The sequence below is a fragment of the Microbacterium mcarthurae genome (genome assembly GCF_046064585.1).
Classification (GTDB): Bacteria; Actinomycetota; Actinomycetes; order Actinomycetales; family Microbacteriaceae; genus Microbacterium; species Microbacterium mcarthurae.
The window spans coordinates 343,931-401,128 of record NZ_JAROCE010000002.1 but is presented as its reverse complement, the minus strand read 5'-3'; the positions used below and the strand labels follow the sequence as shown (position 1 = coordinate 401,128).

Sequence of the window (57,198 nt, the reverse complement as noted above, 5' to 3'; positions counted from 1 at the left end):
TCTATGCCCGACACGGCTTCGCTGAGCTCGGACCCATCCCGGGCATCGACGGCGCCGAGCCGATGGCCATGTTGCGTCTGCCCCGGTCTCTGTGAGCGGCGCTGCGGTGCCGTCTCGAGCCCGACGTGATCGGAGCCCGTGCCCTGACGGCGCGGCGAGCTCCCGCACGCGATTGCGGCGGGATCGTGTGCTCACCGTGGCACGCACACGCGGGTGAGGGTCCGGCCGGCGAGCAGGCACACGCGGGTGAGGGTCCGGCCGGCGAGCACGCATACGCGGAGGCGCGCGGAACACACGGGGGTGTCGACACCCCCGGTGCGGCCGTCAGAACGGCGCCGGCTCGCGGTCGTCGGGCGGCGGTGAAGCGAGTTCGTCGGGGAGGAACCGCACCGCCGGCGAGTACGGGAGCGGCTCATCGATGTAAACGCGTCCGGTCGGGGAGGTCCACTCGAGCGCCCCGCCGGGGAGCTGCCTGACCTTCCAGCGCGTGAACTGTTTCTGCGTGTGATGCCTCTGGCAGAGGTGCGCGAGGTTCGACACGTCCGTAGCGCCTCCGAGGGCGTGGTCATGCGTGTGATCCACCTCGCAGCGAACGGCGGGCGCGGTGCACCCCGGCCACCGGCAGTGGCGGTCGGGAGCCCGAAGGTGCCGATCGATGGCGGCCGTGCGCTGGTAGGTGTCGGTGCGCAGGACTGCGCCGGTCACGGGGTGCGTGATGACGCGGTCCCACGGCACCGCGGTCGCCTCTGCCAGCGCCCGGGCGGTCGCCGCGTCGATGGGCCCGTGTCCCACGAGCTCGGCGGGGTCCAGGTTCTCGTTCTCGGGTCGGAGCATCGTCAGGGCCGGAACGACGACCTGCACTCTCGCGCGTATCGCGCCGAGTGTGCCCGGGCCGTCGCCGACGCGAGTGGGGTCGGCGTCGGGCGCAGCCGTGAGAAGGAGATCGGCGAGGATGTCGGCGCGCACCTGATCGACCGTCCGCGTGTCGGTGGCGTGCTCACCGGCCTCGCCGCGGTGATCGCCGGAGTCACCGCCGTCCTCGCCTCCCGCTCGGGCGGAGCCGTGATCGCCGCGCGTGCCGCGCTCGCCGTCGGCGGCGACGCCGGTCGGCGCGGTGTCGCCATCCAGGTTCGGGAGGGAGGATCCCGCGCGCGCGTCGACGATCGCCGCGCTCTGCTGTACGAGTCGGTCGTAGATCCCCACCGCCAACACGGTCGGGAGCCTTGCGACGAGGTCGGACATCCCGTTCTCGCCGGGCACGACGCGAACGCACCGCGTCTCGCGGCCCTGTTGGTGACGCTCAACGAGTGTCGTCGGCTGCAGCGACTCGGCCAGCGCGGCGAGGCGGGTCTTCAACCGTCCAGGACTCAGCCCCTCGGCGGTCGCGACGGCGAGCACGTCGAACTCGCCACGCCGGTCGAGCGGCAGGGGCGTGCCGGCATCCACGATGACCTGCACGTGCGAACGGGACAGGGCGCCCGCCTCCCACGCGTCGAGCGTGACGGGGAAGTCGTCGGCGAGGGTCATCGCTCGGCCGATCTGCCGTTGCACGGTGCGATCCGACAGGCATTCGGCCGCGGCGATCTCAGACGCGATCTCCCGCAGCGCCATCTCGGACGCCTTCGCTGATGCCCGCAGACCCGCCGTCGCATCGAGGGCGAGGTGCCCCGCACGGGCGAGCGCGCGGACGCGTCGAGCTTCGGCGGAAGCAAGATCGGCATCCACTTCGCGGACCTCGGCCAGCACCGATGAGAGGGCGGCGGCCCCCGGATTCGGCCGGGTCGGCGGGGTCTCGGACATCATGTGTGCATGCTATTTGAGACCTCCGACATCGATCGGGGTCGAGGGGCCAGATGGGGACAGGGCGGAGAGCGTCCGTCCTGTGGAGGATGGCTGCGCTGCGCTCGCGGCGCGGGAAAAGCAACTTGACCTGGGATTCAGCGCGCATTCGAGGCGTCGGGTGAACTTTCGCAGACGCTCGCCAAACCCTCGTCAGGCCTACGCGGCAGCGAACCGGCAAGCCTCACAGCCAGCAGTTCCCCGGCGCGCACCCCGTCCGCGGAGCGCCTGCCACCCGCCCCCGCGCCCCCGTCGCAAAGGTCGCCGCAAACCGCCGCACCCGCCGGAACGCCCCCCGGCACGCCCCGGTTCCGCAGAGAACATCTCCGCCCCGTGGCATCCATCCGACACCACGGGGCGGGAGGGGCGTCAGAGGGTCCGCGCGAACGGGTCGAAGCCCTCGTCGAGCAGCGGTACCGGCGCCACGGTGCTGCCGATCTTGACGGTCTGTCCGGTGGTCGACGATTCCTCAGCCGACAGCATGACGTCGAGCACGTGGAAGCCAAGCTCTCCCGTAGCGATGTGCGGCCGCCCGGCGGCGATCGCGCGGGCCATGTCGAGCACGCCGAGGCCGCGGCCGACGACCTCGCCTTCGTTCGGGATCTCGATCCACTCCTGCTCGGGCTTCATGCCGTCGCGGAAGACGCCGAGCGGCTTCACGTAGGCGATGCGTCCTTCGAAGCGGTTCGGGTCGGGGAGCACCATCGTGCCCTCGGATCCGTGGATCTCGATGACCCCGTGACGCTCGAGCGCGGAGTCGAAGCTCAGCAGGTGGGTGCCGTGCTGTCCGGCCGCGAACGACGTGAGCACCTGCACCGTCGAGGGCACCTCGACGGGGAAGGTCTCGCCCGCGCGGGGGCCGGTGTGGATGGTCCGCTCGAGACGGGGGCGCGAGCCGCGTGCCGTCACGCCCGCGATGGGCCCGAGCAGGCTCACGAGCGCCGAGAAGTAGTACGGCCCCATGTCGAGCAGGGGCCCGGCTCCTCGAGCGAAGAGGAAGGCGGGGTCCGGATGCCACAGGTCGGGGCCCTGCGTCTGGAACGACGACTGCACGAACAACGGTTCGCCGATGACCCCGGTCTGCACGGCGCGCTTGGCCGTCTGGAAACCGGGACCCAGCAGGGTGTCGGGGGCCGACCCGATGCGGACGCCCGCGGCATCCGCCTGCGCGAGGAGCGACCGCGTCGCGTCGCGGTCGAGGCCGATCGGTTTCTCGGTCCACACGTGCTTGCCTGCCGCGATCGCGGCGGAGGACACCTCGACGTGCGCCTGCGGGATCGTCAGATTCACGACCAGGTCGACGTCGGGGTTCGCCAGCACGTCGTCGGGCGTGCCGGCGGCGCCGACGCCGTGCTCGTCCGCTTTTGCGCGGGCGCGGTCCGGGAGAAGGTCGCCGACGGCGACCACGCGGACATCCGGGAACGACGTCAGGTTCTCGAGGTACGTCTGGCTGATGACGCCGGCGCCGATGATGCCGACTCCGAGGGGCCCGGTCATGCGACGAAACCGCCCTCGCGCAGGAACGCCAGGCTCGCGGCGATGTCGGCGAACACTTCGCCCGGTGCGCGGTCGTACTCGATGACGGCGTACCGGATGCCGCTGCCCGCGCGCAGCGCCTCGGCGAGCGGCACTTCGCCGGTGCCGGCGTGCCGCTGGTCGAGAGTGGCCGACGACATCTCGCCCGCGCCGGGAGCCCAGGGGTTGGATGCCGGAGCCACGCCGTCCTTGACGTGCACCGCGGTCAGCCGGTCGCCGAGTGCCGCGACGAGCGCCGGGACGTCCTGTCCGCCGGTGAGCGCCCAGAACAGGTCGAGTTCGAGCTGGACGCGGTCGTCGGTGAGCGCGACGAAGCGCTCGTACGCGCTCTGTCCGTCGAAGTCGGCGAGGAACTCCTGCGCGTGGTTGTGGTAGCCGACCGACAGGCCGAACGTCGCCGCCATGTCGGCCGCGCGATTGAGGCGCTCGGCGATGTCGGCGACGCCCTCCTCGGTGAGCCACCGCTCGGGCGCGACGAACGGGTCGATCACGGTCTGGATGCCGATGGTCGCGGCCGCTTCGAACACCACCTCGGGCGCGGGGGTCGGAATCGACCCGTCGGGCGTCCACAGCTCGTCGCTGAGGAGTGGAGCGTGTCCGGTGGGGGAGGTCAGGCCGCTGGCGTCCAGGGCCGCCCGGATCTCGTCGGGGCGGTCGACGAACGCGAACGCCTCGACGTTGCGCAGACCGAGGGCGGCGAGCTTGTCGAGCGATCCGGACATGTCGGACGAGAACTCGGATGCCAGCGTGTACAGCTGCACCGAGGCTTCAGGGAGCGGGGAAGAGGTGCTCATGGGGTCCTTCGGAACGTCGTCGTCTGCGGCGGCCGCGTGGCCGCGCCCCCACTCTAACCTCCACCTGGAGGTTACGCTAGCCCGGGGGATGCGAGAGGGTGGGGCCATGAGTGAAGACACGACGATCGGTCGCCCGGGGCAGCGACGGCGCGGCGTCGAGCGGCGCCGCGAGATCCTCGACCGGGCGATCGAGGTCTTCCGCCAGCGCGGCGCCGACGGCACCTCGCTGCGCCGCATCGCCGAGAGCATCGGGATCTCGCACGCGGCACTGCTGCACTACTTCGACTCCCGCGAACAGCTGCTGGTCGCCGTGTACGACCACGCTGCCGCGAAGCGCGCCGAAGAGGAAGCCGCTCATCCCGTCGAACCCGGCACCGAGGAGATGATCGCGGCCGCCATCGCGAACGTCGAGGTGCCCGGCTTCGTGCAGCTGTACTCGACGCTCGTCGCCGCCGCGCTCGAGGTCGACAGCGGGGTCGGCAAGGAGTACTTCACCTCGCGATTCGAGCGGCTCCGTGCGGAACTGGGCGAGACGTTCCGCAGCCAGCAGGCGGAGGGGCGTATCCGCGACGACGTGTCGGCCGATCACCTCGCGGCGCTGCTCATTGCGGCATCCGACGGTCTGCAGATCCAGTGGCTGCTCGACGAGTCCGTGGGGCTCAGCGACACCCTCCGAACGTTCGGCCGGCTGCTGCAGGCTCCTCGCGCAAGCTGAATCGTCTCGGGCTGTGGTAGGGGGCGTTCGATGTCCCACTTCGTGCAGGTTTAGGGGGTTGAGGCTGCACGAAGTGGGACATGCCGTCGGGGATGGGGGAGTGGCGGTGGGTGGCTGGCATCCGGTGTCCCACTTTGTGCGGGTTCGGGGGGCTGAGGCTGCACCAAGGGGGACATGACCCCCGCCGGAGGAGGTGCGGACGCCTCGCGTCAAGGCCTCGTGGCTCTCAGGCTTCTCTGCATCACGAACGGGTAACGTTCCGGGGTCGCGCGGTCCGCGAACCGCCGGCGTGAGCGATGCGGGAGGCGATGACCATCAGTGCGACGATGACGCGTGCCGGCGCTCAGCATGTGGCATCCGGCCGTCCGCCCGCGGCTCGGCACCTGCCGTCGCTCACGGGACTGCGCTGGCTGACGGCGCTGCTCATCTTCGGGCACCACATCATGGCCGTGGAGTACTTCGGCGGCCGCGCCGGTGACCTGTGGGGCTTCGTGTTCGAGGCCGGGAAGACCGGCGTGACGCTGTTCTTCATCCTCTCGGGATTCGTGCTGGCCTGGGGGTACAAGCCGGCGCAGACCGCGCGATCGTTCTGGTTGCACCGCGTGGCCCGCATCTACCCACTGCACGTGGTCGGCGTGCTCCTCGCCCTCATGGCGGCGGCGACGCTCGTGCCGGCGATCCGCACCGACGGCATCGCGCCCCTCGGTGCGAACCTGCTGCTGATCAACGGGTGGAACCCCGACTGGTGGCAGGCCGGCAACCCCGCGAGCTGGTCGCTGGTGTGCGAGGCGTTCTTCTATCTGACGTTCCCGTTCGTGATCCGGCTCGTCGCCGGACGCTCCGCCCGCGCGCTCTGGACCGTCTCGGCGGGTGCGCTCGCGCTCGTCGCCCTGGCCCCCGCGATCGCCGCGGTCTCGCCGGTGCCGATGTCGGCGGCATCCACTCCTCTTCTTCGTCTGCCCGAGTTCGTGCTCGGCGTCGTGCTCGCGCTGCTCCTGGCGCGTACCCCGTGGCGTCCTGCTCCGCTGCGCTTCGCGGTGCCGCTCGCCGTGCTCGGTTACGCGCTGTCGGAGGCGCCCGCCCTTCCGGGCACCGAGATCCGCCCCGGCCTCGCGGTGACCGTCGGCGGCTTCGCGCTGCTGGTCGCGTCGCTCGCGGCGGCGGATGTGCACGGACGGTCGACCCTTCTCGCGGGTCCGCGGTGGCAGGAGCTCGGGCGCTTGTCGTTCGCGTTCTACCTCGTCCACCTGCTCGTCATCGCATCGGTGTCGTCGGCGTGGCCGGATGGACACCCCGAGTTGCACTGGCCCCGCGCGCTCGCGCTCGCCGCCGTCGCCTTCGTGATCTCGCTCGCTCTGGCGTGGCTGCTGCACCGCGGTGTCGAAACACGGATGCAACGGGTGCTGCTGCGGTTCGATCCCGACCGTCGCGCCGATTCGGTGTCCACAACACGCGGATGACCCGCCCTCGCGTCCGCGTGTCCTGGACACCGAGGCGCCGCGGGCCGGGCTCTCAGCCGCGTCTCGGTACACTCTCCCGTGCCCGAAACACTCCCGAGACCCGATCGAGAGGCCGGCCGCGTGGCATCCATCGATCCCGCCGAGCTCGAGGTCGCCCTGCGCGTGCTCGACGCCGCCTCCTCGCTCGACAAGAGCGACCCCGCCTACCTCGCGCTGCAGCGCCACACCGGGAAGCTGTACCGCGACGTCAAGCGACAGTCCCGGCGCGACAAGCGCCAGCGCATCGCCGCGGCGGACCGCGCCGTCGTCGCCGCCACCGCGACCGGCGCCCCCGATCGCATCGACGACGAGACACGCGGCATCCCGCTCGCGACTCGCGTCGAGACGCCGTACGCCGGTGAGCTGATCAAAGCCCGCAACTGCTACATCTGCAAAGAGCTGTACACGCTCGTCGACGCGTTCTACCACCAGCTGTGCCCGTCCTGCGCGGCGATGAGCCATGCCAAGCGCGACGCGCGCACCGACCTCACCGGCAAACGCGCGCTGCTCACCGGGGGCCGGGCCAAGATCGGCATGTACATCGCGCTGCGGCTGCTCCGCGACGGTGCACACACGACCATCACGACCCGCTTCCCGCGCGACGCGGTGCGACGGTTCGCATCGCTGCCCGACAGCGGCGACTGGCTGCACCGGCTGAAGATCGTCGGCATCGACCTGCGCGACCCCGCCCAGGTCATCGGGCTCGCCGAGTCGGTGGCATCCGAGGGTCCGCTCGACATCCTCATCAACAACGCCGCCCAGACCGTGCGGCGCTCGCCGGGGGCGTACAAACCCCTGGTGGATGCCGAGCTCGCACCGCTCCCGGACGGACCGCTGCCCGAGCTGGTCACCTTCGGCCACACCAACGACGCGCATCCCCTCGCGCTGGCGCAGTCGGTGACGGCGCACCCGATCCTGGCATCCGCCGCTCGCACCGCCGAGGAGCTCACCGCCGAGGCCATGGCCGCGGGGTCGTCGTCGCTCGAGCGTCTGGCCGCCGGCACCGCGATCGACGCGGGCGGTCTCGTGCCCGACGAGGACCGCATCAACAGCTGGACGCAGCACGTCGACCAAGTGGAGCCGCTCGAGATGCTCGAGGTGCAGCTGGCGAACATGACGGCGCCGTTCCTGCTCGTCAGTCGGCTGCGCGCCGCGATGGCCGCCTCGCCCGCGCGGCGCAAGTACGTCGTCAACGTCTCGGCGATGGAGGGCGTCTTCGGCCGCGGGTACAAAGGTCCCGGGCACCCGCACACCAACATGGCCAAGGCCGCGCTGAACATGCTGACGCGCACGAGCGCTCGGGAGATGTTCGAGTCCGACGGCATCCTCATGACCGCCGTCGACACCGGCTGGATCACCGACGAACGCCCGCACTTCACGAAGGTGCGCCTGGCGGAGGAGGGCTTCCACGCCCCGCTTGACCTCGTCGACGGAGCGGCCCGTGTCTACGACCCGATCGTGCGCGGCGAGGCCGGCGAAGACCTTTTCGGCATCTTCCTGAAGGACTACCGCAAGAGCTCGTGGTGACGTCCGCGGCGATATTCGGTGCGGACGGGTCGCCTGAGACGCGGGGATGCTAGCGGGCGTCGGCATGGGGCGCGGGTGGGGCGCGTCCGCCCCGGGGGTTGGGTGTGCGGGACGTGCGGGTGGGGCGTCGATCCGGGGGTTGAGTGTGCAGGACGGGCGGCTGGGACGTCGGTCTGCAGGGTGAGTGTCCAGGACACGCGGGCGGGGCGTCCGCCCGAAGGTTGAGTGTCCAGGACACGCGGATGCCGTGGGGCTGTGTCCGCGTGTTGTGGACACTGAACCGGGGTGGGGCGGGGCGGGCACGGGGTGGGGCGGGGCGGGCACGGGGTGGGGCGTCCGCTCAGAGGTTGAGTGTCCAGGACACGCGGATGCCGTGGGGTGGCGTCCGCGTGTTGTGGACACTGAACGGGGGTGGGGCGGTGCGGGCGCGGGGTGGGGCGTCCGCTCAGAGGTTGAGTGTCCAGGACACGCGGGTGCCGTGGGGCTGCGTCCGCGTGTTGTGGACACTCAACCGGGGGGCGGGGGTGACCCCAACGCCGCCCCGCCTCGCTGCCCCGCCCCGCCTCGCCCCGCCGCCCGCCACACCCCGGCGCCGGAACCGCACGGGGCCTCGACAGCTCGGTTATCGATCAGTAACCTGCATTGGGTTACCGTTCGATAACCCGATGGGGAGTTGTCATGGCACACGCGTATCGCGCTCTCGTCGACGACCTGCGCGAGCGGCGGGCGAGGGTGGCGGCGGGCGGGCCGGAGAAGGCGCGCGAACGCCACGTGGCCCGGGGCAAGATGCTCGCTCGCGATCGCATCGACGCGCTGCTCGACCGGGGGAGCCCGTTCCTCGAGGTCGGGCCGCTCGCGGCGTACGGGATGTACGGCGGTGACTGCGCGGCCGCGGGCGTCGTCGCGGGCATCGGCCTCGTCCACGATCGTCACGTGATGGTCGTCGCCAACGACGCCACCGTCAAGGGCGGCACCTACTACCCGATGACCGTGAAGAAGCACCTCCGGGCGCAGGAGATCGCGGCCGAGAACCGTCTGCCCTGCATCTCCCTCGTCGACTCGGGCGGCGCGTTCCTGCCGATGCAGGACGAGGTCTTCCCGGACCGCGAGCACTTCGGCCGCATCTTCTACAACCAGGCACGGATGTCGCGCGACGGCATCCCGCAGATCGCCGCCGTGCTCGGTTCGTCGACCGCGGGCGGCGCGTATGTCCCGGCGATGAGCGATGAGACGGTGATCGTCCGGAACCAGGGCACGATCTTCCTCGGCGGACCCCCGCTGGTGAAGGCCGCGATCGGAGAGGTCGTGAGTGCCGAAGACCTCGGCGGGGGCGCCGTTCACACGCGTGTCTCGGGGGTCACCGACCACCTCGCCGAGAACGATGCGCACGCGCTCGAGATCGTCCGCAACATCGTCGCGACCCTGGCCCCGACGCCCCCGCTCCGCGCAGAGCCGCAGCCCGCCGTCGCGCCGGAACTCCCGACGACCGAGCTCGAGGACGTCGTCCCGGTAGAGCTGACCACCCCCTATGACGCCCGTGAGATCCTCGTCCGCATCGTCGACGCCGGCAGCATCCACGAGTTCAAGCGCGAGTACGGCGAAACGCTCGTGACCGCATTCGCGCGCATCGAGGGACACCGCGTCGGCATCGTCGCGAACAACGGCGTGCTCTTCGCGGAGTCCGCGCTCAAGGGCGCCCACTTCATCGAGTTGTGCGACCAGCGCGGCATCCCCCTGGTGTTCCTGCAGAACATCACCGGGTTCATGGTGGGGCGCGAGTACGAGGCGGGCGGCATCGCGAAGCACGGGGCGAAGATGGTCAACGCCGTCGCGTGCGCCTCGGTGCCCAAGCTCACGGTCGTCGTGGGCGGGTCGTTCGGCGCCGGAACCTACTCGATGTGCGGGAGGGCGTACTCCCCGCGATTCCTGTGGTTGTGGCCGGGCGCCCGGGTCTCGGTCATGGGCGGACCGCAAGCGGCATCCGTGCTCTCCACGGTTCGGCGCGACCAGATCGAGGCCGCCGGCGGCGAGTGGTCGGCGGAGGACCAGGCCGCCTTCGAGGCGCCGATCCGTGCGCAGTACGAGGAGCAGGGGAGTCCGTACTACTCCACCGCGCGGCTGTGGGACGACGGCATCATCGAGCCGGCCCAGACCCGCGACGTGCTCGCCCTCGCGTTGGACGTCGTCTCCCGCACCCCCCTCGACGCGCCGGGTTACGGCGTCTTCCGGATGTGATCGCCGTGTTCGACACCGTCCTCATCGCCAACCGGGGCGAGATCGCGTGCCGTGTCATCCGCACGCTCCGCCGTCTCGGCATCCGCTCGGTCGCGGTGTACAGCGACGCCGACGCCGACGCGCGGCACGTGCACCTCGCGGATGTCGCGGTGCGTCTCGGCCCCGCCCCCGCCGCGCAGAGCTATCTCGACACGGATGCCGTTCTGCGTGCGGCCCGCGCGACGGGAGCCGAGGCCATCCACCCGGGGTACGGATTCCTCGCGGAGAACGCCGGGTTCGCTCGCGCGTGCGAGGACGCCGGCATCGTGTTCATCGGCCCGACCGCGGATGCCATCGCGGTCATGGGCGACAAGATCACCGCCAAGCACGCCGTCGAACGTCGAGCGGTGCCCACGGTTCCGGGCGTGGCTCGCGCGGGCATGAGGGACGACGAACTGATCGCCGCCGCCGACGGCGTCGGCTATCCGCTCCTGATCAAGCCGTCGGCCGGAGGCGGCGGCAAAGGCATGCATGTCGTCGAACGGGCTGCCGACCTCGGTGCGGCGGTCGCCGCCGCACGTCGCGAGGCCGCCGCGAGCTTCGGCGACGACACGCTGTTCCTCGAGCGGTACCTCCCTCGGCCGCGGCACATCGAGGTGCAGGTGCTCGCCGACGCCCACGGCTCCGTCGTGCACCTGGGCGAGCGGGAGTGCTCGCTGCAGCGCCGTCACCAGAAGGTCATCGAAGAGGCACCGTCGCCGCTGCTCGATGAGGCGACCCGGGCGCGGATCGGCGAGGCCGCGTGTGAGACGGCGCGCAGCGTGGGGTATCGCGGCGCCGGAACGGTAGAGTTCATCGTCTCGGCGGACGCCCCCGACGCCTTCTTCTTCATGGAGATGAACACGCGGCTGCAGGTCGAGCATCCCGTCACCGAGCAGATCACAGGGCTCGATCTGGTCGAGCAACAGCTGAGGATCGCCGCGGGCGAGCCCCTGGGCCTGACGCAGGATGCCGTGACCCTGACCGGTCACGCGTTCGAGGCGCGCGTGTACGCCGAGGACCCGGCATCCGGTTTCCTCCCCACGGGAGGGCGGGTGACGCGCGTCCGGCACCCCGGCGGGGAGGGGGTCCGCGTCGACACGGCGATCGAGGACGGTCTCGACGTCTCGGTCGACTACGACCCGATGCTCGCGAAAATCATCGCGTGGGGGCCCGACCGCGACTCCGCGCGGAAGCGGCTCGTCGCGGCGCTCGGCGACACGGCGGTGTTCGGCTTCCCGACGAACGTGGAGTTCTTGCGGACGCTGCTGGAGGTGCCGGACGTGGTGGCCGGCACGATGGACACCGGTCTCATCGCGCGCGAGGCCGCGGCTCTCGCGCCCGCGGCCGTCGACGAGCGGACGTTCCTCGAGGCGGCGCTGCTGCTCGACGGCGCTCACCCGGGCGCGCGCGGACCGTGGCAGCGAGGTGACGGCTGGCGGCTGGGCCCGGCCGCGCCGCGCCGGTTCCGCCTGCGCGTGGCGGGGGAGGAACGCGTCGTCGAGCTCGGCGGTTCGCCGCGGCATCCGGTGGTCCGCGACGGGCAGCGGCCCGCCCGCGTGCGTGGGGGCGCCGACGGCCGCGCGTCGATCGACATCGGCGGGGACGTGCGATCGGTCGTCGCGGACGTCGATGCGGACGGGGTCTGGCTCGCGCACGAGGGGACCACGCGGCGCGTCGAGATCGCGCGTGCCCGGCACGCGGCGGACGTCGCCGTCGACGCCGACCCGCGGGTGCTGTCGCCGATGCCCGGGAGCGTCGTGCTGGTGAGCGTCGCCGACGGCGATCGCGTCGCGATCGGCGATGCCGTCATGGTGGTCGAGGCCATGAAGATGGAGCACGTGGTCCGCTCGACCGTCGCGGGTCGCGTGGCGCTGCACGCGCGCGTCGGCGATGTGGTCTCGCGCGGCCAGACGCTCGCCGTGGTCGGTGCCGATGGGGACGACCCGTCGAATCTACGATGAGTGTCGTGACGGCGACGTGGCGCGCGACGCAGAAGGCGAACCGCCGGGCGTCGCTGATGACGGCGGCCGCGCGGCTCTTCGCCGAACGCGGTTTCGCGGCGGTGTCCACCGTCGACCTCGGTGAGGCCGTGGGCATGAGCGGTCCGGCGCTCTACAAGCACTTCCCGAGCAAGGACGCACTGCTGGCCGAGCTGCTGACCGACGCGAGCGAGCGGCTGCTCGAGGGCTGCCGCGAGATCCTCGCGGAGCGCATCTCGCCCGACGAGGCGCTCGCCCGGCTCGTGCGGTTCCATCTCGATTTCGCCACGGCGGATCCCGACATCATCCGGTTGCAGGACCGCGAGCTCGCGCACCTCGCGACCGATGTGAACCACGAGGTCCGACGCCTGCAACGCGCGTACGTGCAGGAGTGGGATGCCGTGCTCGAGCGGCGGCGTCCGGAACTCGACGCCGACGAGCGGCAGACGCGACTGCTCGCGACGTTCGGGTTGCTCAACTCCACGCCGCACAGCGCGGTCGCTGCGAACGCGCCGGACATCCTCGCGGGCATGGCGCTGCGCGCGCTGGCCGGCGCGGACGCCTGATCAGGCGGGAAGAAAGTACTCGCGCGCGAGCGGGGCGACCTCGATATCGGATGCCGTCGCCGCGGTGACCCAGCGGAGTTCCGCGATCTCGGCATCCGGGGTCGGTCGTTGGTCGCCGATGTCGACGCGGAACACGTCGGCGACCACGGCGAAGCCGGGCTCGTTCGCGGCCGTGGCGGTGAAGGAGCCGAGCGGCTCGAGCGTGCCGGGTTCGACCCGCAGCCCGACCTCTTCGGCGAGCTCCCGCGCGAGGGTCTCCGCGGGCGTCTCGCCGGGCTCGGGCTTGCCGCCGGGTTGCATGAACGCGGTGGTGCCGGCCTTGCGGACGAGCAGCAGGCGCCCTTCGGTGTCGGTGATCACCGCGGCCGAGACGCGAATGAGGCGCGGGGCGTCGGCATCCAACATCACCCTCCGCACGCTAGCACCGCCCCCGCCCCCGTCCCGTCCCGTCCCGCCCCGCCCTCGTCCCGTCCCGCCCCCGCCTCGACCGGGGTTGAGTGTCCAAGACGCGCGGACGCCGCGCCGAGCGTTCCGCGTGTTCTGGACACTCAACGCTTTCGGGCCCGCCGGAGCCCGAGGGATGCCAGGGGCGTAGGCTGTGGTCAGACCACACGAGAGCGAGACTTCATGGTTCAGCGTCATCTGCCCAAGGTCGGCGAGCTCATGGAGCTCATGCAGTTCAAGAAGCCCGAGCTCGACGCGCGCAAACGCCGCCTCGACGCCGCGCTCACGATCAGCGACCTGCGCACCATCGCCCGACGTCGTACGCCGAAGGCGGCGTTCGACTACACGGACGGTGCCGCCGAGGGGGAGATCTCGCTGGACCGCGCCCGGCGCGCGTTCGAGGACGTCGAGTTCCACCCCGACATCCTTCGTCCCGCCGCCGGGGTCGACACCTCGTGCCAGATCCTGGGTGGACCGTCCGCCCTGCCGTTCGGGATCGCGCCCACGGGCTTCACGCGCCTCATGCAGACCGAGGGGGAGAGCGCGGGCGCGTCCGCGGCGGCGGCGGCCGGCATCCCGTTCACGCTGTCGACTCTCGGCACGACGTCGATCGAGGGGGTGAAGGCGGCCAATCCGGTGGGGCGCAACTGGTTCCAGCTGTACGTCATGCGCCAGCGCGAAACTTCGTTCGGCCTCGTCGAACGCGCCGCCGCCGCGGGATTCGACACCCTCATGTTCACCGTGGACACGCCGATCGCGGGCGCGCGCCTGCGCGACAAGCGGAACGGCTTCTCGATCCCGCCGCAGCTGACCGTCGGCACGATCGTCAACGCGATCCCGCGTCCGTGGTGGTGGTTCGACTTCTTGACCACGCCGAAGCTCGAGTTCGCCTCCCTCAGCACGACAGGGGGCACCGTGGGGGAGCTCCTCAACGCCGCGATGGACCCGACGATCAGCTACGACGATCTCGATCTCATCCGGGGCATGTGGCCGGGGAAGCTCGTCGTCAAGGGCGTGCAGAACGTCACCGACGCCGCACGTCTGGTCGACCTCGGGGTGGATGGCATCGTGCTCTCCAACCACGGGGGGCGTCAGCTCGATCGCGCGCCCATCCCCTTCCGCTTGCTGCCGCAGGTCGTGCGGGAGGTCGGGAAGGACGCCACGATCATGATCGACACCGGGATCATGAACGGGGCCGACATCGTGGCATCCGTCGCCCTGGGGGCGAAGTTCACGCTGATCGGCCGCGCTTACCTGTACGGGCTGATGGCGGGCGGCCGGGCGGGCGTAGACCGCACGATCGCGATCCTGCGGAGCGAGATCGAACGCACCATGGCGCTGCTCGGCGTCTCGAGCCTCGACGAGCTCGAGCCCCGCCACGTCACGCAGCTCACCCGTCTGGTGCCCGTCACCTCCTGACGCGCATCGCGGGCGCGTACCGCGGGCGCTCGTCGCGGAAGCCCGGCGCACGGCGCTCGATGCGCGGAGTCGGCCTCAGGCCTCCGCCGGAGCGGGCCGCGGGGCGTACGACGCGACGACGCGTTCGAGGTAGCGGGCGATCACGTCCTGTTCCTCGTCGGTGAAGTCGTCGAGGACGGCATCCACGCCCGCGATCATCGGGGCGAGGTGACCCATGGCGCGCTGGACCGAGGACTCCGTCGGGACGACGAGCAGGCTGCGCCGATCCGTGGGGTGGGGAGCCCGCGTCACGTGCCCCAGCGCGACGAGGCGATCGATCGCCGCCGTCGTGGCGGCGGTGGTGAGGTCGAGGCGACGCGACAGCTCCCCGGGGGAGAGCGGTCCCGACATCACCAGGTGGCCCATGGCATCGAGCCCCGTGGGATTGACCGAGAGGTCGCGCTGCAGCGCCTTCTCGAACTCGGCGCCGGCGGTGAACAGGGCGCGCACCAGCGCCGTCGCGGGTCGCACGGGAGGGACACCGGCAACGGAGGGAGGAGTGGAAGATTCCGGCGCTTCCATGACTGGCATCCTATGTCCGTTTTGGGCTACCTTTCTCGTATCTCGATTTTCGAGATACTTCAGAATCTAGCGAAAGACGGCGATGAACGGCTTCCTGCGCTTCCTCACTTCGGCCCGCACCTCGTGGATCGTCCTCGTCGTGGCCTTCGCGGGCGTGGCCGCCCTGTTCACGCTCGGGTCGGGCGCCGAGTCCGAGACGGCGCCGGACTCGGGACTGCCCGATTCGGCCGAGTCCGTGCAGGTCGAGAAGATCCTCGAGAGCTTCCCGGATGCCGACACGACCTCCGCCCTGCTCGTCTTCGCGTCGGACGACGGCGAGGCGCTCCCGCCGGACACGGTGGGCGCCATCCAGCAGAAGGCGTTCGGCGACCTCGTCGACCTCACCCCCGACGGGTTCATCCCGCCGCCCCAGGTGTCGGAGGACGGCACGGTCGCGCTGCTGGTCGTCCCCCTCGCCCCGGAAGAGGACGTCGAGGCCCAGAGCGAGCGCGCCGACGAGATCCGCACGCTGGCCGCCGACGGTCTCACCGGGGTCGACACCTACCTCACCGGCCCCGAGGGCTTCGAGGTCGACATCGCCGCCGTGTTCGACGGAGCCGACTTCACCCTGCTGCTGACGACCGTGATCGTCGTGGCGGTGCTCCTGCTCATCACCTACCGCAGCCCCTGGCTGTGGCTGGTTCCGCTCGTGGTCATCGGCGTGGCCGACGCGTCGGCCGGCATCGTGGCGCGCCGCATCGCCGCCCTCGCGGGCGTCCAGCTGGATGCCTCGGTCACCGGCATCCTGTCCGTGCTCGTCTTCGGTGCGGGCACGAACTACGCGCTGCTGCTCATCGCGAGATACCGCGACGAACTGCGCCTCGCCGAGGATCGCCGCGAAGCCATGCGTCGCGCCGTGCGGGGGTCGGGGCCGGCGATCATCGCGAGCGGCTCGACCGTCGCCCTGGCGCTGGCCACCCTTCTGCTGGGTGAGCTGTCGGGCAACCGTGCGCTCGGTCTCGCGTGCGCCATCGGCATCGTCGTCGCCATGGCGTTCGCGCTCCTGGTCCTTCCTGCGGCGCTCGTCCTGTTCGGTCGCGGTCTGTTCTGGCCCTACATTCCGCGGTTCGGTTCTCCGGATGCCATCGCGCGCAGCCCGTGGGGCCGACTCGGTCGCGCCGTGTCGCGCCGACCGATCATCGTGGCCATCAGCGGGGCGGTCGTGCTCGGCGCGCTCGCGAGCGGCCTGTTCTTCGTGCAGACGGGCCTGTCGCAGAACGACCGGTTCCTGCAGAAGCCGGATGCCGTGCGCGGGCAGGAGGTGCTCGCCGAGGCGTTCTCCGCGGGCGCCACCTCGCCCGCGACCGTGATGGCGCCCGTCGCCGACGCCGCCGCCGTCGTCGAGGCGGCCACCGCGATCGACGGGGTGGACTCGGCCCGCCTCGTGGAGGAGACGACCGACTGGGCACGCATCGACGTCACGCTCAACGCCTCCGCCGAGACGCCGGAAGCGTTCGCCGCGATCGAGCGGATGCGGGCCGACTTCGACGGCATCGGGTCGGGAGAGGCGCTCGTGGGCGGACTCGACGCGCGCGCCCTCGACGTCGCCGGGGCGCAGGAGCGGGACCAGGCGCTCATCATCCCGCTCATCCTCGTCCTGGTGCTGATCGTGCTCGTGATCCTGCTGCGGGCCCTCCTCGCACCCGTGCTGCTGCTGCTCGCCGTGGTCGCGAGCTTCTTCTCGGCGGTCGGCGCCGCGTGGTGGCTGTTCCAGACGCCGTTGTTCGCGTTCCCCGCGATCGATACGAACGTGCTGCTGTTCAGCTTCCTGTTCCTCGTCGCCCTGGGCGTGGACTACAGCATCTTCCTCGTGACCCGCGCGCAGGAGGAGGCGCGCACGCTCGGCACGACCCGCGGGATGATCCGGGCTCTCGCCGCGACCGGCGCCGTCATCACCAGCGCCGGCATCCTGCTCGCGGCGGTCTTCGCGGTCCTCGGGGTGCTGCCGCTAATCACGCTGACGCAGATCGGCATCATCGTGTGCATCGGTGTGCTCATCGACACCCTCCTCGTGCGCACCGTGATCGTCCCCGCCATGGCGTTCATCGCGGGCGACCGGTTCTGGTGGCCCCGCCGCCCGGCGGTGACCGACGCCGAGGCGGCCGCGCAGCCTGAGCCCGAGATCCCGCAGACCCGCGCCCGGCGTCGCACGCGCGAGCCGGTCGCTTGAGACCTCCGGGTCGGGGGACGCTCCCAGATACCCCCCGGCCCGGAGCCGTTCCCGGCGGACGTGAACGGCCGTCCGCTCGCCGGGGCCCGCCCGGACGCGTGGGCCCGGGCGATGTCTCGACGTCGGTGCACTCGGAGGCCGTCCAGCCGCCGGGGAATAGACTTGATGCCATCGACTCCGCCTCACCGGGACCCTCCGTGACCACTCCTGCTTCTGTGCGCTCCCTCGACGTGCGCCACGTCCAGCTGGCGCGCGCGCTCTTCGCTGCGCTCGCCGCCGTCATGGTCACGTTCTCGCCGGATCACTCCGCCGCCGTCGGGGGCAGCGTGTTCAGCGGTTTCGCTCTGTCGACGGCCCTCGTCTTCGTCGTCGCGGCGTGGCTGGTCTTTCCCCGTGGGCAGCGCGTGACGCCGGTACTTCTGGCGGTCGTGACGGGGGTGGCCGGTCTCGCCGCGAGCGTCGGCGCGTGGCGCACCACGACATTCTTCTTCGTTCTCGTCATCGTGTGGGCGGCCGTGTCGGGCGTGATCGAGATCGTCGGGGCCGTGCGTGACCGTCGTGCGGGCCGGTCGGCGTCCGTCGCTCGCGACGGTGTGACCGTCGGCATCCTCACGCTCGCTCTCGTGATCGGGTTGCTCGCCACCAGCCCGGCCTTCTCGTACGACTACACCATCGAGGGCGCCGGCACCTTCACCCTCACGGGAATCACCATCGCCGTCGGCATCTTCGGCGGCTACGCGGCGATCATCGCCGTCTACCTGGCGATCGCCGGGTTCTCGCCGCGCCGCCCGGAGCCGGTTCCGGCCGTACCCGCCGAGGAGGCCGCATCATGACCGACAAGCCCACCCGCCGTGACCTCATGAAGCCGGTGCAACTGCTCGGCCTCGCCTTCATCGCCGCGGTGTTCGCCGGTGTCGTCACCCTCACCACGATGGGCGCCTTCCAGGCCCGCCCGGCCGAAGAGATCCAGCGCGCTCTCGTGGTCGGAGCGATCGCCGCGGGCGTGACGTTCATCGTCGTCCTCGTCAGCGTCGCGCTGCTGCTGCTCGCGGTCGACCCGTCGCAGGTCGCGAAGCAGGTCGATCGCCCCCTGCTCGTCCCGTCCGACGACGAGAATGCGGATGCCGACGGCGACACGCGTCCCGCCGACGACACCGAGGCTCCGCGCGCCTGACGTCGCCGCGCCGCTCAGACCCGTCGCGGGTCGATCATCGTCATGCCCGCCGGCGCGGCGGTGTCCATCGCCGGCAGCATCGTCGCGGCCTCCCCGAGACCGACGACGCGCTCGATGAGGTCCTGCGGCCGGAGCGTCCCCGCTGCGATGAGGTCGAGCATCTCGGGGTAGTCGGCCGCGGCCATGCCGTGGCTGCCGAGGAGGTCGAGCTCCCACGCGATCACGCGCGCCATCGGCATCGGCGTCTGCCCGTCCGCGGTGGGGAGCAGCCCGATCTGCACGTGCCGGCCGCGGCGACGCAGGCTGAGCACGGCGTCGCGCGCGGTCTGCGCGCTGCCGACGGCGTCGATCGACACGTGACTGCCGCCTCCGGTCATATCGGCGACGGCCGACGGGACGTCTCGACCATCGGCGAGCAACGTGTGCTCCGCGCCCAGACGCTGCGCCACCTCGAGCGCCGCGGGCGTCCGGTCGACGGCGATCACGCGAGCGCCCAGGGCGACCGCGATCATGACGACGCTCAACCCCACGCCCCCGGCCCCCACCACGGTGACCCACTCGCCGGCACGCACGCGTGCGCGGCCGGTGAGGGCGCGATAGGCGGTGGCGAAGCGGCATCCGAGGGCCGCCGCCGCCTCGAACGAGACGCCGTCGGGGATGGCGACGAGGTTGGTGTCGGCCGCGCGCACCACGACGCGTTCGGCGAACGAGCCCCACTGCGTGAAGCCCGGCTGCTCCTGGCGCGGGCACACCTGCGCGTTCCCGCTGCGGCACCATTCGCACGCACCGCAGCCCATCACGAACGGGACGGTGACGCGATCGCCGACGCTCCACCCGCCCACGCCCGCCCCGACCTCGGCGATGACACCGGCGAGCTCGTGCCCGGGGACGTGGGGGAGGGCGACGTCGTCATGTCCGACCCACGCGTGCCAGTCGCTCTTGCACAGCCCCGTCGCGTGCACCTCGACGACGACACCACCCGCCGGAGCCGTCGGCTCCGGCACCTCGCGCACCTCGAGAGGATGGGCCAGGGCGTCCATGATCATCGCGCGCACGGCATCCATTCTCCCGGGACACCCACCGCGGTTCGTCGCGATAAACGCGATTCCCGCCCAGAAACGCGGTGCCCCCGTGTTTCTGGTGGCGAATCGCGTTTATGGCCGGGGTTATAGCGCGTCGACGACGCGAGAGGCGAGGCCGGCGTACGTCGCGGGGGTGAGGGCGAGCAGGCGTTCCTTCGCAGCGTTGCCGATGTCGAGGCCGCGGACGAATTCCGCGAGCTCGGGACCGCCGACACGACGGCCGCGCGTGAGGTCCTTCAGCAGCGCATACGGGTCGGTGATCTGCGAGCGCCCCGCGGCGATCTCGGCGCGCACCACAGTCTGGATGGCCTCGGCGAGCACTTCCCAGTTGGCGTCGAGGTCGGCTCGCAGCACGTCTTCGGCGAGCGAGATCTCGGTGAGGCCACGCTGCAGGTTGTCGAGCGCGAGCAGCGAGTGGCCGAAGGCGACGCCGATGTTGCGCTGCGTCGTGGAATCGGTGAGGTCGCGCTGCAGGCGGCTGGTGACGAGGGTGGATGCCAGGGTCGCGAACAATCCGCCCGAGATCTCCAGGTTCGCTTCGGCGTTCTCGAAGCGGATCGGGTTGATCTTGTGCGGCATCGTCGACGAGCCCGTGGCCCCGGCGACCGGGATCTGGGTGAAGTACCCGAGCGAGATGTAGGTCCAGACGTCGGTCGCGAGGTTGTGCAGGATGCCCCCCGCGTGCCGCGCCCGGTCGTACAGCTCGACCTGCCAATCGTGCGACTCGATCTGCGTCGTCACGGGGTTGAAGCCCAGCCCCAGCGACTCGATGAACGAGCGCGTGAGCGCGGGCCAGTCCACGTCGGGCTCGGCGGAGACGTGCGCCGACCACGTGCCGGTGGCGCCGGAGAACTTCGCGAGGTACTCGCCGGCATCCAGCTGACGGATGACGCGCTCCAGGCGCCACGCGAAGACGCCGATCTCCTTGCCCATCGTGGTGGGCGTTGCGGGCTGGCCGTGCGTGCGCGAGAGCATCGCGGCATCCCGGTGCTGCAGGGCGAGTTCGGCGAGGGCCGCCGTGACGGCGCGGAGCTTCGGCAGCCACACGCGCTGCACCGCGCGCTGCACGGTGAGGGCGTAGGCGGTGGAGTTGATGTCTTCGCTCGTGCAGGCGAAGTGCGTGAGCTCGGCCAGGGCGGTGAGGCCGAGGCTGTCGAGCCGGTCGCGCACGAGGTACTCGATCGCCTTGACGTCGTGGCGGGTGACCGCCTCTTTCTCTTTGAGCCAGGCGATCTCGTCGGCACCGAAGTCCTCGTACAGCGCCCGCAGCCGCGCGCGGTCGGCGTCGCCGACCGGCGAGGTGCCGAACAACGATCGGTCGGTGAGGGCCAGCAGCCACTCGACCTCCACCTCGACGCGGGCGCGGTTCAGGCCCGCCTCCGACAGGTAGTCGCCGAGCTCCGAGACGGTGGCGAAGTAGCGTCCGTCGAGCGGGCTGAGGGGCTGCGGGGGCAGAGCGGACACGGATCTCCCGGGGGTCGCGCGAAGATGTCAGCCCGCGGAACGAATGGCGGGCTCGAGCTGCCGGAACAGGGCTCGGCTGGCGCGTTCGATCATACCGAGCACCTCGTCGAACATCGGGGGACCGGCGTAGTACGGGTCGGGGACGTCGAGGGTCTCGGCATCCGGGAGGAACGACAGCAGCAGCGCGATCTTGTCGGCGTCGTCGTCGTGCCGGGCCCATCCGCGCAGCACGCGCTCGTGGCTGCGGTCGAGGGCGACGACGAGATCGTTGTGCGCGAAGTCTGCGAACGTGAACTGCCGCGCGCGATGCGCGGCGCCGTCGTACCCCAGACGCTCGAGCGCCGCGAGGGTGCGGTGATCGGCGCGCTCGCCGACGTGCCAGTCGCCGGTGCCGGCCGACGTCGAGACGACGCGTGAGCCGAGCCCCGCGTGATCGGCCATACGACGGAACACGACGTCGGCCATCGGCGACCGGCAGATGTTGCCGCTGCAGACGAAGACGACGCGGAAGGGCGCGTCGGCACTCGCGGTCATCCCTCCATCATGGCGGGGACGACCGTTTCGCGCATCAGCGACGTGAGCGCTCGTCGCGGCGAGGGCGGAGCAGGCCGCCGAGGACGGCGTTGATGATGCCGATCAGCAGCGCCGCGACGACCGTGAGCCAGAACTCGCCCGTGCGCAGGCCCCAATCCCAGTTCGCCGTGATGACCCCCGTCAGCCACAGCAGGAAGCCGTTGATCACGAGCGAGATGAGGCCGAGGGTCAGGATGTAGAGCGGGATGGCAACGATCTTCACGACCGTGCCGACGATGGTGTTGACGAGGGCGAAGATGAGCCCCACCAGCAGCAGCGTGAGCGCCACCTGCAGTCCTTCGCCGGGGGCGAAGGGGATGAGCGTCACCTGCAGGGCCGGGAGCAGCGTGACGATCCAGATGGCGAAGGCGTTGACGGCCACGCGGACGACGAAGCGCATGCCCCCATCGTGGCACGCCGGGTCTGACGCGCGCGAGGCCCACGCGGTTAGGCTCGGCTCGTGAGCGAAGAGCCGGTCCTCCCCCGTATCCGCCCCGAGATCGCCGCCCTCCCCGCCTATCGGCAGGGGCGCCAGGCGAGCGCGGACGCGTTCAAGCTGTCGAGCAACGAGAACCCGTTCGATCCGCTGCCCGGGGTGCTCGACGCGGTGCGTGCGACGACGGCGATCAACCGGTACCCGGATGCCACCGCCACACGCCTGCGCGAACGCCTCGGTGCCCGCTACGGGGTGTCGGCGGATGACATCCACATCGGTGCCGGGAGTGTGTCCCTGCTCGCGCAACTGCTGCTGGCCACGGCCGGCCCGGGCGACGAGGTCGTGTACGCATGGCGCTCGTTCGAGGCATACCCCTCGCTCGTCGCGGTGTCCGGGGCGACGAGCGTGCAGGTGCCCTTGACCGCCGACGCGCGTCACGACCTCCCCGCGATGGCGGCGGCGATCACCGACCGCACGCGCCTGGTCATCGTGTGCAGCCCCAACAATCCCACGGGGCCGACGGTCGGTTTCGACGAGTTCACCGCATTCGTCGAGGAGGTGCCCGCGGACGTGCTCATCGTGCTCGACGAGGCGTACGCCGAGTTCGTGACCGATCCGGATGCCGTCGAGGGCCACCGCGCTCGCACGCTGCTCGCGCGCCCCAATGTCGTCATGCTCCGCACGTTCTCCAAGGCGTACGGCCTCGCGGGCCTGCGCGTCGGCTACGCGATCGGCCACACGCGCGTGCTCGACGCCGCCCGCAGCACGGCGATCCCGCTCGCGGTCACGGCGGCGGCGGAAGAGGCGGCGCTGGCGAGCCTGGCCGCCGAGAGCGAGCTGCTGCACCGCGTCGCCGTCCTCGCCGAGCGGCGCGACGCCCTTGTCGCGCGCCTGCGCGAGACCGGCTGGGACGTCCCCGACGCCCAGGGCAATTTCGTGTGGCTCCCCGCGGGCGACCGCGCGCTCGATGTCGCGGCGGCGTTCGAGGAGGCAGGACTCATCGTGCGTCCCTTCGCGGGCGACGGCATCCGCATCTCGATCGGCGAGGAGGAGTCGATCGACCGGATCGTCGACGTCGCCGCCGCGGTCGCGCCGCAGCCGTGACGATGCCGCCGGGGACCGGCATCCGGGATGCCGCGACGACGCCGATCATCCCCGGCTTCTTCCCCGACCCCTCGGTGTGCCGGGTGGGCGAGGACTACTACCTCGTGAACTCGTCGTTCGAGTACGCGCCCGGCATCCCGATCTGGCACAGCCGCGACCTGCGCGAGTGGACGCAACTCGGCAACGTGCTCACGCGCGAGAGCCAGTTCCCGGCCGGGGTGTCGGAGGCCTCGCGCGGCATCTACGCGCCCACGATCCGCCACCGCGACGGCACGTTCTTCGTCGTCGGGACGAACGTCGACCGCGGGGGAGAGCAGTTCGTCGTCACGGCGACCGACCCGGCGGGGCCGTGGTCGGATCCGATCGTGTTCCCGGGCCTCGGCGGTATCGACCCCGACCTCGCGTGGGACGACGACGGCACCTGCTACCTCACGTACTGCGCGCTCGATGAGGCGCTGCGACCCGCGGACGGGTCGCTGCCGGTCATCGCGCAAGCACGCGTGGACCTGGAGCGCGGCCTCCTGATCGAGAAGCCGCGCGTGATCTGGCAGGGCTCCGGCCTCGCCCACCCCGAGGGCCCGCACCTGTACCGGCGCGGAGACTGGTGGTACCTGCTCACCGCCGAGGGCGGCACCGAACGCGGACACGCGGTGTGCGTCGCGCGGTCCCGGGCGATCGACGGCCCGTTCGAGCCCACCCCCGCGAACCCGATCTTCAGCCGCCGCAGCACCGGTTTCCCCGTGCAGAACACCGGCCACGCCGACCTCGTCGCGCGCCCCGACGGCGAGTGGGCGATGGTGTACCTCGGTGTGCGGCCGCGCGGATTCACCCCGGGCTTTCACGTCGCCGGGCGCGAGACGTTCCTCGCCCGCATCGCCTGGGTCGACGACTGGCCCGTCGTGCACACCGACGACGTGCTGCCCGATCGTGCCGACACGGCGTTCGTCGACGACTTCTCCTCGCCAGGGCTGCACCCGCGCTACGTGTCGCCCGATGGGGCGCTCCCCGACGCGCATCCCGCCGGCGGTGTCGCCCTCGGATCGCACGAGCTCGCGGTGCGCGTGCGCGATCTGCGGTGGCGGTTCGAGGCGCGCGTGTATGCCTCAGCCGCTGTGGCCCTGCGCGTCCGGCTCGATGAGCGCCACTGGTACGAGATCACGCTCGACGGTGGCGCGGCCGAGGTCCGGGCCCGCATCGGTCCGCTCGAGGCATCCGCCGGTTCCGCCCCCGCAACCGGCGCGGTCGTGACCCTCGTCGTCGAGGCGGTGGATGCCACCCACGACGGCCCCGACGACCTCCGGTTCGGTCTGGTCGACGCGGACGGCGACAGGTGGATCGCCGCGCTCGACGGCCGGTACCTCTCGACCGAGGTCGCCGGCGGCTTCACCGGCCGCACGATCGGCGTCCGGGCCCTCGGGGCGACGGCGGTGCGCGTGACCGCACTGCGGTACACCCCCCTCGGCGGCGAGTGACGCGGGCGGCTTGTGGACAACCCACGCCGGATCGTGGCATCCGTTGTGCACCTCATGCGGTGCGGGGCATGACGCGCCCATTAGCGTGGGTACATGACCCCGCTCGACGACCCGGCTCTCGTGCGCGTTCTGGCGGCGGACGGCACCCTCGCGCCCACTCCTGAGGCCGAGCGCTATCTGCCCCTGATCGACGCCCTCACCGACGCCGAACTCGAGACGTTCTACCGCGACATGGTCTCGATCCGCGCGTTCGACGTCCAGGCGACGAACCTCCAGCGCCAGGGGCAGCTGGCCCTCTGGCCGCCGTCCTTCGGGCAGGAGGCCGCGCAGGTCGGCTCGGCGCGCGCCGCTCGTCCGCAGGACCACATCTTCCCGTCGTACCGCGAGCACGTGGTGACCCGCATCCGCGGCGTCGACCCGCTCGACATCATCCGGCTCATGCGCGGGCTCACGCACGGCGGATGGGACCCGACCGACCCCAAGAACGGCAACACCCACATCTACACGCTCGTGCTCGGCGCTCAGACACTGCACGCCACGGGCCTCGGCATGGGCCTGGTGTTCGACGGCAAGTGCGGCACCGGCGACCCCGAGCGCGACGAAGCCGTCATCGTCTACTACGGCGACGGCGCCTCCAGCCAGGGCGACGTGCACGAGGCCATGGTGTTCGCCGCGAGCTTCCAGGCGCCCGAGGTGTTCTTCCTGCAGAACAACCAGTGGGCGATCTCGGTCCCCGTCGCCACCCAGTCGCGCACGCCGCTGTACAAGCGCGCGGCGGGGTACGGCATCCCGTCCGTCCAGGTCGACGGCAACGACGTGCTCGCCAGCTACGCCGTGTCCAAGCTCGCGCTCGATGAGGCCCGCGCCGGTTCCGGCCCCCGCGCGATCGAGGCGATGACGTACCGCCGCGGTGCGCACACCACCAGCGACGACCCGACGAAGTACCGCACCTCCGCCGAAGAAGAGGCCTGGGCCGGGCGCGACCCCATCGCCCGCATGCGGGCTTACCTCGAGGGCCGCGGCGCGTCGCAGCAGTTCTTCGAAGACGCGGATGCCGAGGGCCGGGCGCTCGCCGACGAGGTGCGCGTGCGCACGAACGAGCTCGGCACGATCCCCCGCGCCCACATGTTCGAGAGCGTCTACTCCGAGGTGCACGCCCTCGTGCAGGAGGAGCAGCGCTGGCTCGACGACTACGAGGCGTCGATGGAAGGGGGAGCGCAGTGACCGAGAACCTGCCGATCAGCCGCGCCCTCAACGCCGGCCTCCGCCGCGCGCTCGAGACGAACGACCGCGTCCTCCTCATGGGCGAGGACATCGGTCCGCTCGGCGGCGTGTTCCGCGTGACCGAGGGGCTGCAGAAGGACTTCGGACCGCGCCGCGTCATCGACTCCCCACTGGCCGAATCGGGCATCGTGGGCACCGCGATCGGCCTCGCGATGGGCGGGTTCCGGCCCGTGCTCGAGATCCAGTTCGACGGGTTCGTCTTCCCCGCGTTCGACCAGATCACGACGCAGCTCGCCAAGCTCACGAACCGCCACGAGGGTGCGGTGCGCATGCCCGTCGTCATCCGCATCCCGTACGGCGGGCACATCGGCGCGGTCGAGCACCACCAGGAGAGCCCCGAGGCGTACTTCACGCACACGCCGGGCCTGCGGGTCGTCAGCCCCTCGACCGCGAACGACGCGTACTGGATGATCCAGCAGGCGATCGACTCGCCCGACCCGGTGATCTTCCTCGAGCCCAAGGCCAAGTACTGGCAGAAGGGCGAGGTCGACACCGAGGCTCCCGCGCTGCCGCTCCACGCGAGCCGCGTCGTCCGCCGCGGCACCGACGTCACGCTCGTGGGGCACGGCGCGATGGTGACCACGCTGCTGCAGGCCGCGGCGCTCGCCGAGAGCGAGGGCACGAGCTGCGAGGTCATCGACCTGCGCTCGCTGTCTCCCGTCGACTACGGCCCCCTCCTGGACTCGGTGCGCCGCACCGGTCGCATGGTCTACGCGCAGGAGGCGCCGGGCTTCACCTCGCTCGGCTCCGAGATCGCCGCGACCGTCATGGAGCGGGCGTTCTTCGCGCTCGAGGCGCCGGTGCTGCGCGTGTCGGGCTTCGACGTGCCGTTCCCTCCCGCAAAGCTCGAGGGCACGTACCTGCCCGACGCCGACCGCATCCTCGAGGCCGTCGATCGCTCGCTGGCCTACTGACCGCTCTTCCTCTCCCCGCCATGAACCGCGAGACTTCATCGCACCGGCGAGACCGCGACATTCCGCCGCTGTCTCGTCGGCCCTATGAAGTCTCGCGAGCAAAGGACACACCGTGACCGAGCAGACCTTCGTCCTCCCCGACGTCGGTGAAGGACTCACCGAGGCCGAGATCGTCCAGTGGCGCGTCGCGCCCGGTGACACCGTCGCCGTCAACGACGTGATCGTCGAGATTGAGACCGCCAAGTCGCTCGTCGAACTGCCCTCGCCCTACGCGGGCACGGTCGGCGAACTGCTCGCCGTCGAGGGAGCCACGGTCGAGGTCGGTGCCCCGATCATCACGATCGGATCGACGGATGCCGCGCCTCCCGCGCCCGCCCAGCCGACCACGGTTCCCGAACCCACCGACCCCGGCGGAGCGGTGCTCGTCGGCTACGGCACGGGCGGCGCCGTGTCGTCGCGGCGGCGGAAGCCCGCGGAGCGTCCCGTCAAGGCATCCGTGGGGGTCGTCGCCAAGCCCCCGATCCGCAAGCTCGCGCGCGACCTCGGCGTCGACCTTTCGGCGGTCACCCCCAGCGGTCCCGCGGGCGAGGTCACCCGCGACGACGTCGTGAAGCACGCCGAGCAGGCCAGCGTATTCCGCAACATCGAGACGCCCGAGTGGGGCGCGGTGCGCGAGGAGACCATCCCCGTCCCGGCGCCCGCCCCCGCGGCCCCGGTCGACGACGCGCGCGAGGAGTCCATTCCCGTCCGCGGCGTCCGCAAGGCCACGGCGAACGCCATGACCTCGAGCGCCTACTCGGCCCCGCACGTGTCGGTGTGGGTCGACGTCGACGCGTCGCGCACGATGGAACTCGTCAAGCGCCTCAAGGCCTCGCCCGACTTCGCCGACGTGAAGATCTCGCCGCTGCTCATCATGGCGCGCGCCGTGATGTGGGCCCTGCGCCGCACGCCGATGATCAACGCCGCCTGGGTCGACACCGAGGACGGCGCCCAGATCCGCGTGCGTCACTACGTCAACCTCGGCATCGCCGCGGCCACCCCACGAGGCCTGCTCGTGCCGAACATCAAGGACGCGCAGGCCATGAACACCCGCGAACTCGCCAAGGCGCTCGAGAATCTGACGCTCACGGCGCGCGAGGGCAAAACGAGCCCCGCCGATCAGACCGGCGGCACGTTCACGATCACCAACATCGGCGTGTTCGGAGTGGATGCCGGCACCCCGATCATCAACCCGGGCGAGGCCGGCATCATCGCGCTGGGGGCCATCCGGCAGAAGCCGTGGGTGGTCGACGGCGAGGTGCGGCCACGGTGGGTCACCACCGTGTCGGGCTCGTTCGATCACCGTGTGGTCGACGGCGACGGCATCTCGCGGTTCATCGCCGACGTGGCATCCGTTCTGGAAGAGCCGGCGCTGCTGCTCGACTGAGCCGCCCGGGCGTGCGGCGATGCCCTCGGATCGGGCATTGCCAGGTTTCTGCCAGGGTTCCCCGCGATCGCCGTCGTGACGCGGATCGCGCCGTCCGCGAAGCGTCGCCCGATGGCGTTCTCCCGACATCCGACCCATCCGGTTTCGACTTCCCTTCGGATGACCCCTCGTGCGGCGGGAACGCCGTATACGGAAACGGAAAGGGAAACCTGATGCGTACGTACAACACGAAGACCCGAATCGGCATGATCGCTGCGGCCGGCACGGGAGCCGCGGCTCTCGCCGTCGCCGGACTGGCGCTGCCGGCATCGGCCGACGACACCGTCACCTCGACGGATGCCTCGACGACCGCGACGCAGTTCGTCGACGCGTCCGACCCGTTCTACACCTGGGTGAGCGGCCTCATCGAGAGCGGTGACTTCACCGCCAGCCCCGAGACCGCGGTCGGTGACATCGCGAACTTCGGCCCGCTGGTGCAGGGTCCGCTCGTCAGCGACTCCCTCAACGGGGACGTCGCGTCGGGCAACCAGACGCCGGTCGTCTCCGGCAACGACACGACGGCCCCCGTCGGGTCCGGCAACGACACCACCGCCCCGATCGGTTCGGGCAACGACCTCGGCTCCGGCAACGAGGTGACCGCGCCCATCGAGGCCCCGGTCGGCTCGGGCAACGAGTCGGACGTCTCGACGGGTGACGCGGACGTGTCGACAGGCGATGCCGACATCTCCACCGGTGACAACGGCGCCTCGGTCGGCGATGTCTCGGGCGCCGTGGAAGACATCTCCGGCTCCGTTGACGATGTCGTGGGCGACGTGACGTCGGGTGTCGAGGACACCGTCGACGGCGCGCTCGACCTCGGCGGCATCCTGCGCTGATCGCTTGACGACTGCAGCGGCGTCACCCTTCGGGGTGGCGCCGCTGTCGTACGTAAGGCCGAACGGTAGAAATGAGCCCAGCAATTCATCTCGGCTGATTTGTCGCGGGTTCTCGTGACGCATTGGTGTGCCGGTACGAATGCACTTCGGCTTTCTCGACTTCGCTGGGGAGCGTGTTAGCCTCACCCGGTGCAAACGCCGACGACGTCAAATTTCCGGTACGCCGTGCTTTGCATGGTCCTCGGTCTTTCCCTGGTGATGGGAAATGCGAACGCGGCCACCGCGCTCGCGACGCCGCCCCCCGATTCCTCTCCATCTCCGGGGGCGACCGTGGTCCCGGGCGACACACCGACGCCTCACCTGAATGGGCCGACGCCCGCGGTCGACGCGCCGACACCTCCGGCCGGTGGAGACGAGGCCGGAAGTGAGACCGGCGCGTCCGGGCGTGACGGGCTCGATCCGTCCCTGGCCCCCGATGTCGATGCTTCCCAAGATCAGCGGACTCCCTCGGACGTCGCTGCCCGAGCGATCCCGACCGGCACAATCCCGCGCCTCGACATCTCGCTGCCGACGGGATACACACTGGCTCAGCTGAACGCGTCGAAGAAGGCGATCCCCGCCGACCCGATGACAGAAGCCCATCCCGTCCTCACTCTGACCGATGCCGTCACTCCGGCCAACAACCTGACGAACGCATCTCTCGAAGAGATCAAGGGCCGTGGGAACTTCACCTGGCTGCTGGAAAAGAAGCCGTACCAGATCAAATTCGACACATCGACGTCTGTGCTCGGCCTGCCGAAGGCGAAGACGTGGATCCTGCTCGCAAATCACGCTGACCCGTCTCTATTGCGGAACAAGACCACCCTCGACCTCGCCGCGCAGTTCGGAATGGCGGGTTCGCCGGACGCTCGTTCCGTCGAGCTGACGATCAACGGTGAATCGCTCGGCACCTACCTTCTGACGGAGAAGGTCGAGGTCAAGAAGAACCGATTGGACCTCACAAGTCCGGGCGGTCTCCTCCTCGAGCTCGACAACAGCTACGGCACGAGCGAGGAGTTCTTCTTCACCACGAAGACCAGCGGAACGACATTCGTCCTGAAGGACGCCGTGCAGAAAGTGGCGGCCCCCTTGCCACCGGACCTCGCCGCGTCGTATCGCGGCGCCCAGGATGACATCGACGCGTTCGAGGCGGCCCTCTACGCGCCTGACCCGGATTGGTCGACGATCAGCTCGATGATCGACGTCGACTCGTTCATCCAGTACTACTTCGTCCTCGAGTTCTCGGAGAACCCGGATGCCGTGACATCCAGCGTGTACTTCTGGCGTGACGGGCCGAACGATGTCCTCCACGCCGGACCGGCGTGGGACTTCGACATCGCTCTCGGGCTCTACAACTCCGCCGCGCTCGGAGCGGACCCCACCCAGGACTACATGATGAATGCCGGCACGCTACGTCCCGGCGGCACGGCCTGGTACCAAGAGCTGTTCCGTAACCCGGAGTTCGCGCAGAGAGCCGCTCAGATCTACGCCACCCAGCTCCGCCCGGCCATCGAGGGGACGCTCGCACGCCTCGACGCCGACATCGCGTCACTGCAAGCCTCGGCCCGGGCGAACTTCGACCGCTGGAGCGGGGTTCTCGAGCGAGAGTCGATCATCGCTGGAGCGCGTCCGGTGGCCTCGACGTGGGACGAAGAGGCGGCTTTCCTCCGCGACTGGGTCGCGCAGCGCGTGGCGTACCTCGATTCCCGGTACGCCCCGGAGATGCCGGTCCTTACCTCCGCCGGTCATTCGGCGCAGATCGGGTGGCAGCCGGTCGCGACGTCGGGACAGTTCATCGGAACCACCGGCAGGGGACTCGCGCTCGAGGCGCTGTCGCTCGGGCTCGCCGGTGGAGCGACCGCCGGCCAGATCCAGTCGCGGGGGCACGTGCAGAACATCGGCTGGACGCCCTGGACAACGGGCGACGGCACGATCGGCACGACCGGTCGAGGGCTGCGCCTGGAAGCGGTCAGCTTCGCGCTGACGGCACGGCTCGCGGCGGACTACGAGCTCTCCTACCGAACTCACGTGCAGAACCTCGGGTGGATGCCGTGGGTGACCAGCGGTGCCGACGCCGGCACCACTGGCCGGGGACTCCGCGTCGAGGCCGTTCAGTTACGCCTCGTGAAGAAGGCCGCCCCCGTCGCGGGGAGCACGGTCGCCTACGCCACGCACATGTCCTCCATCGGCTGGACGGTGCCCGTCGTGTCCGGTGTGGACAGCGGCGCCATCGGCGCAGGGTCTCAGATGGAGGCGTTGCGGGCATCGATCGCCAGTTCCGAGTACGACGGGACCCTCGGGCTCCGTGCCCACGTGCAGGACATCGGGTGGACCGACTGGGGGGACTCGCCGGGTGTGGCCGGTACCGAGGGGCGCGGGTTGCGGCTGGAGGCCGTGCAGTTGCGGCTCCAGGGCGAGCTCGCGGACCACTATCGGGTGCGGTACGCCGTCTTCGTCGATGGCGTGTGGCGAGACTGGGTGACCGGCGGGCAGACGGCGGGAACGACGGGACAGGCCAAACGGATCGAGGCGATCCGGATCGAGCTCGTTCCACGCGGATGACCTGCGACGTGGTCGCCCGGCCTGCGCTGCCTCGCTGATCGCGGGCGGCATCCAGGTCCCGTTCATCCCTCGCGGCACTCGGATACGTCAAGTACCCGGGAACTGATTTGAGAACGGTTATCATAACGATTACCGTAGGAGGCATGACCCGACGCGTTTTCGCTCCCCTCGTTCTCGGTGCGGTCTCCGCGCTCGCCCTCGCCGGTTGCGCCGGCGGCGCACCCACGGCGGGCAATGCGACCGAGAGCGCCGCAGACACGGTGTCGGTCGTGGCATCCACGAATGTGTACGGATCGATCGCGGAGGAGATCGGCGGCGACTTCGTCGAGGTCACGTCGATCATCACCTCGACCTCGCAGGATCCTCACTCGTACGAGGCCAGCGCGCAGGACCAGCTCACCCTCAAGGACGCGCAGCTCGTCATCGAGAACGGCGGCGGGTACGACTCATTCATGGAGTCGCTGGTCGAGGCGAGCGGGTCCACCGCCGAGGTGCTCACCGCCGTGGAGTACAACCACGACTACCCGGGCGCCGAATCGCACGAAGAGGCGCATGCCGACGAGGCGTCGGCATCCGCGGCCCCCAGCGAGAGCGCCGATGACCACGCTCACGACCACGCCGAAGGCGAGACCCACGCCGAGGGGGACGGTCACGATCACGCCGAGGGCGATGGGCACAACCACATCGAGGGCTTCAACGAGCACGTCTGGTACGACCCGCACACCGTCGAGCACCTCGCCGAAGCGATCGCCGAGCACCTCGGCGAGCTCGCCCCCGACCACGCGGCCGACTTCACCGCGAACGCCGAGGCCTTCGTCGAGCAGATCGCCGGTCTCGAGGACGCCCTCGGTCAGATCGAAGCGAAGGATGCCGGCGCGAAGGTGTTCGTGACCGAGCCCGTGCCCGTCTACCTCGTCGAGGCCGCCGGTCTCACCAACGCGACACCGAGTGCGTTCAGCGAGGCCGTCGAGGAGGGCCAGGACGTTCCCCCGGCGACGCTGCTGGAGTCGCTGCAGCTCATCGACTCGGGCGAGATCGCCGTCATGATCGTCAACCCGCAGACCGGCGGGGCCGAGACGACACAGGTCATGGACGAGGCCAAGGCCAAGAGCATTCCCGTGCTGGAGTTCACGGAGACCCTTCCCGAGGGGGAGACTTACGTCTCGTGGATGCAGAGCAACATCACCGCGCTGTCGGACGCCCTCGCGGCGTGAGCGACGCCCCACCCCTGCGTATTCGCGGAGCCGCTCTCGAGCGCGGCGGACGCGAGCTGTGGTCCGGGCTCGACCTCGAGGTCGGGCCCGGCGAGCTCGTTGCGGTCCTCGGCCCCAGCGGTTCGGGGAAGACGACCCTGTTGCGCGCGATCCTCGGACTCGAGCGGCTCAGCGGCGGAACGATCGACGCGCTCGGCGCGCCCGTTCGCCGGGCGGGGAACCGGCGCATCGGCTACGTCCCGCAGCAGCGTCCCCTCCCGCGCGAGACCCCTCTGCGCGGCCGTGACATCGTCGGGCTCGGCGTCGACGGCCACCGATTCGGGCTGCCGTTGTCGCGCGCGAAGGACCGGGCCCGCATCGATGAGCTGCTCGAAGCCGTCGGGGCCGCGGAGTTCGCCGATCGCCCCGTGGGGCTCCTGTCCGGCGGCGAACAGCAGCGCCTGCGCGTCGGACAGGCGCTCGCCGACGACCCGCGTCTGCTGCTGTGCGACGAGCCGCTGACGAGCCTCGATCTTGCCAACCAGCAAGCGGTCGTGCGGCTCATCGATCGGCACCGTCGCGAGCGTGACGCCGCCGTGCTGCTGGTTACCCACGACATCAACCCCGTGCTCTCGCTCGTGGACCGTATTCTCTACATCGCCCACGGGCGCTTCACGCTGGGCACCCCTGAGGAAGTGCTCACCTCCGAGACGCTGACCTCCCTCTACGGCGCACCGGTCTACGTGACGCGGGCCGGCGGTCGATTGGTCGTCGTGGGGGCACCGGATGCCGACGAAGCGCATCACCACCACCACGACGAGGACGGCGCATGAACTGGTCCGACGTCGGCGACGCGCTATTCGGCGGCGTGAGCCAATACGGCGCGATCCTCGAGCTGGTGCAGAACTCCGTCTACGCCGGCGCTGTGCTCGGCTTGGTCGGCGGTCTCATCGGCGTCTTCGTCATGCAGCGCGACATGGCCTTCGCGGTACACGGCATCAGCGAGCTCTCGTTCGCCGGCGCAGCGGTGGCCCTCCTCATCGGCGTCGACGTCGTCTCGGGGTCGATCGTGGGGTCGCTCATCGCGGCGGCGATCATCGGTCTGCTCGGAGCCCGCGCCCGCGACCGCAACTCCATCATCGGGGTGCTCATGCCGTTCGGCCTGGGTGTCGGCATCCTGTGCCTGTCGCTCTACAACGGGCGCAGCGCCACTCGGTTCAGTCTCCTCACGGGGCAGATCGTCTCGGTACAGAGCGCACAGCTGGGCTGGCTCGTCGTGATCGGTCTGGCGGTGCTCGTGGCGCTGCTGATGATCTGGCGGCCGCTGCGGTTCGACTCCCTCGACCCCCAGTCCGCCGCGGCGCGAGGAGTGCCCACGACGGCCGTGTCGCTCGGGTTCATGCTGCTGCTCGGGCTCATCGTCGCCGTGGCGGTGCACATCATCGGCGCGCTCCTCGTGATGGCGCTGCTGGTCACCCCGGCGGCGGCGGCGATGCGCGTGGCATCCGGTCCGCTGTCGGTACCGCTGCTCGCGGCGGTGTTCGGATTCGTCTCGGCGGTGGGCGGTGTTCTGCTGGCCGTCGCCGGGACGCTGCCGGTGAGCCCGTACATCACGACGATCTCGTTCGCGATCTACCTCGTGTGCCGCGTCGTCGGTGCGCGCCGCGACCGCACGACGAGGGCGCTGTAGCCTGGCGTCCCCAGCCGATTCACCGGTCGCGTCGCTAGACTCGCAGCCATGGTTCAGCGCAACACGTGGCAGCGCGAGCGCGTCCGCGAGGCGCTCGCGGATGCGGGCGGCTTCGTCAGCGCGCAGTCGCTGCACGCCACTCTGCGCGACGAGAACACCGGTATCGGCCTCGCCACCGTCTACCGCGCGCTCGCGGGCCTCGCCGCCCAGGGCGACGCGGACTCGCTGCAGAGTCCCGAGGGCGAGAACCTGTTCCGCGCCTGCGCGACGCGCGGCCACCACCACCACCTGATCTGCCGATCGTGCGGCGTCGCCGTCGAGATCGAGGCCGACGCGGTCGAGGAGTGGGCGCAGCGCACCGCCGCGCAACACGGCTTCTCCGAGGCCGAGCACGTGGTCGACATCTTCGGCGTCTGCGCCTCCTGCGCGCAGGCGCGCGCTCGTGAGCGTGGCGACGACTAGTCGATCCGCCGCGCCGGCACCCCCGCGGTCCGGCGTCTCCCGCACCCTCGTCGCGCTCGGCCTGGGTGTCGTCGTCATCACCGGGCTCTTCCTCGTCGACGCGCTCGCGCCGACGTTCTTCCCCGCGCCGCTCCCGATGCGAGCGCAAGACGGTCTCACCCTCGCCCTGAGCGTCCTCATCGAGTCGCTTCCGTTCGTCGTGTTGGGCGTGCTGCTGTCGATCATCGTGCAGGTGTGGGTGCCGCCCGGCGCGATCGAGCGTTGGATGCCACGCACCCCGTGGGCGCGCCGCGCGGTGCTGTCCCTGCTCGGCATGTTCATCCCGGTGTGCGAGTGCGGGAACGTGCCGTTCGCCCGCGGCCTGCTCATGCGGGGGTTCGGCGTGTCCGACACCCTGACGTTCCTCGTGGCGGCGCCGATCGTGAACCCCATCGTGATCATCAGCACGCACGCGGCGTTCGGTTTCAGCGATGGCATCCTGGTCGCTCGCCTGATCGGCGGGTTCCTCATCGCCAACCTCATCGGCTGGCTCTACAGCCGACACCCCGACCCCGACAAGCTGCTCACCGAGCGTTTCCTCGAGACGTGCGAGATCGTCGTGCAGGAGCGCGGCGGCCGTGGGCGCCGTTCGCTCGCGCAGTTGGTGGTCGAGCTCCGGTCGGTGATGCCGGCTCTCATCATCGGCTCGCTGATCGCGGGTGCGGTGCAGGTGCTCATCCCTCGCAGCGCCCTGCTGGCGATCGGGTCCGATCCCGCGCTGTCCATCGCGGCGATGATGCTGCTGGCGGTGGTGGTGTCGCTGTGCTCGAACGTCGACGCGTTCTTCGCGCTCTCGTTCGCGTCGACGTTCACGCCGGGTTCGCTCGTGGCGTTCCTCGTCGTGGGGCCCGTCGTCGACCTCAAGCTGTACGCGCTGCTGCGCACGACCTTCACGACGTGTGTTCTCGTGGGAATCACCGCGGTGGTCGTTCTGGCGGCCTTCGCTCTCGGAACGGTGGTGAACCTCCTTGTCTAGAACGGGTGCTCTCGCCACGCGATGGCTGGGGGTCGGTCTCACCGCCTGCCTGTCGGTCACCACGATCGCGCTGTGGCTCACCGGCCGCATCGCCCTGTACATCAACCCCGACTCGGCGTGGTTCGCCGTCGGGATGGCCTTCGTCGCCCTGCTCGGTTCCGTCGCGACCTTCGCGCTGCCCCTGGGCGCCGAGGCCGACCATGGGCACGACCACGAGCACGGGCACGCTCCGGCCCCCGCGCGCGCCCGCCGCGAGGCCTTCGCGCACGCGGACCACGAGCACGCCGACGCGTGGGACGCGCACGATCGCGCCGCCCACGACCATCTGGCGGCGCGGCCGCGGCTGACGCCCGCGGGTGTCGCGGCGTTCAGCGGCGGGCTCCTCGCCTCGGGGGCGGTCATTGCGGTGCTGCTGACACCGCCCGCCTCGCTGTCGGCCGAGCTCGCGGTCTCGCGCGACGTCGGTGCGCCACCGTTGTTCGCCGGTTCCGACGTCGTGACTCTCGCCGCCTCGGGCGACACCTCGACGTTCGGCATCGGCGACTGGTCGGCGATCTTCGCGCACGCGACCAACCCCGAGACGTTCGACGGTAAGCCGGTCACCCTCACCGGCTTCATCACCCCGGGGGAGGACGGCGCGACCTTCGACCTCACGCGCCTGGTCATCACGCACTGCGTGATCGACGCGCAGACCGCGCGCCTGCCCATCACCGCCTCGGGATCAGCTCCCTCGACGGGGCAGTGGGTGACGGTGACCGGAACGGTCCGTTCCACCGGCGACGGGGCGCTCGAGGTGCGCGCCGATCAGGTGGCGACGATCGACGAGCCGGCGGACCCGTATGAGTACTGATTCCCGTCGCGGGCGCGCGCGCCGGCGCCGCGGGCGGGGGTTCGTCCTCGCCTTCGCGGCGGTGCTGGGCGTGCTCCTCCTCGTCGGGGGCGTCGGCGGTGTCGTTTCGGTCGCGCAGGGACCGCGCGTCACGGACGTGCAGGTCGACCCCGACGCCGCCGTCGCGGCATCCGGGGCCCGCGTCATCCTCACCACCACGCAGTCGCTCGAAGACGTCGACCCCGCGCAGGTCGAGGTGGAGCCGGCGACGCCATTCACCGTCGACACCTCGGGGCGCAGCGTCGGCATCCGGTTCACGCTGCCGCTGCGCGACGACTCCGACTACCGCGTGACCGTCCGCGACGTGCGCGGGCTGGGCGCCGGCCCCGGCGCCACGTTGACCGAGACCTTCCGCACCCCGCCGCTGCAGGCGTTCCTGATGCAGCGCGGCACCGCGGACGGCGACACCATCTTCCGCACCGACCTCCGCGGCGAGGCGGGCCTCCCCGTCTTCACGCACGAGCACATCGAGGACTACCGCGCCACCGCCAACCACCTCGTCGTCTCGGTGCGCGAGGGCGATCGCGCTCGTGTCATCGTCACCGACCTCGACGGACAGAACGCGCGCGACATCGCCCTTCCCGGGCCGGGATTCGTGTCGAACCTGCAGTCCGCCGATCGGGGTGAGCGCGTGGGCTTCACGTTCTCGGATGCCACCCTGGGCGCCGCGGGCGGACGCGAGAGCAAGCTCTTCACGGCGTCCGCGGGCGATGATGCACCACCGGTCGAGGTCGGCTTGAACGGCGGCGACGTGCGCGTCGCGGACTGGCGCTTCGTGCCCGACACCGACAGCATGCTCGTGCTCACGTTCGACTCCCGTCTGCTGTTGACCGACGCCGAGGGCGGCAACGCGGCGCCTCTCGGCAGCGCCCTGTCGATCGACGGCATCGCGCGCGGGTCTGCGGTCGCGATCGTCGAGCGCTTGGAGGGCATCCGCGAGATCAACCTCACCGACGGTTCCGAGGAGGCGCTGGAGGAGCCGGTGAACCCACCCGGCATGGCCGGTCGCGCGACGCCCGTGCCCGGCGAGGGCGCCGGCACGATCCGGTCGTTCGCTGACATCGACGCCGGGGGCGCGTATCGGGCCACCACGATCGGGCACGTCGACACCGAGGGCGCGGTGCGCCCGCTCCTCGAAGTGCCCGGGACCGACACGGTGCTGCAGACCTGCGTGTCGCCGAGCGGCCGCTACGCCGCTGTCCTCATCGCCCCGCAGGCGATCGACAACCCGTTCGACCGCTACCAGCTGCCCCTTCCGGGGCGCTTGCAGACCCACCTCGTCGAGATCGACACCGGGCAGGAGCTCGCCGCCCTGCAGGGCTTCGACCTGTCGTGGTGCCAGGTGCCTCCCGGATGACACGACCGGCGACGCGTGACGATCTCGCCGCCCTGCCGGTCGAGGTCGCGCCGCTCCTGCTCGGCGCGCATCTGGAAACGGTCGTGGGAGGGGAGCGCGTCGTCCTGCGCATCAGCGAGGTGGAGGCGTATCACGGGCTCGGCACGGGCGACCGGCCCGATCCCGGCTCGCACGCGCGCGGCGGACCGACCGCGCGCAACGCGACGATGTGGGGCGAGCCCGGACACCTCTACGTGTACCTGAGCCATGGCATCCACTCGTGCGTGAACGTCGTGTGCGGCCCCGACGGCGTCGCGGGCGGTGTGCTGCTGCGTGGCGGCGAGGTGATCGAGGGCGCCGACGTCGCGGAACGTCGGCGCCGCGAACGCGGCGGTGTCGTGCGCGCGCCGCGTGACCTCGCGCGCGGACCCGGACGGCTGGGGGATGCGGTGGGCTTGCGGCATCCGGTGCACGACGGGATCGACGCGGTCACCGGCGCGGAGCGTGCGGGTGCGCGGGCGCGTCTGTTGCTGCCGGAGCGGCCCTTCGACGTCATCGCTTCGGGGCCCCGGGTGGGCGTGGCCGGCATCGCGGGCACGGATGCCTTCCCGTGGCGGTTCTGGATCGCGGGCGACCCGACCGTGTCGGTGTTCCGCTGGGGGCGCGGAGCCGCCGAAGCGGCGGCCCGTCAAGGCGACACGCCGGACGTGCTAGACTGATCGCTTGTCTGCGCGCACTCCAGCACGCAGTACGTACCCCTTCTTCCGATCCCGGCTTCGCGCTGTGCCCGGACGGGGGTGCAGACAAGGGATCTTGGGTGGCACCGTCCGGTGTCACGGTACAGAAGGAGACACCACCATGGCAGCAGTGTGCCAGGTGACTGGAGCGGTTCCCGGCTTCGGTCACAACATCTCGCACTCGCACCGCCGGACGAAGCGCCGCTTCGACCCGAACGTGCAGAAGAAGACCTACTTCGTTCCGTCGCTGGGTCGCAACATCAAGCTCAACGTCTCGGCGAAGGGCATCAAGGTCATCGACGCTCGCGGTATCGAAGCCGTCGTCCGTGACCTGCAGGCGAAGGGCGTGAAGCTGTAATGGCGAAGAAGGCTCAGGACGTCCGTCCGATCATCAAGCTGCGTTCGACCGCCGGCACGGGGTACACCTACGTGACGCGCAAGAACCGCCGCAACAACCCCGACCGCATCGTGCTGAAGAAGTACGACCCCGTGGTCCGTAAGCACGTCGACTTCCGAGAGGAGCGCTAAGCATGGCTAAGAAGAGCAAGATCGCGCGCAACGAGCAGCGCAAGGTCGTCGTCGAGCGCTACGCCGCGAAGCGCGCCGAGCTGAAGAAGACCCTGGTCGACCCCAACGCGACCGAAGAGGCCCGCGAGGCCGCCCGCGTGGGCCTGCAGAAGCTGCCCCGCAACGCGTCGCCCGCGCGCGTGCGCAGCCGCGACGTCATCGACGGCCGCCCCCGTGGCGTGCTGACGAAGTTCGGCGTCTCGCGCGTCCGCTTCCGCGACATGGCGCACCGTGGCGAGCTGCCCGGCGTGACCAAGTCGAGCTGGTAAGCACCGATTCACCGCAAAGGGCGGGGGTTCCGTGAGGAGCCCCCGCCCTTCGTCTTTCGATCCGGGGTGACCTCTGCCCCGGTCAGTCAGCCTTGCGCGTGAAGGTGATGAGTTCCTCCGACTCGCCGATTCCGTTCGCGCTGGTGACGTTCCTCGCGACCTCTCTGCTGTTCGAGTAGAGGCTGCCCTTGGGGCTGAGATAACTCTTCAATCCCACGACTTTCGTGCCCTTCGGGAGGAAATAGGCGTTGGTTTGGGGCGACGACAGCCAAGGGTGGTAGGTGTACGCCGTGCCGTTCGAGATGTACGACAACCAGCTGTGCCAGGAGTCACCCATGGTGCCTCCCAGAGCGGACGTCACGCCCGTCGCGATCACGGAATTGCGATACTTCAGCGAACCATCCGGCAACAGGTATGCGTGCGCGCCGACAGCCTTGGTTCCCGCAGGAACCTGATCCTCCAGGGTGGGCTTAGCCGAGGGCGTGGTCCCGGGGGGCAGGTCTTGCGGAGAGAAGGCGCCCGACCACATGTATCCCGCTCCGTTGCTGACGAAAGTGAGCCAGGTCTCGTCGAAGTTCATCCGGCCTCCGGTCGCGGAGGTGACGTTCTGCGCGATGAGCACGTTCTTGTAGTACAGGTCTTTGGCTGGCGTCAGATACGCGTGGAACCCTACGGCGCGCGTCCCCTTGGGCCACTTCCCCTCCGTCCACTTGAAGACGTCGTTATCGCGAAGATGCCAGCTATAGGCCTGCCCGTCCTTGCGCACGAGCGTCGTCCACTCGTTTCCGTACGACTGGCCGCCCACGACACTGGCGACGTTCGTTTCGATTACCCGGTTGTCGGCGTTCCGGTAGTTGAAGGTGTACGTGAGGGTGTTCTCCGCGGTCAGGAAGAGCCTGCTCCCCACAGCGGTCGCTCCCGGAGTCAGCGGCTGCGCCTCCCGCGGAGTGCTCTCCCAGTTGACGAACTGAGACGGGGTCGTGCACGCGATCACGTCGCGCAGAAGCTGGGGCTTCCCCGATGTGCCGACGGCCGTTGGGACGAAGGCACCCGCGCGTGCCGCTTTCCGTGCGTGGGGGGCAGCCGTGGGGGAGGCAGAAGCCGTCGGGGTGGGGGAAGCCGTCGGGGATGCAGTCGTAGGACTCGGTGTCGGGGACGGGGCAGTCGGGGCAGGTGTGGCGACCGGCAGCACGGAGTCGGTCACCTCGGTGCGCGCCGAGGACGCCAGGTTGGCCTTCCAGTGGACGGACGAAGTGAGGCGCAGGACGTCGCCGTCGGGCTTCGCGCCCGGGAAGAGCGGACCTTGGCCGGGATCGCGCGTCATCGCAGCGAGGCGGCCGATCGGCACCGACACGGACGTGCCACAGCGATAGATGACGACGTTGCCCTGAAGCGTGGCGTGCAAAGTGAGGTCGGCCTCGTAGTCACCGATGTCGACCCACTGCTGGATCCTCACCTTGTGTCCGGGTCGCACCTGGGCGCTCTGTGCCGAGGACGTCACCGTGACGGAGTCCTCGGTCCAGGTCGACTGCTGGTCCGTGTAGTTGTAGCTGACGGTGATCTCGCGCTTGAAGTCGGACTCGGAGCTGAAGATGCCCTTGATCTCGACCTTGGCTTTCGACGTCATGCCCAGTGTCAACGACGTACCGAAGCTGTTCTGTCTCGTGAAGACCGTCTTGTCGGTGTGGGTCCACGACTGGGAGACGCTCGTGAGGGTGAGGGGCGGTTGGTCCCGATCCTCGGGGTTGATGGGGTTGGCCAGGGAATGGTCGAAGAAGACCTTCCGCCCGCTGGGCGTGAACGTGCCATTCTCCGCCGTCATCTCTCCTGGCACAAGAGTGACGCGAGACACGTCGAACGTCGCGCCCTTGAGTTCGGGCGCATTCTTCAACGCTTCCTCGATCTTCGGATCGCCCTCAGAGACCGCGGCGGCGGCGGGAGCGGTCGCAAGCACGGTACCGGCGGGGACCGCCAGCAGCATCGCTGACGCGATGCATAACGCGGCGAGAGTGCGTGGTGTTCGTGGTTGGGTGAACGTCATCGTTACTTGACCCTTCGGTTGGTGTTGTGAGTCGCGGACGTCGGTGCCCCGAGCCAGGGAGACGTGGTCCGAGAGCCTCGCCGCTCCGCGCAGCGATGCTCACCCGGTTCCTCGCCGAGGACAATGACTTCGTCGACTCTGAAAGTCGGGGTGAGAGCCTTGTTCGTCGAATCGATTTGATGCTCCTCCGGCGTCATGCGGCGGGGATTCGTCGTTGCGGGCGGGTCCGCGCGCCGTCGATCGTTCGAGCGGGGGCTCGACCATCGGCTAGACCCTTCCCCGCTGGAGTTCACCCGATCAGCGGGAGACGGCGCGATCGATGGCACACCGCGGCCGCGGTGTTCCCTGCTTCCGGAGCTCCGACCGGTCTCTGCACTCGCGCTCGAGAGCGACACGCCGACCCTTCGCGGGCGAGATCCGTCAAAATCCGCGTAATTCCGCGGTTCGGTTGATACTGTCGAGGCGGTCTCCCGACCACCGAGGAGAATTTCCTCCTCGTCCGAGTAACGAGAGGCGACACGACCGTCGCCTGGAGGACAACCACATGGCCGACAAGTCCATCACCAAGACCGAGCTCGTCGCGAGCATCGCCAGCGCGACCGGGCAGAGCCAGTCCGCCGTGTCGAGCGTGCTCGACTCCCTCTTCTCCACCGTCTCCGAGGCGGTCGCCAAGGGCAGCAAGGTCTCGATCCCCGGCTGGATCGCATTCGAGCAGGTCGCGACCTCCGCTCGCACGGGCCGCAACCCGCAGACGGGCGAGGAGATCTCCATCCCCGCCGGCAAGCGCGTCAAGGTCACCGCGGGCTCGAAGCTGAAGGCCGCCGTCAAGTAAAGCGACAAAGACCTGTCGAGAGGGGGGATGCCAGCCGGCATCCCCCCTCTTGTCATCCCACGCGACGTAGGCTTGGGGGGTGAATTCCCGAGCCCTGCGCGTGGCCGGACCCGTCATCCTCGTCGTGGTCTCGGTGGTCTGCGTCGTCGCGGGCCTCGTCTACGGCGGCGGGGCCGCCCCGTCGCTCCTGGCGGACCCCGGCCCCGTCGTGCGCTGGGGTCTTCCCCTCGCGACACTCGCCGTGAACCTCTCCGCGGCGACCATGGTGGGCTCGCTCGTGCTCGCCCTCTTCGCGCTGCAGGCGGGCGAGCGGCCCTTCGAGATCGCGCTGGACACGGCATCCATCGGCGCGGCGATCTTCACCGTGGCATCCGCGGCCACCGGATTCTTGACGTTCCTCAACGTCATCAACGCAACCCCGACGCTCGACGCGGTCTTCGGACAGCAGCTGGGGCGCTTCCTGGTCGAGACCGAGATCGGTCCCGCGTGGCTGATCACCACGATCGCCGGTGCCGTCCTCACGGTGCTGACCTTCGCCGTACGGACGTGGATTCCGACGCTCCTCGTGGCGATCCTCGCCCTCGCGTCCTTGATCCCGATGGGCACGCAGGGGCACGCCGGTACCGAGGCCAGCCACACCGCCGCGGTCACCTCGCTCGTTCTCCATATCCTCGCCGCGGCCGTGTGGCTCGGTGGACTGGTTCTGCTCGTCGTGGTGCGGCCGGCCATGACCCGACCGCAGCTGCAGACGACGCTTCTGCGGTACTCGACGCTCGCGCTCGTCGCCTTCCTCGTCGTGGCGATCTCGGGAACGGTGCGCGCCTCGATCGGGCTGCTCGGATGGCAGAACCTCCTCTCGCCCTACGGCGTGCTGGTGTTGGTCAAGGTCACGGCGTTGATCGCGATCGGCCTCCTCGGCGCGTGGTACCGCCGGCGCCTCATCGCGCGCATGAGCGACGACGACGGATCGCGGCGGTTCTGGGGTGTCATCCTGCTCGAGCTGGTGTTCATGGGCGTCGCGAGTGGTGTCGCCGTCGCCCTGGCCCGCACGGCTCCGCCGGCGAGCGCGCTGCCCCCGATCGGCCAGACCCCGGCCGAGGTGCTCACCGGGTCGCCGCTCCCGCCCGAGTTCACGATCGATCGCTGGTTCACCGCCTGGGACGTCGATCTGCTGTGGGCGTTCGTGGCCGGTTTCGGTCTCTTCTTCTACCTCGCCGGCGCGTGGCGTCTGCACCGCCGGGGCGACGCGTGGCCGATCCATCGCACGGTGCTGTGGTCGCTCGGTATGGTCGCGATCTTCTGGGTCACGTCGGGCCCGCTGAGCGTGTACCAGGACTACCTGTTCAGCGTGCACATGATCGAGCACATGCTGCTGTCGATGGCGATCCCGCTGCTGCTCGTGGCGGGCGCCCCCGTGACTCTCGCTGCGCGTGCCATCCGCAAGCGCGACGACGGCACGCGCGGCGGCCGCGAGTGGATCCTGTGGGCCGTGCACAACCCCGTCGCGACGGTCCTCACCAACCCGTTCGTCGCCGCGGGACTGTTCATCGGGTCGCTGTGGGCGTTCTACTACACCGACCTGTTCCGGTGGTCGCTGTACGACCACATCGGCCACATCTGGATGGTCGCGCACTTCCTCATCACGGGGTATCTGTTCGTGCTGAGCCTCATCGGCATCGACCCGGTGCCCTTCCGGCTGCCGTATCCGGGGCGGCTCCTCGTGCTGATCACCGTCATGGCCATGCACGCGTTCTTCGGCATCGCGATCATGATGAACTCCGGGCTCATGGCCGCCGAGTGGTTCGGAGCCATGGGTCGCGAATGGGGTCTCACACCTCTCGAGGACCAGTACGCGGGAGGCGGCGTCGCGTGGAGCGTCGGCGAGATCCCGACCCTGATCCTCGCGATCGCCGTCGCAATTCAGTGGAGCCGCAGCGACGAGCGTCAGCAGCGTCGCCGCGATCGCCACGTCGACCGGGTGGGTGACGTCGAGCTCGACGAGTACAACGCCGAACTCGCGCGCCTCGCCGCCCGCGATGCCCGGCTCGCCGAGCGTGAGGCCGCACGCGGACGCTGAGGCCCGTCGCTTCGTCAGTCGGTGCGTCCGCCGACGGTGATGGATGCCGAGCCGTCGGGCTGCACGCTGATCTCCCCGTCCACGGTGAAGGGCACGTCCTCCTCCACCGTGCGGACCGAGCCGTCGAAGATCGATCGCACGTCGACCTCGATACGCGCGACGGCCTTCGCCGAAGGAATGCGCCACCCGGCACCGTCGGGAACGACCGACACGGTGGGCTGCTGGACGATCGACCAGGTCGGGGCGTCGTCGATGCGGTTGCGGACCGTGAACCCGAAGGGGCAGCCGGTGGGCTGGAGCACCTCCTGCTCGGCGCAGGAGGTGAGGAAATCCTCGACCCGCTGCTGCACGACCGACACGAACTCCTCGGTCGGTTCCGCCTGCACGTCGACGGGCACGCCGGTCAGAGGGGCATCGGCGAGGATCGCAACGCCCGGTGTGGCCGAGATCGCCGTGTCGACGGCGACGGAGTACAGGCCCGGGGAGAACACCAGGAGGGGTACGGCGGCGGACGGGTCGGCATCCACCCCGTCGACGGAGACTTGACGTTTGTCGACTTCGAAGCCGTTCACCGAGAACCTCATCGATCCCCGCACGGTGAGGTCGACGACGGCGAGGGGGCTGACGTCGAATCGCCAGCGTGGCGCCACGCCGATCCAGCCGTCCTGCCGGACGACGAAGGTGGTGCGACCGTCGTAGGCGGCGGCGCGGTAGGCGACGGTGACGCGGGTCACGTCGCCGTCGGTGACCTCTTCGACGACTCGGGTGTCGCCGATCCCCTGCAGGGCGTCGGAGCGCAGGAGCGCTTCGGACGCGGTCGCCGGGAGGCCGGCGGCCTCGAGCTCGGCCGAATCCACGGCGACGCCGGGGACGGCGAGCGCCTCCGCCGCGCGTCGGTCCTCCAGGAGCTCGAGATAGTGCAGCACGAAGGCGCGGGGGCTGTAGAGCTCGCGATAGGTGGCTGCGGCGCCGGCGCCCAGCGCGGCGAGGAGAAGAGCCCCGACGAGCCCCAGGATCGTGAGATCGCGGGCGAGGCGACGCGGACGCGCGGCGGCAACCTCGGGTGCCGTCGGTCCCCCACCCGCGCTCTCCACGCCCCCAGTCTAGGAAGCTCGCCTGCGAGCGGGCGGAATGCGTCGCTCCGCAGGTGTCATCCGCGGGCGGCGAGGCGCTGCACGATCGCAACGGCCGCGAGCTGTCCGGCCGCGATCGCCCCGGCGAGACTGGCCATCGGGCCGGGGAAATGATCGGCGTGGGCCATGTCACCCGCCGCGAAGACGCCCTCGACACTCGTGCGTCCGAACGGATCGACGCGCACAGCACCCGATTCCTGGAGTTCCAGACCCAGCTGGGCGGCGAACGGCGCCCGTTGCCGGGACACCGGGGCGACGAACGCGCCCGCCACCTCGACGGTGCCCCCGTCTTCGAGGGTCAGCCGCAGCCCGGTTGCGGTGCCGTCGGCGCGGGTCACGGCGGCGGGGTCGAGGACGACCACCTCGGATGCCACCGGCCGGAGCATCGACTCCAGCATCGCCGCATGCGGGGAGGCGTTCAGCACGGCGACCGGCCGCCCGGCGAATTCGTGTCCGTGACAGAAAGGACAGTTGGCGACGCGATCACCCCAGTGCTCACCGAGCCCCGGGATGGCCGGAAGGTCGTCGGAGAGACCGGTGGCCAGGACGAGGTGCTCGGCGTGCAGGACCTCTCCCTCGATCTCGACGCGCACGCCGTTGTCGTCGGATGCCACGGCCGAGACCGTGGCATCCCGAACCTCCACGGTGGCGTAGGCGGCGAGTTCGTCGCGGCCGCGGCCGCGCAGGTCGGCGGGAGCCGTGCCGTCGTTGCCGAGGAGATTGTGCGCGTGGGGGACGGTGGCGTTGCGGTACTCGCCCGAGTCGAGCAGCAGGGTTCGCCGGTGCATGCGGCCGAGGGTGAGAGCGGCTTGAAGGCCGGCGGGGCCGCCGCCGATGATGATCGCCTCGTACATGGGGTCCCTTCCGTTTGCGTTGCGGTCCATGATGTGACTTCATGTCGACATGAAGTCAAACGGTGAGTCCATCGGCGATGCCGCGGCGCGGTTCGGTCTCGAGACTCACGTCCTGCGGCACTGGGAGGACGAAGGGCTCCTCCACCCCGCGCGCGACCCCGCGGGGCGACGCCGATTCGGCGACGACGACCTGGTGCGGATCGCCGTCGTGCTCCGGAACAAGGCGGCGGGGATGTCGCTCGAGCAGATTCGCGTGCTCCTCGACGAGGGCGCACCGGATCGGCACCGCGTTCTCCAGGAGCACGTCGCCGAACTCGACCGTCGTGCGGCTGACATCGCGCAAGCCCGCGCGATGACCGAGCACGCCCTTTCGTGTCGGGCGCATGACATCACCCAGTGCCCGCGCTTCCGTGCCCACATCGACGACGTTCTCGCCGGAGAGGCCCAGTGGCTCGTCGTCCACACCGAGCCGCCCCACCGTGCCGCGGGCGCGCCCGCGAACTAGCATGAACCGGTGACCACGCCACCTCTCTCGGCCGAGCAGCAGGCGCTGTTCCGGCTGATCGAGGACACGCGCGAGCACGTGTTCGTCACCGGCCGCGCCGGTACGGGCAAGTCGACGCTGCTGCAGCACCTGGCGTGGAACACGAAGAAGCAGATCGCGGTGTGCGCCCCCACCGGCGTCGCGGCGCTCAACGTCGAGGGCCAGACGATCCACTCGCTGTTCCGCTTGCCGATCGGACTCATCGCCAACGGAGACATCGAGCAGAACGACGCGACCCGCAAGATCCTCAATGCGATCGACACGCTCGTCATCGACGAGATCTCGATGGTCAACGCCGACCTCATGGATGCCATCGACCGCTCGCTGCGTCAGGCCCGCGGTCGTCGTGCCGAGCCGTTCGGTGGCACGCAGATCGTGATGTTCGGCGATCCGTACCAGCTGGCCCCCGTGCCTCCTCGCGGCGACGAGGCGCGGTACATCCGTGACCACTACCGGTCGTTCTGGTTCTTCGACGCGAAGGTGTGGTCGGGAGAGGCCGCGACCGACGGGCTCATCGACATCGGTCGGCACGGCGCCGACCTGCACGTCAATGAGCTGGTCGAGATCCACCGCCAGTCTGATCCCGGCTTCAAGACGCTTCTGAACGCCGTACGCTACGGCCGGGTCACCGCCGAGATGGCGGGGGTGCTCAACAGCGCCGGCGCGCGCACGCCCCCCGACCCGGCGGATGGCGAGCACCCCGTGATCACGCTCGCCACGCGCAACGACCGCGTCAACGAGATCAACCGGCGCCACCTCGACGAGCTCGTCGGCCGTACGCAGACCGCGAACGCCGAGATCTCGGGCGATTTCGGCCGCGGCGAGGCCAACTATCCGGCCGAGCTCGCGCTGACGCTCAAGATCGGCGCCCAGGTGATGTTCCTGCGCAATGACGCCGGGCAGTTCGGTGAGGCTCCGCGCTGGGTCAACGGCACCATCGGCACCGTCACGCGGATCGCCGGCGACAGCGTGCGCGTCGAGGTCGACGGCGTCGAGCACGACGTCGAGCCGGCCGTCTGGGAGCGCTATCGGTACGCCTACGACCCCGGCACGAAGAATCTGTCGCGCGAGATCGTGGCGGAGTTCACGCAGTTCCCGCTTCGTCTGGCGTGGGCGGTCACGATCCACAAGTCGCAGGGGAAGACGTACGATCGCGCCGTCGTCGACCTCGGCGCGGGGGCCTTCGCTCCGGGGCAGACGTATGTGGCGCTGAGCCGGCTCACGTCGCTGGACGGCCTGTATCTCACGCGGCCGCTGCGCCCGAGCGACATCCGTGTCGACGAGGACGTCCGCCGTTTCATGAAGCAAGCCTGGCTCGGTCGGCAGCAGGCGGCGCAGGTGACGTGAGCGGGCCGACCGCCCGGCGCGCTCTCGTGGTCAGGCCACCCGGCCGGCTTTCGCGCGAGCCAAGTCGGCGCACAGCTCGCTCGTGAAGCGATAGGCGACGAGCACCTCGTCGATGACGCGTTCCTTCTCGTCGTCGTCCCAGGGCGCGGCATCCAGCTGCTCGCGATAGACGCGCTTGAAGGCGGTGGGATCGGCGATGTCGGCGAACAGGTACAGGCCGATGCCATTGGTCTCGAACCCGAAGCGCCGCTGCAGCAGGCGGCCGATCGAGGGACCGCCCGAGAGGTCGCCGAGGTAGCGCGTGTAATGGTGGGCGACGAAGCCGCCGGGCCACCGGGCGGCGAGCCGTCGGATGCGCGACACATAGGCCTGGGTCGTGGGCAGGGGCGAGATGCGCTCGCGCCAGTCGGGGCCGATCAGGAATGCGAGGTCGGCGCGGATGGCGGGCAGGCGTGTGAGCTTGTCGCTGAGGAACACCGACACCACCGGGTCATCGCGCAATCGGTCGGCGCCGGCCTCGAGGGCTTCGTAGATGAACCACTGCTGTGCGACGTGGGCGATGTAGTCCTCGCGGGTACCCGCACCGGTGATGAGGTCGACCATGAAGTCTGCGAGTTCGGAGGGCGCGTGCGCGGCGCTCGAGCGCTCCCGCAGCGCGGCGGAGAACGAAGCGACGGCCTTCATGCGGACATCATACGCAACGAGTTAGGTAAACCTAACCCCTGTTTGCTGCGGGATCACGCAGATGTGATGCAGACGTGACTCCGCGCGAGCGCAAGCCGCCACGGCATGTGTTCCGCGTGTGTTTGAATTCTTCGGAGGCGCGCTTCGTCGCGCCGGGAACGTGGGGTGAGTATGCGGGGATGGCGTCGCGCAGCGACCCTGGCGGTCGCGGGAGCCGGTGTCCTCGCCCTCGTCCTCTCCGGGTGCACCCCGCAGGCGTCGGCGGACGTCGACGTTCCCGAGCAGGTTCAGACCTCTCTTCCTGAAGAGACCGTCGCGCAGTTGCAGGATGCCGTCACCTCGGCGATGGCTGTCACGGGTTCCACCGGCGCGATCGTCGGCGTATGGGCTCCGTGGAGCGGCACGTGGGTGACCGGTCTCGGAACGCAGGGACCCGGAGGTGCCGAGGTCACCGCGGACATGGGCTTCCGTGCGGCCGACGTGACGCGTGCCATGACGTGCGACATCGTCTACGAACTCGCGGAGGCCGGCACATTCTCCCTCGACGATGCGGTGTCGACGTGGGTCAGCGGACTGCCGGGCTTCGATGACATCACCCTGGGGCAGCTGTGCGCCGGAACGTCCGGCCTGGGCTCGTACCAGCCGATCCTGGCGAACCAGGTGCTGAGCAACCCCGGCCGTGGGTGGAACGAGCGCGAGCTCATGGCCTACGGCGTCGCCAGCCCGCGCCGCAATGAGCCCGGTGCGGCCTTCGCCGACTCCGACACGAACTACCTCCTGGCCGGCCTGGCCGTCGAACGGGCCACCGGTCAGGAACTCTCGACGCTCATCGCCGAACGGGTGGCTCAGCCGCTCGGCCTCGACGCGACCTCGCTTCCCGGCCCCACCGCCGCGGCGCCCTCCTCCAACGCTCTCAACGGTTACTGGTCGCAGCCCAACGCCGATGGCGCCTGGAACTGCAGCGACCCGGGAAACTACACGGTGTCGTCGGCGAGCTTCGGCGCGGGAGATTCCGGCGCCGTCACCGACATCACCGATCTGGGGCGGTACGCCCAGGCCCTGGCCTCCGGCGCGCTGCTGTCCGAGGAGAACGATCGCTTCGCCGCGCCCCTGCCCGTGAGTGCCGATTCGCCGACGTGGTTCACCGCCGCGGGGGGCGCCTATCAGGCGGGATCACTCATCGGACAGTACGGCTCCGCACCCGGATACATCGTCGGCGCGTTCGCCGACCCCGAAACGGGTATGTCGGTCGCGGTGGTCCTGAACAATTCCGGCGCCAACGGGATAGCCGGAGCGTGGCTCGCGTGGGAGCTCGCGGCGATCGCCTCGAAGGCCCCGGCGGCCGACGGCCGGAGCGTCCCCGAAGCGGGCCTTCCCTGGACGGCGCAGCAGATGCGCGACAACCTCGGGACGATCGCGATCTGCCCTCCCGCGCAGTGACCGCACGATGACCGCGGGTCTTGGTCGGAATTCCGCCGCGGCGCTCGTCCTGATCGGCCTGACCTGCCAAGAGGTGGGGGCGTCTTTCGCCGTCATGCTCTTTCCGCAGACGGGGCCCCTCGGCATCGTGATGCTGCGTCTGGTCTTCTCGGCGCTGCTCCTGCTCGCCATCGCGCGTCCACGTCTGCGTGGTCACAGCCCCGCGGCGTGGCGCTCGGTGAGCTGGTTCGGTGTTGTGCTGGCATCCATGAACGGGCTGTTCTATCTCGCGCTCGAGCGTCTCCCCCTGGGCGTGACGGTCACGATCGAGGTGCTCGGCCCGCTCGCTCTATCGATCATCACCGCGAGCGGCGTCGGCCGCTGGCTGTGGGCAGGGCTGGCGCTCGCCGGAGTGGTCGCGCTGGGGGCCGGGGGATGGGACCGGCTCGATCCGCTGGGCGTGCTGTTCGCGCTGGCCGCCGCCGTCAGCTGGGCGCTCTACATCCTCGCCTCGGCACGGGTGGGGCGGGAGTTCCCCCGGCTCGACGGCCTCGCCCTGGCGATGACCGTGGGCGCCGTGCTGGCGTTGCCGTTCGGCGTCGCGCAAGCGGGGGAGGTGTTGCTGCGCGGCGAGATCCTCGCCCTCGGTGCGGCGGTGGCGCTTCTGTCGTCGACCGTCCCGTACGCGCTGGAGCTCATCGCTCTGCGCCGTCTCCCGGCCTCGGCGTTCGCGATCATGATGAGCCTCGGGCCGGCGACGGCGTCCGTGGCCGGCTTCCTGCTGCTCGGCCAGCACCTGTCGTGGCTCGAGCTCTGCGGCGTCGCCCTGGTCATCGCGGCGAGTATCGGCGCCGTCCGGTCCGCGTCCCGTCGAACGACCACCGAGCCCGTCGGCTGACCCGATGGATGCCACGTCCCGGCCCCCGGCGCAAGGGTCGGCCGTCGCAGCGCGTCGCGGATCAGGATGACGGGATGAACGATGACGACCAGCAGACCCGTGCCGACTTCGACGACGCGGTGAACATGACCGCGAGCGAGCTGAAGAAGTGGCTCGACACCGACGAGTCCAAGGCGGTCGGGCAGAAGGACGGCGGCGGAGAGTCGACGGGGCATCGCAGCGGGCGTCGGATCGTGGAGATCCTCGGGAAGAAGAAGGCCGACCTCACGGATGCCGACCTCGCGCATATGCGGAAGGTCGTGGGGTACGTCAAGCGGCACCGAGCGCAGCGGCCGAAGGGCGACGTGAGCGACACTGACTGGAGGTACTCGCTGATGAACTGGGGTCACGACCCGCAGAAACACTGAGCGCCACCCTCATCCATCGCCCACCCCTGAGGGGGATTCTCATCATGCCCATCATCGACAGCGCGGTGTACGTCGACGGTCACCGCATCCAGAACCCGTCGAGCCTGGACCAGACTTTCGAGTACATGGAGGCCCACGGCGGCATGGCGTGGATCGGTCTGTTGCGTCCGTCTCCGGAGGAGCTCGAGCGAGTGGCGGCGGAGTTCTCGCTGCACCCGCTCGCCGTCGAGGATGCGCTCGCCGGACATCAGCGTTCCAAGCTGGAACGGTACGGCGACAACCTCTTCGCGGTCCTGCGCCCGGCGCGGTACATCGACGAGACCGAGACCGTGGAGTTCGGCGAGCTTCACGTGTTCATCGGGCCCGAGTACGTCGTGACGGTGAGGCACGCGGAGGTGCCGGACCTCTCACGGGTCCGTCGCCGGATGGAGGAGAACCCCGAGCTGCTCGCGCGCGGGCCGGAGGCGGTTCTGTACGCCATCCTCGACGAGGTGGTCGACCAGTACGACCCTGTGGCGCGGGGTCTGCAGAACGACGTCGACGAGATCGAGGATGAGCTGTTCGAGGGCGGCGATGCCGAGCTCACGCAGCGCATCTACGAACTGGCGCGCGAGGTCATCCACTTCCAGCGTGCGACCGACCCCCTCCGCGACATGCTGCAGGCGCTGTTGCGCGGGGCCGACAAGTACGGGGTCGACATCGAGCTGCAGCGATCGTTGCGCGACGTGCTCGACCACGTGCTGCGCCAGAGCGATAAGGTCGCGGCGCTCCGCGCCATTCTCGACAATGCTCTCACCGTCAATGCGACGCTCGTCGCTCAGCGACAGACCGCGACGTCGCTCGAGCAGAACGAACAGGTGAAGAAGATCTCGGGATGGGCGGCGATCCTGTTCGGCCCGTCACTGGTCGGGGCGATCTACGGCATGAATTTCCGGAACATGCCCGAGCTCGACTGGACCCTCGGTTACCCGATGGCGTTGAGCCTCATGGCCGCGACCTCCCTGGGGTTGTGGCTGACGTTCAAACGCAAGCACTGGTTGTGACCCTGCCATCCGCGGGGCGCGACGGGCGGACCCGCACGCGCCGGATGCCGAAGATGAGCGGGTGACTGACACCATTGCGACAGGCTTCGGCAAAGATGCCGAGCCGACATCCACATCCACCGTGCAACTCGAGGACGCCGGGTACCACAAGCGCCTGAACTCCCGACAAGTGCAGATGATCGCCATCGGCGGCGCCATCGGCACGGGCCTCTTCCTCGGCGCGGGCGGTCGTCTCGCCCAGGCGGGACCGGCCATCGTGCTCTCGTACGCCGTGTGCGGGCTGTTCGCCTTCTTCATCCTGAGGGCGCTCGGAGAGCTCGTTCTTCACCGCCCGACCTCCGGATCGTTCGTGTCCTACGCGCGCGAGTTCTTCGGAGAGAAAGCGGCCTTCGTCTCGGGCTGGTTCTACTGGATCAACTGGGCGACCACGACGATGGTCGACATCACCGCGGCGGCCCTGTACATGAACTTCTTCGGGAAGTACGTGCCGTGGATCGGCGCCGTCCCCCAGTGGGTCTGGGCGCTGGCCGCGCTCGTGACCGTGCTCGCGGTCAACCTCGTATCCGTCAAGGTGTTCGGCGAGCTCGAGTTCTGGTTCGCCCTCATCAAGGTCGCGGCGCTCGTCGCATTTCTCCTCGTCGGCACCTACTTCGTGATCTTCGGCACCCCCACCGGGGGAACGGTCGGCTTCTCGCTGATCGCCGAGAACGGCGGCTTCCTCCCCAACGGCATCCTGCCCGCGATCATCCTCATGCAGGGCGTGGTGTTCGCGTACTCCGCGGTCGAGTTGATCGGCACGGCGGCGGGCGAGACGAAGAACCCCGAGAAGGTCATCCCCCGTGCGGTCAACTCGGTAATCATCCGTGTCGCCGTGTTCTACGTCGGCTCGGTGCTGCTCCTCTCGCTCCTGCTGCCGTTCACCGCGTACTCCAAGGACGAGAGCCCGTTCGTGACGTTCTTCGCGTCGATCGGGGTGCCGGGCGTCGACGTGATCATGAACCTGGTGGTCCTCACCGCGGCGTTGTCGTCGCTCAACGCGGGGCTGTACTCCACGGGCCGCATTCTGCGCTCGATGGCGGTGGCGGGTTCGGCGCCGAAGTTCGCCGCGCGGATGAACAGGGCCGGTGTGCCGTACGGCGGGATCGCCATCACGGCGTGCGTCGCGGTGGTCGGCGTCGTGATCAACTTCGTCGCGCCCACCGACGCCTTCGAGACGGTGCTCAATGTTGCGGCCGTCGGCATCCTGGTGACGTGGGCGACGATCGTGGCGTGCCAGATGCGGCTGAAGTATCTCGCCGACCGCGGGCATCTCGTCCGGCCGTCTTTCCGGCTCTTCGGGGCGCCCTACACGGCGTATCTGACGCTCGCGTTCCTCGCCGCCGTGCTCATCCTGGTGTTCATCGACTCGCCCGCGACGGCGCTGGTCGCGCTCGTGGCGAGCGTTCTCATCACGATCGGCTGGTTCGCCTGCCGCGCGCGCATCGCCGAGCTCGCCGCGGAGCGCGAGGGCTACACGGGCGCGTTCCCCGTGGTGCCCAGCCCCTTCTCGCGCGACTGAACGCGGCCTCGCCGCGGTGGCGTGGGGGCGTCACCGCGGCGAGTCGGGGCGGGACTCGTCCCGGCGCAGGCCGACGCGGGCGAGCACGAACAGCACCACTCCCACCGCGAGCAGGATGGCGCCGAACAGCCACACCGTCGGGCTCTGCTGACTCAGCAGGACGATGCACGAGGCGATTGCGAGAACGGGCACGATGGTCCACACGCGGAAGTGATCGTGATCGGTGCGGTCGCGGCGCAGGACCAGGACCGAGACGTTCGCGCTCAGGAAGACGAACAACAAAAGCAGGACGACGGTCTCAGCGAGGAGCGTCAGGTCGCCGACGAGCGTCAGCAGCATCGCGACGAGCGTGGTGGCGACGATAGCGACCCACGGTGTGCGTCGACGGCGGAGAACCCGCGACAGCACCCGGGGCAGCAGTCCCTGCTCGGACATGCCGTAGGCGAGGCGGCTCGCCATGATCATAGTAAGCAGCGCCCCGTTGGCGACGGCGATGAGGGCGATGAGGCTGAACACCCAGGACGGGATCGCGACACCGCTCGCTTCAACGACGGCCAAGAGCGGCCCGCTCGAGCGGGACAGCTCGTCGGCCGGGAGGGCGATGCTGCTCGCCAGACCCACGAGGACGTAGACCACACCGGCCGTCACCAGAGCGGCGAACAGTGCCCGCGGGTACACCCGGGACGGGTCCTTCACTTCCTCCACCATGTTCGCCGAGGTCTCGAACCCCACGAACGAGTAATACGCGATCACCGCCCCGGCGAGCACAGCCGTCGCCGCGTTGGTCCCTTCCGGCGTTTGCCCGACGCGCGACACGTCGCCGCCGCCCCCGACGACGAGGACACCGACGACGACCACGACGATGACGAGTCCGCTGACCTCGATCGCCGTCATGACGAAGTTCGCCCCCATCGATTCCCGGATGCCGCGCGCATTCAAGGCGGCGACCGCGGCGAGGAAGACGATGGCGACCGGCGCGACCGGAAGCGGGAGAAACGTCCGCAGGTATTCTCCGGCGAAAGCGATGGACAGGCCCGCGGCGCTGGTCACCCCGGCGGCCAGCATGCAGAAGCCGACCAGGAAAGACACGAGGCGATTCTTGAACGCGCGCTCGGCGAAGACGGCGGCGCCGCCGGCGCGCGGGTACTTCGTCACCAACTCCGCGTAGGAGCCGGCGGTGAGTAGAGCGAGCAGGAGAGCGACGAGCAGCGGTGCCCACAGCACCCCACCGACCCGCTCGGCCAGGACGCCCATGAGCGCGTAGACACCCGCGCCGAGGACATCGCCGAGGATGAAGGCGAACAGCAGAGGACCGCCGATGCCCCGCTTCAATGTGGAAGGTCGCCGAGTCTCTGTGGTCACCGGCCGACCGTAGGGACCGTGACGTATTCGCCGAAGCGGGTTGACAGCATCGCGTGATGCCGTCAGTCGCACACGAAGGAACGGCCCCCGCCGTCGCCGATGGGGTGGGTGCGGGGGTGTTCAGCCCCGATGGAACGGGCAGCCCGACGGTGCGTCGGCGCGGCGCACACGTCCGCCCGAACGCGGCTTCGTCGGCATCCGTCGCCGGTTCACCTCGAGACCTCGCCCGCTGATGCGGATACGGGGGTCGCTGAGGGTGGCGATCGCTGCCGCGAGTCCCGCGATCGCGAGCTTCTCACCGGGGCATCGGTGTCCGGTAGCGACACCTGCACCGCCGTGCGGAACGAACGCGGTGAGGGCTTCGTAGTCGTCGACGCCGCGGAATCGTTCGGGGTCGAACTGCGGCGCTCGCGTCCATTCCCGTGCGTCGGTGTCCGTGCCGAGGATGTCGAGCAGCACCCGGCCCCCCTGTGGCACGCGCTGACCGTCGAGCTCGATATCGGTCGTGGCCCACGCCGGCAGCATCGGCACGAAGGGCGCGGTGCGGCGGATCTCCTGGGCGAACATCGTTGCGAGCTCACCGCCGACCAGGTGCCCTCGCTCGGCGGTCTCGGCCGCGATCCGTTCGCGCCACTCCGGCCGGTCGTGCAGTTCCTTGGCGGCGAACGCAACGAACCGAGCCACGGCGATCATCGGGCGGAAGCTGTTCTGCAGCTCGACGCCCGCCCGGCGGGCCGGCAGCAGGGCGCCCTCACGGTCGCGGTGGTGGGCCCATGCGGCGAGCGCGGTGCCCGCGTCCGGGTGCAACGTGCCCGCACGCACGGCGTCGATGAGCTCCTCCGCGTGCCGGTCCGACCAGCGCCGATTGACCAGGGCGAGGAGGAACTCGGGGGAGTAGGGGACGCCGAAACCGTCGACGATCTGCGCCTGACGACGAGCCCAGCGTGTCCGCGCCGCCGCGGTGCCGGGAATTCCCGCCCACCGCATGATCGCGCGGCCCAGCGCCCCCACCGCGGCGTCGTACGCGGTCTGCTCGCCCCCGGCCACCCAGGCGTCCAGTTCGCTACGCCACTCGCGTTCGATCTCCGGAAG

At 70.1% G+C, this 57,198-nt stretch carries 53 protein-coding genes (2 of these 53 only partly in view); 38 read left to right on the top strand and 15 right to left on the bottom strand.

The annotated features are described in order from the left end of the window. On the top strand, positions 1–95 hold the 3' end of the coding sequence (locus tag P5G46_RS08485) for a GNAT family N-acetyltransferase (protein ID WP_408905463.1). The gene continues 523 nt to the left of window position 1, outside the view; the window shows 95 of its 618 coding nt (coding positions 524–618); its start codon lies beyond the left edge, outside the window; it ends in the stop codon at positions 93–95. A gap of 229 nt (positions 96–324) precedes the next feature. On the opposite strand, the gene P5G46_RS08480 is transcribed toward P5G46_RS08485, so the two are convergent. From P5G46_RS08480 to P5G46_RS08470, 3 genes are all read right to left on the bottom strand, one after another. Then, on the bottom strand, positions 325–1,803 hold the full coding sequence (locus tag P5G46_RS08480; RefSeq protein WP_408905462.1) for an HNH endonuclease signature motif containing protein: 1,479 nt from the start codon (positions 1,801–1,803) through the stop codon (positions 325–327). 405 nt (positions 1,804–2,208) lie between these two features. Beyond that, a complete protein-coding gene (locus P5G46_RS08475) occupies positions 2,209–3,336 on the bottom strand; it encodes a Gfo/Idh/MocA family protein (protein WP_239279173.1) in 1,128 nt (375 codons plus the stop codon). Next, complete coding sequence (locus P5G46_RS08470) at positions 3,333–4,169, bottom strand: sugar phosphate isomerase/epimerase family protein (protein WP_239279175.1); 837 nt, start codon at positions 4,167–4,169, stop codon at positions 3,333–3,335. The genes P5G46_RS08475 and P5G46_RS08470 overlap by 4 nt, the downstream gene beginning before the upstream one ends. A 106-nt stretch (positions 4,170–4,275) precedes the next feature. Between P5G46_RS08470 and P5G46_RS08465 the strand changes: the two genes are divergently transcribed. The 6 genes from P5G46_RS08465 to P5G46_RS08440 all read left to right on the top strand — a co-directional run bounded on the left by P5G46_RS08465 (position 4,276) and on the right by P5G46_RS08440 (position 12,711). Continuing rightward, positions 4,276–4,884: a TetR/AcrR family transcriptional regulator gene (locus P5G46_RS08465; RefSeq protein WP_239279177.1), complete on the top strand. Its 609-nt coding sequence runs from the start codon at positions 4,276–4,278 to the stop codon at positions 4,882–4,884. Between the two features lie 308 nt (positions 4,885–5,192). After that, positions 5,193–6,344 carry an acyltransferase family protein gene (locus P5G46_RS08460; RefSeq protein ID WP_408905461.1) on the top strand — a complete coding sequence of 384 codons (1,152 nt, stop codon included), beginning with the start codon at positions 5,193–5,195 and terminating at the stop codon, positions 6,342–6,344. Between the two features lie 78 nt (positions 6,345–6,422). Beyond that, positions 6,423–7,910, top strand: a complete 1,488-nt coding sequence (locus P5G46_RS08455; RefSeq protein ID WP_374204621.1) for an SDR family NAD(P)-dependent oxidoreductase — start codon at positions 6,423–6,425, stop codon at positions 7,908–7,910. A 678-nt stretch (positions 7,911–8,588) separates the two neighbouring features. Beyond that, entirely contained in the window at positions 8,589–10,145 is a 1,557-nt protein-coding gene (locus P5G46_RS08450; RefSeq protein ID WP_239274995.1) for a carboxyl transferase domain-containing protein, read from the top strand. After that, a complete protein-coding gene (locus tag P5G46_RS08445; RefSeq protein WP_239275172.1) occupies positions 10,145–12,127 on the top strand; it encodes an ATP-binding protein in 1,983 nt (660 codons plus the stop codon). The genes P5G46_RS08450 and P5G46_RS08445 overlap by 1 nt, the downstream gene beginning before the upstream one ends. Beyond that, on the top strand, positions 12,124–12,711 hold the full coding sequence (locus P5G46_RS08440) for a TetR/AcrR family transcriptional regulator (RefSeq protein ID WP_374204582.1): 588 nt from the start codon (positions 12,124–12,126) through the stop codon (positions 12,709–12,711). Before P5G46_RS08445 ends, P5G46_RS08440 begins: the two co-directional genes overlap by 4 nt. Here the strand turns inward: P5G46_RS08440 and P5G46_RS08435 are convergent, their stop codons facing one another. Then, entirely contained in the window at positions 12,712–13,116 is a 405-nt protein-coding gene (locus P5G46_RS08435; protein ID WP_239275170.1) for an NUDIX hydrolase, read from the bottom strand. Between the two features lie 222 nt (positions 13,117–13,338). Here P5G46_RS08435 and P5G46_RS08430 point away from each other — a divergent pair, with 222 nt between their 5' ends. Beyond that, the gene (locus tag P5G46_RS08430; RefSeq protein ID WP_239277220.1) at positions 13,339–14,574 is read left to right on the top strand and encodes an alpha-hydroxy acid oxidase; all 1,236 of its coding nucleotides are present in this window, start codon (positions 13,339–13,341) and stop codon (positions 14,572–14,574) included. A gap of 75 nt (positions 14,575–14,649) precedes the next feature. On the opposite strand, the gene P5G46_RS08425 is transcribed toward P5G46_RS08430, so the two are convergent. Then, positions 14,650–15,135 (bottom strand): MarR family winged helix-turn-helix transcriptional regulator, encoded by a 486-nt coding sequence (locus tag P5G46_RS08425; RefSeq protein WP_239277219.1) that lies wholly within the window; start codon positions 15,133–15,135, stop codon positions 14,650–14,652. An 82-nt stretch (positions 15,136–15,217) separates the two neighbouring features. Between P5G46_RS08425 and P5G46_RS08420 the strand changes: the two genes are divergently transcribed. From P5G46_RS08420 to P5G46_RS08410, 3 genes are all read left to right on the top strand, one after another. After that, positions 15,218–17,344 carry an MMPL family transporter gene (locus P5G46_RS08420; RefSeq protein ID WP_239277218.1) on the top strand — a complete coding sequence of 709 codons (2,127 nt, stop codon included), beginning with the start codon at positions 15,218–15,220 and terminating at the stop codon, positions 17,342–17,344. A 197-nt stretch (positions 17,345–17,541) separates the two neighbouring features. Beyond that, entirely contained in the window at positions 17,542–18,177 is a 636-nt protein-coding gene (locus tag P5G46_RS08415) for an acyl-CoA synthetase (RefSeq protein WP_239277217.1), read from the top strand. After that, the gene (locus P5G46_RS08410) at positions 18,174–18,518 is read left to right on the top strand and encodes an amino acid transporter (protein WP_239277216.1); all 345 of its coding nucleotides are present in this window, start codon (positions 18,174–18,176) and stop codon (positions 18,516–18,518) included. Before P5G46_RS08415 ends, P5G46_RS08410 begins: the two co-directional genes overlap by 4 nt. Positions 18,519–18,532: 14 nt before the next feature. On the opposite strand, the gene P5G46_RS08405 is transcribed toward P5G46_RS08410, so the two are convergent. From P5G46_RS08405 to P5G46_RS08390, 4 genes are all read right to left on the bottom strand, one after another. Further along, positions 18,533–19,573 (bottom strand): zinc-binding dehydrogenase, encoded by a 1,041-nt coding sequence (locus tag P5G46_RS08405; RefSeq protein WP_239277215.1) that lies wholly within the window; start codon positions 19,571–19,573, stop codon positions 18,533–18,535. 111 nt (positions 19,574–19,684) lie between these two features. Continuing rightward, the gene (gene purB, locus P5G46_RS08400) at positions 19,685–21,064 is read right to left on the bottom strand and encodes an adenylosuccinate lyase (protein ID WP_408905460.1); all 1,380 of its coding nucleotides are present in this window, start codon (positions 21,062–21,064) and stop codon (positions 19,685–19,687) included. Positions 21,065–21,091: 27 nt separating this feature from the next. Continuing rightward, positions 21,092–21,598, bottom strand: coding sequence for a low molecular weight protein-tyrosine-phosphatase (locus P5G46_RS08395; protein ID WP_239277213.1), 507 nt, complete (start codon positions 21,596–21,598; stop codon positions 21,092–21,094). Between the two features lie 34 nt (positions 21,599–21,632). Further along, entirely contained in the window at positions 21,633–22,037 is a 405-nt protein-coding gene (locus P5G46_RS08390; RefSeq protein WP_239277212.1) for a phage holin family protein, read from the bottom strand. Between the two features lie 60 nt (positions 22,038–22,097). Between P5G46_RS08390 and P5G46_RS08385 the strand changes: the two genes are divergently transcribed. The 18 genes from P5G46_RS08385 (at position 22,098) to rpsN (ending at position 39,907) form a co-directional block, all read left to right on the top strand. Continuing rightward, a complete protein-coding gene (locus tag P5G46_RS08385; protein WP_239277211.1) occupies positions 22,098–23,177 on the top strand; it encodes a histidinol-phosphate transaminase in 1,080 nt (359 codons plus the stop codon). 2 nt (positions 23,178–23,179) lie between these two features. Further along, positions 23,180–24,649 (top strand): glycoside hydrolase family 43 protein, encoded by a 1,470-nt coding sequence (locus tag P5G46_RS08380; protein ID WP_375095061.1) that lies wholly within the window; start codon positions 23,180–23,182, stop codon positions 24,647–24,649. Between the two features lie 93 nt (positions 24,650–24,742). After that, positions 24,743–25,873 carry a thiamine pyrophosphate-dependent dehydrogenase E1 component subunit alpha gene (locus P5G46_RS08375; RefSeq protein ID WP_408905459.1) on the top strand — a complete coding sequence of 377 codons (1,131 nt, stop codon included), beginning with the start codon at positions 24,743–24,745 and terminating at the stop codon, positions 25,871–25,873. Then, the gene (locus tag P5G46_RS08370) at positions 25,870–26,847 is read left to right on the top strand and encodes an alpha-ketoacid dehydrogenase subunit beta (RefSeq protein WP_408905458.1); all 978 of its coding nucleotides are present in this window, start codon (positions 25,870–25,872) and stop codon (positions 26,845–26,847) included. The genes P5G46_RS08375 and P5G46_RS08370 overlap by 4 nt, the downstream gene beginning before the upstream one ends. 112 nt (positions 26,848–26,959) lie before the next feature. Further along, positions 26,960–28,273, top strand: a complete 1,314-nt coding sequence (locus P5G46_RS08365) for a dihydrolipoamide acetyltransferase family protein (RefSeq protein WP_239277207.1) — start codon at positions 26,960–26,962, stop codon at positions 28,271–28,273. Between the two features lie 212 nt (positions 28,274–28,485). Then, a complete protein-coding gene (locus P5G46_RS08360; protein WP_408905457.1) occupies positions 28,486–29,148 on the top strand; it encodes a hypothetical protein in 663 nt (220 codons plus the stop codon). Positions 29,149–29,478: 330 nt separating this feature from the next. Continuing rightward, on the top strand, positions 29,479–31,749 hold the full coding sequence (locus P5G46_RS08355) for a CotH kinase family protein (RefSeq protein ID WP_408905456.1): 2,271 nt from the start codon (positions 29,479–29,481) through the stop codon (positions 31,747–31,749). Positions 31,750–31,892: 143 nt separating this feature from the next. Continuing rightward, complete coding sequence (locus tag P5G46_RS08350; protein WP_408905455.1) at positions 31,893–32,963, top strand: metal ABC transporter solute-binding protein, Zn/Mn family; 1,071 nt, start codon at positions 31,893–31,895, stop codon at positions 32,961–32,963. Continuing rightward, complete coding sequence (locus P5G46_RS08345; RefSeq protein WP_408905454.1) at positions 32,960–33,775, top strand: metal ABC transporter ATP-binding protein; 816 nt, start codon at positions 32,960–32,962, stop codon at positions 33,773–33,775. The genes P5G46_RS08350 and P5G46_RS08345 overlap by 4 nt, the downstream gene beginning before the upstream one ends. Next, positions 33,772–34,632: a metal ABC transporter permease gene (locus P5G46_RS08340; RefSeq protein ID WP_239277195.1), complete on the top strand. Its 861-nt coding sequence runs from the start codon at positions 33,772–33,774 to the stop codon at positions 34,630–34,632. The genes P5G46_RS08345 and P5G46_RS08340 overlap by 4 nt, the downstream gene beginning before the upstream one ends. 48 nt (positions 34,633–34,680) lie before the next feature. After that, positions 34,681–35,094: a Fur family transcriptional regulator gene (locus P5G46_RS08335; RefSeq protein WP_239277194.1), complete on the top strand. Its 414-nt coding sequence runs from the start codon at positions 34,681–34,683 to the stop codon at positions 35,092–35,094. Continuing rightward, the gene (locus tag P5G46_RS08330) at positions 35,075–36,109 is read left to right on the top strand and encodes a permease (RefSeq protein ID WP_408905453.1); all 1,035 of its coding nucleotides are present in this window, start codon (positions 35,075–35,077) and stop codon (positions 36,107–36,109) included. Before P5G46_RS08335 ends, P5G46_RS08330 begins: the two co-directional genes overlap by 20 nt. Further along, the gene (locus P5G46_RS08325; protein ID WP_408905452.1) at positions 36,102–36,959 is read left to right on the top strand and encodes a TIGR03943 family putative permease subunit; all 858 of its coding nucleotides are present in this window, start codon (positions 36,102–36,104) and stop codon (positions 36,957–36,959) included. The genes P5G46_RS08330 and P5G46_RS08325 overlap by 8 nt, the downstream gene beginning before the upstream one ends. Then, positions 36,949–38,355, top strand: coding sequence for a hypothetical protein (locus P5G46_RS08320; protein WP_239277191.1), 1,407 nt, complete (start codon positions 36,949–36,951; stop codon positions 38,353–38,355). The genes P5G46_RS08325 and P5G46_RS08320 overlap by 11 nt, the downstream gene beginning before the upstream one ends. Beyond that, the gene (locus P5G46_RS08315; RefSeq protein ID WP_239277190.1) at positions 38,352–39,053 is read left to right on the top strand and encodes a DNA-3-methyladenine glycosylase; all 702 of its coding nucleotides are present in this window, start codon (positions 38,352–38,354) and stop codon (positions 39,051–39,053) included. The genes P5G46_RS08320 and P5G46_RS08315 overlap by 4 nt, the downstream gene beginning before the upstream one ends. Positions 39,054–39,192: 139 nt before the next feature. After that, the gene (rpmB, locus tag P5G46_RS08310) at positions 39,193–39,429 is read left to right on the top strand and encodes a 50S ribosomal protein L28 (RefSeq protein WP_013584774.1); all 237 of its coding nucleotides are present in this window, start codon (positions 39,193–39,195) and stop codon (positions 39,427–39,429) included. Beyond that, the gene (gene rpmG / locus P5G46_RS08305; protein WP_013584775.1) at positions 39,429–39,599 is read left to right on the top strand and encodes a 50S ribosomal protein L33; all 171 of its coding nucleotides are present in this window, start codon (positions 39,429–39,431) and stop codon (positions 39,597–39,599) included. Before rpmB ends, rpmG begins: the two co-directional genes overlap by 1 nt. Before the next feature lie 2 nt (positions 39,600–39,601). Continuing rightward, the gene (rpsN, locus tag P5G46_RS08300; RefSeq protein WP_239277189.1) at positions 39,602–39,907 is read left to right on the top strand and encodes a 30S ribosomal protein S14; all 306 of its coding nucleotides are present in this window, start codon (positions 39,602–39,604) and stop codon (positions 39,905–39,907) included. An 82-nt stretch (positions 39,908–39,989) separates the two neighbouring features. On the opposite strand, the gene P5G46_RS08295 is transcribed toward rpsN, so the two are convergent. Continuing rightward, positions 39,990–41,948, bottom strand: coding sequence for an ETX/MTX2 family pore-forming toxin (locus tag P5G46_RS08295; protein WP_408905451.1), 1,959 nt, complete (start codon positions 41,946–41,948; stop codon positions 39,990–39,992). Positions 41,949–42,492: 544 nt separating this feature from the next. Between P5G46_RS08295 and P5G46_RS08290 the strand changes: the two genes are divergently transcribed. After that, positions 42,493–42,780 carry an HU family DNA-binding protein gene (locus P5G46_RS08290; protein ID WP_022878194.1) on the top strand — a complete coding sequence of 96 codons (288 nt, stop codon included), beginning with the start codon at positions 42,493–42,495 and terminating at the stop codon, positions 42,778–42,780. Between the two features lie 79 nt (positions 42,781–42,859). Beyond that, positions 42,860–44,857 (top strand): bifunctional copper resistance protein CopD/cytochrome c oxidase assembly protein, encoded by a 1,998-nt coding sequence (locus P5G46_RS08285; RefSeq protein WP_239275450.1) that lies wholly within the window; start codon positions 42,860–42,862, stop codon positions 44,855–44,857. Positions 44,858–44,871: 14 nt separating this feature from the next. Here the strand turns inward: P5G46_RS08285 and P5G46_RS08280 are convergent, their stop codons facing one another. Next, positions 44,872–45,951: a hypothetical protein gene (locus P5G46_RS08280; protein ID WP_239275452.1), complete on the bottom strand. Its 1,080-nt coding sequence runs from the start codon at positions 45,949–45,951 to the stop codon at positions 44,872–44,874. A gap of 56 nt (positions 45,952–46,007) precedes the next feature. Then, complete coding sequence (locus P5G46_RS08275) at positions 46,008–46,874, bottom strand: NAD(P)/FAD-dependent oxidoreductase (RefSeq protein ID WP_239275454.1); 867 nt, start codon at positions 46,872–46,874, stop codon at positions 46,008–46,010. A 19-nt stretch (positions 46,875–46,893) separates the two neighbouring features. On the opposite strand from P5G46_RS08275, the gene P5G46_RS08270 reads away from it, so the two are divergent. Beyond that, positions 46,894–47,349, top strand: coding sequence for a MerR family transcriptional regulator (locus P5G46_RS08270; RefSeq protein WP_239275456.1), 456 nt, complete (start codon positions 46,894–46,896; stop codon positions 47,347–47,349). 9 nt (positions 47,350–47,358) lie between these two features. Further along, positions 47,359–48,735 carry an ATP-dependent DNA helicase gene (locus tag P5G46_RS08265; protein WP_239275458.1) on the top strand — a complete coding sequence of 459 codons (1,377 nt, stop codon included), beginning with the start codon at positions 47,359–47,361 and terminating at the stop codon, positions 48,733–48,735. A 30-nt stretch (positions 48,736–48,765) separates the two neighbouring features. Here the strand turns inward: P5G46_RS08265 and P5G46_RS08260 are convergent, their stop codons facing one another. Next, positions 48,766–49,419 carry a biliverdin-producing heme oxygenase gene (locus tag P5G46_RS08260; protein ID WP_239275460.1) on the bottom strand — a complete coding sequence of 218 codons (654 nt, stop codon included), beginning with the start codon at positions 49,417–49,419 and terminating at the stop codon, positions 48,766–48,768. A gap of 171 nt (positions 49,420–49,590) precedes the next feature. Here P5G46_RS08260 and P5G46_RS08255 point away from each other — a divergent pair, with 171 nt between their 5' ends. From P5G46_RS08255 to P5G46_RS08235, 5 genes are all read left to right on the top strand, one after another. Further along, complete coding sequence (locus P5G46_RS08255) at positions 49,591–50,859, top strand: serine hydrolase domain-containing protein (RefSeq protein WP_408905623.1); 1,269 nt, start codon at positions 49,591–49,593, stop codon at positions 50,857–50,859. Positions 50,860–50,866: 7 nt separating this feature from the next. Beyond that, positions 50,867–51,736: an EamA family transporter gene (locus P5G46_RS08250; RefSeq protein ID WP_239275462.1), complete on the top strand. Its 870-nt coding sequence runs from the start codon at positions 50,867–50,869 to the stop codon at positions 51,734–51,736. A 74-nt stretch (positions 51,737–51,810) separates the two neighbouring features. Continuing rightward, positions 51,811–52,143, top strand: coding sequence for a DUF3140 domain-containing protein (locus tag P5G46_RS08245; RefSeq protein ID WP_239275464.1), 333 nt, complete (start codon positions 51,811–51,813; stop codon positions 52,141–52,143). A gap of 44 nt (positions 52,144–52,187) precedes the next feature. Further along, complete coding sequence (gene corA / locus P5G46_RS08240; protein ID WP_239275465.1) at positions 52,188–53,186, top strand: magnesium/cobalt transporter CorA; 999 nt, start codon at positions 52,188–52,190, stop codon at positions 53,184–53,186. A 73-nt stretch (positions 53,187–53,259) separates the two neighbouring features. Continuing rightward, positions 53,260–54,744: an amino acid permease gene (locus P5G46_RS08235; RefSeq protein ID WP_375095385.1), complete on the top strand. Its 1,485-nt coding sequence runs from the start codon at positions 53,260–53,262 to the stop codon at positions 54,742–54,744. A gap of 30 nt (positions 54,745–54,774) precedes the next feature. On the opposite strand, the gene P5G46_RS08230 is transcribed toward P5G46_RS08235, so the two are convergent. Then, the gene (locus P5G46_RS08230) at positions 54,775–56,106 is read right to left on the bottom strand and encodes an APC family permease (RefSeq protein ID WP_239275466.1); all 1,332 of its coding nucleotides are present in this window, start codon (positions 56,104–56,106) and stop codon (positions 54,775–54,777) included. Between the two features lie 120 nt (positions 56,107–56,226). Next, positions 56,227–57,198, bottom strand: the 3' portion of a protein-coding gene (locus P5G46_RS08225) for a cytochrome P450 (RefSeq protein WP_408905450.1). It continues 336 nt past the right edge of the window; the window shows 972 of its 1,308 coding nt (coding positions 337–1,308); its start codon lies beyond the right edge, outside the window; the stop codon is at positions 56,227–56,229.

Excerpts from the sequence above, each read along its gene's own strand:
- P5G46_RS08395 (WP_239277213.1), bottom strand. The coding sequence starts at position 21,598 with ATGACCGCGAGTGCCGACGCGCCCTTCCGCGTCGTCTTCGTCTGCAGC.
- P5G46_RS08410 (WP_239277216.1), top strand. The coding sequence starts at position 18,174 with ATGACCGACAAGCCCACCCGCCGTGACCTCATGAAGCCGGTGCAACTG.
- P5G46_RS08450 (WP_239274995.1), top strand. The coding sequence starts at position 8,589 with ATGGCACACGCGTATCGCGCTCTCGTCGACGACCTGCGCGAGCGGCGG.
- P5G46_RS08440 (WP_374204582.1), top strand. The coding sequence starts at position 12,124 with ATGAGTGTCGTGACGGCGACGTGGCGCGCGACGCAGAAGGCGAACCGC.
- P5G46_RS08250 (WP_239275462.1), top strand. The coding sequence starts at position 50,867 with ATGACCGCGGGTCTTGGTCGGAATTCCGCCGCGGCGCTCGTCCTGATC.
- P5G46_RS08460 (WP_408905461.1), top strand. The coding sequence starts at position 5,193 with ATGACCATCAGTGCGACGATGACGCGTGCCGGCGCTCAGCATGTGGCA.
- P5G46_RS08435 (WP_239275170.1), bottom strand. The coding sequence starts at position 13,116 with ATGTTGGATGCCGACGCCCCGCGCCTCATTCGCGTCTCGGCCGCGGTG.
- rpmB (WP_013584774.1), top strand. The coding sequence starts at position 39,193 with ATGGCAGCAGTGTGCCAGGTGACTGGAGCGGTTCCCGGCTTCGGTCAC.
- P5G46_RS08320 (WP_239277191.1), top strand. The coding sequence starts at position 36,949 with ATGAGTACTGATTCCCGTCGCGGGCGCGCGCGCCGGCGCCGCGGGCGG.
- P5G46_RS08360 (WP_408905457.1), top strand. The coding sequence starts at position 28,486 with ATGCGTACGTACAACACGAAGACCCGAATCGGCATGATCGCTGCGGCC.
- P5G46_RS08420 (WP_239277218.1), top strand. The coding sequence starts at position 15,218 with ATGAACGGCTTCCTGCGCTTCCTCACTTCGGCCCGCACCTCGTGGATC.
- P5G46_RS08480 (WP_408905462.1), bottom strand. The coding sequence starts at position 1,803 with ATGATGTCCGAGACCCCGCCGACCCGGCCGAATCCGGGGGCCGCCGCC.
- P5G46_RS08425 (WP_239277219.1), bottom strand. The coding sequence starts at position 15,135 with ATGGAAGCGCCGGAATCTTCCACTCCTCCCTCCGTTGCCGGTGTCCCT.
- P5G46_RS08465 (WP_239279177.1), top strand. The coding sequence starts at position 4,276 with ATGAGTGAAGACACGACGATCGGTCGCCCGGGGCAGCGACGGCGCGGC.
- corA (WP_239275465.1), top strand. The coding sequence starts at position 52,188 with ATGCCCATCATCGACAGCGCGGTGTACGTCGACGGTCACCGCATCCAG.
- P5G46_RS08315 (WP_239277190.1), top strand. The coding sequence starts at position 38,352 with ATGACACGACCGGCGACGCGTGACGATCTCGCCGCCCTGCCGGTCGAG.
- P5G46_RS08340 (WP_239277195.1), top strand. The coding sequence starts at position 33,772 with ATGAACTGGTCCGACGTCGGCGACGCGCTATTCGGCGGCGTGAGCCAA.
- P5G46_RS08290 (WP_022878194.1), top strand. The coding sequence starts at position 42,493 with ATGGCCGACAAGTCCATCACCAAGACCGAGCTCGTCGCGAGCATCGCC.
- P5G46_RS08255 (WP_408905623.1), top strand. The coding sequence starts at position 49,591 with ATGCGGGGATGGCGTCGCGCAGCGACCCTGGCGGTCGCGGGAGCCGGT.
- P5G46_RS08335 (WP_239277194.1), top strand. The coding sequence starts at position 34,681 with ATGGTTCAGCGCAACACGTGGCAGCGCGAGCGCGTCCGCGAGGCGCTC.
- P5G46_RS08295 (WP_408905451.1), bottom strand. The coding sequence starts at position 41,948 with ATGACGTTCACCCAACCACGAACACCACGCACTCTCGCCGCGTTATGC.
- P5G46_RS08270 (WP_239275456.1), top strand. The coding sequence starts at position 46,894 with ATGAAGTCAAACGGTGAGTCCATCGGCGATGCCGCGGCGCGGTTCGGT.
- P5G46_RS08260 (WP_239275460.1), bottom strand. The coding sequence starts at position 49,419 with ATGAAGGCCGTCGCTTCGTTCTCCGCCGCGCTGCGGGAGCGCTCGAGC.
- P5G46_RS08470 (WP_239279175.1), bottom strand. The coding sequence starts at position 4,169 with ATGAGCACCTCTTCCCCGCTCCCTGAAGCCTCGGTGCAGCTGTACACG.
- rpmG (WP_013584775.1), top strand. The coding sequence starts at position 39,429 with ATGGCGAAGAAGGCTCAGGACGTCCGTCCGATCATCAAGCTGCGTTCG.
- P5G46_RS08275 (WP_239275454.1), bottom strand. The coding sequence starts at position 46,874 with ATGGACCGCAACGCAAACGGAAGGGACCCCATGTACGAGGCGATCATC.
- P5G46_RS08375 (WP_408905459.1), top strand. The coding sequence starts at position 24,743 with ATGACCCCGCTCGACGACCCGGCTCTCGTGCGCGTTCTGGCGGCGGAC.
- P5G46_RS08380 (WP_375095061.1), top strand. The coding sequence starts at position 23,180 with ATGCCGCCGGGGACCGGCATCCGGGATGCCGCGACGACGCCGATCATC.
- P5G46_RS08390 (WP_239277212.1), bottom strand. The coding sequence starts at position 22,037 with ATGCGCTTCGTCGTCCGCGTGGCCGTCAACGCCTTCGCCATCTGGATC.
- rpsN (WP_239277189.1), top strand. The coding sequence starts at position 39,602 with ATGGCTAAGAAGAGCAAGATCGCGCGCAACGAGCAGCGCAAGGTCGTC.
- P5G46_RS08245 (WP_239275464.1), top strand. The coding sequence starts at position 51,811 with ATGAACGATGACGACCAGCAGACCCGTGCCGACTTCGACGACGCGGTG.
- P5G46_RS08475 (WP_239279173.1), bottom strand. The coding sequence starts at position 3,336 with ATGACCGGGCCCCTCGGAGTCGGCATCATCGGCGCCGGCGTCATCAGC.
- P5G46_RS08350 (WP_408905455.1), top strand. The coding sequence starts at position 31,893 with ATGACCCGACGCGTTTTCGCTCCCCTCGTTCTCGGTGCGGTCTCCGCG.
- P5G46_RS08430 (WP_239277220.1), top strand. The coding sequence starts at position 13,339 with ATGGTTCAGCGTCATCTGCCCAAGGTCGGCGAGCTCATGGAGCTCATG.